The organism is Escherichia sp. MOD1-EC7003, assembly GCF_002965065.1.
Lineage (GTDB): Bacteria > Pseudomonadota > Gammaproteobacteria > Enterobacterales > Enterobacteriaceae > Escherichia.
The window spans coordinates 1-57671 of the sequence record NZ_PTRE01000092.1 but is presented as its reverse complement, the minus strand read 5'-3'; the positions used below and the strand labels follow the sequence as shown (position 1 = coordinate 57671).

Annotated in this window: 54 protein-coding genes, 1 tRNA gene and 4 pseudogenes (1 of these 59 running past the window's edge); 32 read left to right on the top strand and 27 right to left on the bottom strand. The window is 50.5% G+C overall.

What is annotated here, in order from left to right:
- A pseudogene (locus A7090_RS16900) lies at positions 1-294 on the top strand (IS1 family transposase); its annotated part reaches 38 nt to the left of the window's first position; the annotation flags it as partial.
- Positions 295-369: 75 nt separating this feature from the next.
- Here the strand turns inward: A7090_RS16900 and A7090_RS16895 are convergent.
- Positions 370-1578 (bottom strand): MFS transporter, encoded by a 1209-nt coding sequence (locus A7090_RS16895; RefSeq protein ID WP_157941472.1) that lies wholly within the window; start codon positions 1576-1578, stop codon positions 370-372.
- 124 nt (positions 1579-1702) lie between these two features.
- Between A7090_RS16895 and A7090_RS16890 the strand changes: the two genes are divergently transcribed.
- Entirely contained in the window at positions 1703-2353 is a 651-nt protein-coding gene (locus A7090_RS16890; RefSeq protein ID WP_105274897.1) for a TetR/AcrR family transcriptional regulator, read from the top strand.
- Between the two features lie 204 nt (positions 2354-2557).
- Here A7090_RS16890 and A7090_RS16885 read toward each other — a convergent pair.
- The 3 genes and pseudogenes from A7090_RS16885 to A7090_RS16875 form a co-directional block, all read right to left on the bottom strand.
- Positions 2558-2849, bottom strand: a pseudogene (locus A7090_RS16885) (Arm DNA-binding domain-containing protein); the annotation flags it as partial.
- A 167-nt stretch (positions 2850-3016) separates the two neighbouring features.
- Positions 3017-3092 (bottom strand) — tRNA-Phe (locus A7090_RS16880).
- A gap of 105 nt (positions 3093-3197) precedes the next feature.
- The gene (locus A7090_RS16875) at positions 3198-3905 is read right to left on the bottom strand and encodes a DUF554 domain-containing protein (protein ID WP_105274895.1); all 708 of its coding nucleotides are present in this window, start codon (positions 3903-3905) and stop codon (positions 3198-3200) included.
- Between the two features lie 371 nt (positions 3906-4276).
- Between A7090_RS16875 and speC the strand changes: the two genes are divergently transcribed.
- Positions 4277-6412 (top strand): ornithine decarboxylase, encoded by a 2136-nt coding sequence (gene speC / locus A7090_RS16870; RefSeq protein WP_105274894.1) that lies wholly within the window; start codon positions 4277-4279, stop codon positions 6410-6412.
- Positions 6413-6569: 157 nt separating this feature from the next.
- On the opposite strand, the gene nupG is transcribed toward speC, so the two are convergent.
- The 4 genes from nupG to mutY all read right to left on the bottom strand — a co-directional run bounded on the left by nupG (position 6570) and on the right by mutY (position 10472).
- A complete protein-coding gene (gene nupG, locus A7090_RS16865; protein ID WP_105274893.1) occupies positions 6570-7784 on the bottom strand; it encodes a nucleoside permease NupG in 1215 nt (404 codons plus the stop codon).
- A 188-nt stretch (positions 7785-7972) separates the two neighbouring features.
- A complete protein-coding gene (gene mltC, locus A7090_RS16860) occupies positions 7973-9052 on the bottom strand; it encodes a membrane-bound lytic murein transglycosylase MltC (RefSeq protein ID WP_105274892.1) in 1080 nt (359 codons plus the stop codon).
- Between the two features lie 64 nt (positions 9053-9116).
- Positions 9117-9392: an oxidative damage protection protein gene (locus tag A7090_RS16855; RefSeq protein WP_000091700.1), complete on the bottom strand. Its 276-nt coding sequence runs from the start codon at positions 9390-9392 to the stop codon at positions 9117-9119.
- Positions 9393-9419: 27 nt separating this feature from the next.
- Positions 9420-10472, bottom strand: coding sequence for an A/G-specific adenine glycosylase (gene mutY, locus A7090_RS16850; protein ID WP_001295382.1), 1053 nt, complete (start codon positions 10470-10472; stop codon positions 9420-9422).
- A 160-nt stretch (positions 10473-10632) separates the two neighbouring features.
- Between mutY and trmB the strand changes: the two genes are divergently transcribed.
- The 5 genes from trmB (at position 10633) to A7090_RS16820 (ending at position 15876) form a co-directional block, all read left to right on the top strand.
- Complete coding sequence (gene trmB, locus A7090_RS16840) at positions 10633-11352, top strand: tRNA (guanosine(46)-N7)-methyltransferase TrmB (RefSeq protein WP_105274890.1); 720 nt, start codon at positions 10633-10635, stop codon at positions 11350-11352.
- The gene (locus A7090_RS16835) at positions 11352-11678 is read left to right on the top strand and encodes a YggL family protein (protein ID WP_105274889.1); all 327 of its coding nucleotides are present in this window, start codon (positions 11352-11354) and stop codon (positions 11676-11678) included. Before trmB ends, A7090_RS16835 begins: the two co-directional genes overlap by 1 nt.
- 1132 nt (positions 11679-12810) lie before the next feature.
- Positions 12811-13530: a DUF2884 domain-containing protein gene (locus tag A7090_RS16830; RefSeq protein WP_105274888.1), complete on the top strand. Its 720-nt coding sequence runs from the start codon at positions 12811-12813 to the stop codon at positions 13528-13530.
- 175 nt (positions 13531-13705) lie between these two features.
- Positions 13706-14752 carry an L-asparaginase 2 gene (gene ansB / locus A7090_RS16825; protein ID WP_000394125.1) on the top strand — a complete coding sequence of 349 codons (1047 nt, stop codon included), beginning with the start codon at positions 13706-13708 and terminating at the stop codon, positions 14750-14752.
- A gap of 116 nt (positions 14753-14868) precedes the next feature.
- Positions 14869-15876 carry a DUF1202 family protein gene (locus A7090_RS16820; protein WP_105274887.1) on the top strand — a complete coding sequence of 336 codons (1008 nt, stop codon included), beginning with the start codon at positions 14869-14871 and terminating at the stop codon, positions 15874-15876.
- 54 nt (positions 15877-15930) lie between these two features.
- Here the strand turns inward: A7090_RS16820 and A7090_RS16815 are convergent, their stop codons facing one another.
- The 8 genes from A7090_RS16815 to yggS all read right to left on the bottom strand — a co-directional run bounded on the left by A7090_RS16815 (position 15931) and on the right by yggS (position 22387).
- Entirely contained in the window at positions 15931-17232 is a 1302-nt protein-coding gene (locus A7090_RS16815; RefSeq protein WP_105274886.1) for a TRAP transporter large permease, read from the bottom strand.
- On the bottom strand, positions 17232-17735 hold the full coding sequence (locus A7090_RS16810) for a TRAP transporter small permease (RefSeq protein WP_123056964.1): 504 nt from the start codon (positions 17733-17735) through the stop codon (positions 17232-17234). The genes A7090_RS16815 and A7090_RS16810 overlap by 1 nt, the downstream gene beginning before the upstream one ends.
- 44 nt (positions 17736-17779) lie before the next feature.
- Positions 17780-18766, bottom strand: coding sequence for a TRAP transporter substrate-binding protein (locus A7090_RS16805; protein WP_105274884.1), 987 nt, complete (start codon positions 18764-18766; stop codon positions 17780-17782).
- Positions 18767-19081: 315 nt separating this feature from the next.
- On the bottom strand, positions 19082-20218 hold the full coding sequence (gene hemW / locus A7090_RS16800; RefSeq protein WP_105274883.1) for a radical SAM family heme chaperone HemW: 1137 nt from the start codon (positions 20216-20218) through the stop codon (positions 19082-19084).
- Positions 20211-20804, bottom strand: a complete 594-nt coding sequence (locus tag A7090_RS16795) for an XTP/dITP diphosphatase (RefSeq protein WP_105274882.1) — start codon at positions 20802-20804, stop codon at positions 20211-20213. Before A7090_RS16795 ends, hemW begins: the two co-directional genes overlap by 8 nt.
- Before the next feature lie 7 nt (positions 20805-20811).
- Positions 20812-21102, bottom strand: a complete 291-nt coding sequence (gene yggU / locus A7090_RS16790; protein ID WP_001277222.1) for a DUF167 family protein YggU — start codon at positions 21100-21102, stop codon at positions 20812-20814.
- Positions 21099-21665 (bottom strand): osmotic shock tolerance protein YggT, encoded by a 567-nt coding sequence (gene yggT / locus A7090_RS16785; protein ID WP_105274881.1) that lies wholly within the window; start codon positions 21663-21665, stop codon positions 21099-21101. The genes yggU and yggT overlap by 4 nt, the downstream gene beginning before the upstream one ends.
- 17 nt (positions 21666-21682) lie before the next feature.
- Positions 21683-22387 carry a pyridoxal phosphate homeostasis protein gene (yggS, locus tag A7090_RS16780; RefSeq protein WP_105274880.1) on the bottom strand — a complete coding sequence of 235 codons (705 nt, stop codon included), beginning with the start codon at positions 22385-22387 and terminating at the stop codon, positions 21683-21685.
- A 17-nt stretch (positions 22388-22404) separates the two neighbouring features.
- Between yggS and A7090_RS16775 the strand changes: the two genes are divergently transcribed.
- Positions 22405-23385 (top strand): PilT/PilU family type 4a pilus ATPase, encoded by a 981-nt coding sequence (locus A7090_RS16775; RefSeq protein WP_105274879.1) that lies wholly within the window; start codon positions 22405-22407, stop codon positions 23383-23385.
- Between the two features lie 208 nt (positions 23386-23593).
- On the opposite strand, the gene ruvX is transcribed toward A7090_RS16775, so the two are convergent.
- From ruvX to metK, 8 genes are all read right to left on the bottom strand, one after another.
- The gene (gene ruvX, locus A7090_RS16770) at positions 23594-24010 is read right to left on the bottom strand and encodes a Holliday junction resolvase RuvX (RefSeq protein WP_105274878.1); all 417 of its coding nucleotides are present in this window, start codon (positions 24008-24010) and stop codon (positions 23594-23596) included.
- Complete coding sequence (locus A7090_RS16765) at positions 24010-24573, bottom strand: YqgE/AlgH family protein (protein WP_105274877.1); 564 nt, start codon at positions 24571-24573, stop codon at positions 24010-24012. The genes ruvX and A7090_RS16765 overlap by 1 nt, the downstream gene beginning before the upstream one ends.
- A gap of 108 nt (positions 24574-24681) precedes the next feature.
- A complete protein-coding gene (gshB, locus tag A7090_RS16760) occupies positions 24682-25632 on the bottom strand; it encodes a glutathione synthase (protein WP_105274876.1) in 951 nt (316 codons plus the stop codon).
- 12 nt (positions 25633-25644) lie between these two features.
- Entirely contained in the window at positions 25645-26376 is a 732-nt protein-coding gene (rsmE, locus tag A7090_RS16755; RefSeq protein WP_001300912.1) for a 16S rRNA (uracil(1498)-N(3))-methyltransferase, read from the bottom strand.
- Positions 26377-26455: 79 nt separating this feature from the next.
- Entirely contained in the window at positions 26456-27163 is a 708-nt protein-coding gene (gene endA, locus A7090_RS16750) for a deoxyribonuclease I (protein WP_105274875.1), read from the bottom strand.
- 94 nt (positions 27164-27257) lie between these two features.
- Positions 27258-27755, bottom strand: coding sequence for a SprT family zinc-dependent metalloprotease (locus A7090_RS16745; RefSeq protein WP_105274874.1), 498 nt, complete (start codon positions 27753-27755; stop codon positions 27258-27260).
- Positions 27756-27831: 76 nt separating this feature from the next.
- Positions 27832-29226: a galactose/proton symporter gene (gene galP, locus A7090_RS16740; RefSeq protein WP_105274873.1), complete on the bottom strand. Its 1395-nt coding sequence runs from the start codon at positions 29224-29226 to the stop codon at positions 27832-27834.
- 472 nt (positions 29227-29698) lie between these two features.
- Positions 29699-30853 carry a methionine adenosyltransferase gene (metK, locus tag A7090_RS16735; RefSeq protein WP_001062128.1) on the bottom strand — a complete coding sequence of 385 codons (1155 nt, stop codon included), beginning with the start codon at positions 30851-30853 and terminating at the stop codon, positions 29699-29701.
- A gap of 55 nt (positions 30854-30908) precedes the next feature.
- Here metK and A7090_RS27070 point away from each other — a divergent pair.
- The 13 genes and pseudogenes from A7090_RS27070 (at position 30909) to dagF (ending at position 43132) form a co-directional block, all read left to right on the top strand.
- Positions 30909-31160, top strand: a pseudogene (locus A7090_RS27070) (hypothetical protein).
- Between the two features lie 110 nt (positions 31161-31270).
- The gene (gene yqgG, locus A7090_RS27065; protein ID WP_274541177.1) at positions 31271-31414 is read left to right on the top strand and encodes a protein YqgG; all 144 of its coding nucleotides are present in this window, start codon (positions 31271-31273) and stop codon (positions 31412-31414) included.
- A gap of 93 nt (positions 31415-31507) precedes the next feature.
- Positions 31508-31639, top strand: coding sequence for an acid stress response protein YqgB (gene yqgB / locus A7090_RS16720; RefSeq protein ID WP_105274917.1), 132 nt, complete (start codon positions 31508-31510; stop codon positions 31637-31639).
- 8 nt (positions 31640-31647) lie between these two features.
- Complete coding sequence (gene speA, locus A7090_RS16715; RefSeq protein ID WP_105274872.1) at positions 31648-33624, top strand: biosynthetic arginine decarboxylase; 1977 nt, start codon at positions 31648-31650, stop codon at positions 33622-33624.
- Between the two features lie 145 nt (positions 33625-33769).
- Positions 33770-34501 (top strand): hypothetical protein, encoded by a 732-nt coding sequence (locus A7090_RS16710; protein ID WP_105274871.1) that lies wholly within the window; start codon positions 33770-33772, stop codon positions 34499-34501.
- A 135-nt stretch (positions 34502-34636) separates the two neighbouring features.
- On the top strand, positions 34637-35557 hold the full coding sequence (gene speB, locus A7090_RS16705) for an agmatinase (RefSeq protein WP_000105566.1): 921 nt from the start codon (positions 34637-34639) through the stop codon (positions 35555-35557).
- Positions 35558-35815: 258 nt separating this feature from the next.
- The gene (gene dagR / locus A7090_RS16700; protein WP_105274870.1) at positions 35816-38614 is read left to right on the top strand and encodes a transcriptional regulator DagR; all 2799 of its coding nucleotides are present in this window, start codon (positions 35816-35818) and stop codon (positions 38612-38614) included.
- A gap of 118 nt (positions 38615-38732) precedes the next feature.
- Entirely contained in the window at positions 38733-39161 is a 429-nt protein-coding gene (locus A7090_RS16695) for a PTS sugar transporter subunit IIA (protein WP_000214203.1), read from the top strand.
- A gap of 10 nt (positions 39162-39171) precedes the next feature.
- Complete coding sequence (locus tag A7090_RS16690; RefSeq protein ID WP_105274869.1) at positions 39172-39657, top strand: PTS system mannose/fructose/N-acetylgalactosamine-transporter subunit IIB; 486 nt, start codon at positions 39172-39174, stop codon at positions 39655-39657.
- Positions 39658-39682: 25 nt separating this feature from the next.
- On the top strand, positions 39683-40432 hold the full coding sequence (locus A7090_RS16685) for a PTS mannose/fructose/sorbose/N-acetylgalactosamine transporter subunit IIC (protein ID WP_105274868.1): 750 nt from the start codon (positions 39683-39685) through the stop codon (positions 40430-40432).
- On the top strand, positions 40429-41289 hold the full coding sequence (locus A7090_RS16680) for a PTS system mannose/fructose/sorbose family transporter subunit IID (protein WP_198599593.1): 861 nt from the start codon (positions 40429-40431) through the stop codon (positions 41287-41289). The genes A7090_RS16685 and A7090_RS16680 overlap by 4 nt, the downstream gene beginning before the upstream one ends.
- A gap of 3 nt (positions 41290-41292) precedes the next feature.
- On the top strand, positions 41293-42402 hold the full coding sequence (gene dgaE / locus A7090_RS16675) for a D-glucosaminate-6-phosphate ammonia lyase (protein ID WP_105274866.1): 1110 nt from the start codon (positions 41293-41295) through the stop codon (positions 42400-42402).
- Positions 42389-43132, top strand: a complete 744-nt coding sequence (dagF, locus tag A7090_RS16670) for a 2-dehydro-3-deoxy-phosphogluconate aldolase (RefSeq protein WP_105274865.1) — start codon at positions 42389-42391, stop codon at positions 43130-43132. Before dgaE ends, dagF begins: the two co-directional genes overlap by 14 nt.
- 55 nt (positions 43133-43187) lie before the next feature.
- Here dagF and loiP read toward each other — a convergent pair whose 3' ends face one another.
- Positions 43188-43946 carry a metalloprotease LoiP gene (gene loiP / locus A7090_RS16665; protein ID WP_105274864.1) on the bottom strand — a complete coding sequence of 253 codons (759 nt, stop codon included), beginning with the start codon at positions 43944-43946 and terminating at the stop codon, positions 43188-43190.
- Positions 43947-44223: 277 nt separating this feature from the next.
- On the opposite strand from loiP, the gene tkt reads away from it, so the two are divergent.
- A complete protein-coding gene (gene tkt / locus A7090_RS16660) occupies positions 44224-46215 on the top strand; it encodes a transketolase (RefSeq protein ID WP_105274863.1) in 1992 nt (663 codons plus the stop codon).
- Between the two features lie 569 nt (positions 46216-46784).
- Here the strand turns inward: tkt and A7090_RS16655 are convergent.
- Entirely contained in the window at positions 46785-47693 is a 909-nt protein-coding gene (locus tag A7090_RS16655; RefSeq protein WP_105274862.1) for a prohibitin family protein, read from the bottom strand.
- A 375-nt stretch (positions 47694-48068) separates the two neighbouring features.
- Between A7090_RS16655 and cmtB the strand changes: the two genes are divergently transcribed.
- Genes cmtB through A7090_RS16625 form a run of 6 tightly spaced genes read left to right on the top strand, consistent with a single transcriptional unit; the run spans position 48069 to position 53423 of the window.
- Positions 48069-48512 (top strand): PTS mannitol transporter subunit IIA, encoded by a 444-nt coding sequence (gene cmtB / locus A7090_RS16650; protein ID WP_105274861.1) that lies wholly within the window; start codon positions 48069-48071, stop codon positions 48510-48512.
- A 27-nt stretch (positions 48513-48539) separates the two neighbouring features.
- A complete protein-coding gene (gene cmtA / locus A7090_RS16645) occupies positions 48540-49928 on the top strand; it encodes a PTS mannitol transporter subunit IICB (protein ID WP_105274860.1) in 1389 nt (462 codons plus the stop codon).
- A 14-nt stretch (positions 49929-49942) separates the two neighbouring features.
- Positions 49943-51220, top strand: a complete 1278-nt coding sequence (locus A7090_RS16640; RefSeq protein WP_105274859.1) for a zinc-binding dehydrogenase — start codon at positions 49943-49945, stop codon at positions 51218-51220.
- A complete protein-coding gene (gene glpX / locus A7090_RS16635; RefSeq protein WP_105274858.1) occupies positions 51217-52182 on the top strand; it encodes a class II fructose-bisphosphatase in 966 nt (321 codons plus the stop codon). The genes A7090_RS16640 and glpX overlap by 4 nt, the downstream gene beginning before the upstream one ends.
- A gap of 21 nt (positions 52183-52203) precedes the next feature.
- On the top strand, positions 52204-52713 hold the full coding sequence (gene fumE / locus A7090_RS16630; protein ID WP_105274857.1) for a fumarase E: 510 nt from the start codon (positions 52204-52206) through the stop codon (positions 52711-52713).
- Entirely contained in the window at positions 52710-53423 is a 714-nt protein-coding gene (locus A7090_RS16625; protein WP_105274856.1) for a nucleoside/nucleotide kinase family protein, read from the top strand. Before fumE ends, A7090_RS16625 begins: the two co-directional genes overlap by 4 nt.
- Here the strand turns inward: A7090_RS16625 and A7090_RS26200 are convergent.
- Positions 53395-53621, bottom strand: a pseudogene (locus tag A7090_RS26200) (ABC transporter ATP-binding protein); the annotation flags it as partial. The gene A7090_RS16625 and the pseudogene A7090_RS26200 sit on opposite strands and share 29 nt — an antisense overlap.
- Positions 53622-54014: 393 nt before the next feature.
- Here A7090_RS26200 and epd point away from each other — a divergent pair.
- The 3 genes from epd (at position 54015) to fbaA (ending at position 57469) form a co-directional block, all read left to right on the top strand.
- Positions 54015-55034, top strand: coding sequence for an erythrose-4-phosphate dehydrogenase (gene epd, locus A7090_RS16615; RefSeq protein WP_105274855.1), 1020 nt, complete (start codon positions 54015-54017; stop codon positions 55032-55034).
- 49 nt (positions 55035-55083) lie between these two features.
- The gene (gene pgk / locus A7090_RS16610; protein WP_000111269.1) at positions 55084-56247 is read left to right on the top strand and encodes a phosphoglycerate kinase; all 1164 of its coding nucleotides are present in this window, start codon (positions 55084-55086) and stop codon (positions 56245-56247) included.
- A gap of 142 nt (positions 56248-56389) precedes the next feature.
- The gene (fbaA, locus tag A7090_RS16605; protein ID WP_105274854.1) at positions 56390-57469 is read left to right on the top strand and encodes a class II fructose-bisphosphate aldolase; all 1080 of its coding nucleotides are present in this window, start codon (positions 56390-56392) and stop codon (positions 57467-57469) included.
- Positions 57470-57671: the final 202 nt, after the last annotated feature.

Sequence of the window (57671 nt, the reverse complement as noted above, 5' to 3'; positions counted from 1 at the left end):
CAAAACTATACATTTGGCCCACGCACGGATGAAAGCTGCCGCGAACTTCTGGCGCTGCTCGCGCCGTTTAATATCGGCATGATAACCCGCGATGACTGGGGCAGTTATGCCAGAAAAGTGCCGAAGGCGAAGCATCTGACCGGCAAAATATTCACTCAGCGTATTGAACGTAACAACCTGACGCTGAGAACCCGCATCAAGCGTCTGGCCCGAAAAACAATCTGCTTCTCACGCTCAATTGAGCGGCATGAAAAGGTTATCAGGGCCTTCATTGAAAAATATATGTTCTACTAATTGCATGCACTACCAGATAATGCTCAACTCCACACTATTGTGCATAGCAGATAGTGTGCCAAACAAAGTAAAAAATTAATTCACTCTACTTTTTGCTTTTTCTGATAATGCAATAATAGATGTCAGACCTGATAAAACAATGATAAAAGATATTAATACTAAAAGAAGCCATGATTGTGACCATTTATGAAAATACTCATAAATATACCCCATAAAGATCGGCCCAAGAGAAGCTAATGTGTAGCCAATACCCTGAACAATAACAGATATGCGCTTGTTATCGTCCAGGTTTGTGGATAATTTCATTATTAGAGTAAAAATTACAACAAATCCGCCTCCTTGTGCTATCCCACCAGTAAAGCACCAAATTATCCAAAAACTGGGAAAAAGTAATATCAGGGAAATAGAGACTATCCAACATCCTCCCATAGCAACCAGCAGATATTCATATTTGATATAACGTCCTAGTACTGGAATAATCAGTGCCCCAGACAGGGCTAACCCTTGAAATATTGAGGCAATGACACCAGCACTTGAAGCACTGGCACCACTTACTGACATCAAATATACAGGTAACCATGCTGTAATCCCGTAGTAAATGAACAAATGAGCAGCAAATCCAGCACTCAGAGATGCAATGACGATTTTTTGATGCGCCGAAAAAAAATGTGAATATTTCTGCTGGGTTAAGGAATATCCTGGTGTACTGGTTACCTCTTTATTCTGTGATTGTGATAGCTGCCACAGTAACAATGCCAGAACAGGTAACCATACCCAGCTGGCCAATGCAAATTGCCATCCCATTATGTGTGCAATTGGTGCTGTCATTGAACTGGTAATCATCGTTCCGATATTAAGTGAGGATGTATATATGCCTGTTACTACCCCCATTCGATGACGAAAATCTCGCCCGATGATCATTAAACTAACAATATTTCCTGTTGCCAGAGCTGCACCAAGTATAAATGTTCCAGCTAATATACCGATTTCACCAGTATAGGGGCGCAATAAAATCCCAATACTGGCACCAATTAGCGTGAGCCACATACTTTTGTTAATTCCGATTTTCGATATGAGCACAGAAATGATCGGAGTTAGAGTTCCAAAACATAAGACAGGTATACTGGTCAGCAGTCCAGTTAACGTAGCATTTAACTTCAAATCATGCAGCAGTGGCTGAAGGACTGGAGGAACAGCCGTTAGTGGACTTCTTAGATTCATCCCCAGAACAATCAGGGCAAGCAAAAGCATTAATGTTTTGTTAACCTTAGTCAATAATCTCACGGGATTCATCTCACTTAGATACAATGGATAATAAGCACCCAGTTACATTAAGCTGTATACAATATTTGATCAAAAGTGACCCGTAAGTTAACTTTGTTGTGATGAATATGGAAAGGAGGAAAGTATGAGCAACCAAGACAATGTAGCGCCGGCAAGAAAAAAGCGCAGTCCTAGTTTGATGAAAACCAGAAAAACACGCGAGTCAATCATCAAAGCAGGGATGGAGGTGTTTATTGAGCATGGCTTTGCTGATGCAAAAGTAAGCGAAATAAGCAAAAAAGCAGGAGTCGCTAAGGGGACTGTCTATAATTACTTTCAGACCAAAGAAAGCCTTTTTGAAAGTGTTTTACGAGAATTTATTGTCGCTGCACCAATGGAACTCAGGTCCGAGCCGCGAAAGCATGGGGAAAGTGTAAAGCAGTATCTGCGGCGTGTGCTTTTACCTGTAATAAAAACGCTTGAATCATCAGGTCGCGCTCAGATTGCCAGATTAGTAATAACTGAGAGTGCCCGTTTTCCAGTATTAGCTAAAGCATATCTACAGGAAGTCCACCAGCCACTCATTGATAGTTTGAAAATTTTATTAGAGGCTGCCTTTAAGGAAGGGGAACTCAAAAATAATAAACTAGCCCTTTATCCACATATATTATTGTCCCCGAACTGGCTAGGTATTGTCCACAACGGAATGCTTGACCCATCAAATCCACTTAATATAGGGGAGTTATTTGAGGTTGGACTGGATCTCTTTTTTGATTCGGTTGATGACCAATTGTAGAGAAAACGGGTATTGTCTTCAATTAGTTAAAGCGCTTAAGCTATCGGTGGTAGCGCTGATTTATTGGCAGTTGCGTACGTATTAGCGCTGCTTTTGCCGCAATACCCAATGGATCTTTCCAGCATAGCCACAACATGAATGATAGAGGCTTCTGAGAACTTAATTGCTGTGTGACTGTGCCCATTGTTTATTACCGGCACGTCAGCGTCGTGCAATATGTTTAAAAAGAGAGTTGTAAATCAGGGATTACTTTTTTAGCTCTTTTCTGTTCGCAAGGGTCAATCCCCTCCGAAATCAGTCTTCGGGCTTCATTCCGTTTTGTACGTGCTTCGGAGAGAGACACTTCCGGATACACACCAAGTGCCAGAGTCTTCTCCTTACCCAGAATACGATAACGGAGACGCCAGTAACGGGAATCATTAGGATGTACCCGCAGGAACGTGCCAGCCCCGTCAGTGGGCTTTGTAACCCGGATTTTTGCGTCAGTCAGAGCTATAACTCAGCCTTCTGGATGCGTGAAAGAGGGTACAAATTTTGTCGAACTGAGGGATTCCCGCAATTATACCCACACAACGAGGCTGAATTGATTTGGAGGCAGAAGGCTTAAATACTGGCGTTCTGAAACGAAAAACGGACCTCCGTAGAGGTCCGTTGATATGAATTTGGTGCCCGGACTCGGAATCGAACCAAGGACACGGGGATTTTCAATCCCCTGCTCTACCGACTGAGCTATCCGGGCAACGGGGCGCATTAAACCTGATTCGCCTCTTCTCGTCAATCAAATTTCTTCAATTTACAGCAGACTGCACAATCTATCATCACTTTGCCGCTATTGCACGTACGATCAGGCAATCCAGGCGGTCCAGGCGGCAGAAAGCGGCATTGCCAGAAGGAGTGCTGGAAGCATGTTGACCACCGGGAACATTTTAATGCCGCAGATGCGCAAGCCAGTTGCTAACAACAATAATCCCCCTACGGCACTGAAGTCGGCCATCATTGCTGGTGTGGTCAGCGGTAATATCAGCGTGGCACAGCTGGCAAGGGCTAACTGGATAATCAGTAATGGGATGCTTATCACCGATACCGCAATGCCGAGCGAGCAGGCGAAAATCATTGCAGTAAAGAAATCGAGAAATGATTTAGCGATCAAAATACTTGGATCACCAGTCATTCCTTCGTTCATCGCACCGAAAATCCCGGTACTGCTGGTGCAGAACAGAACAATAATCGCCACAAAGTTCTGAATAAACGATTCATGCGCTGGCTTTTTACGTGAGAAGCGAAACAGATTTTGCGCTTGAGTAACTGCGTTATTGATTCCTTTCTCTAGCAAACAGAGCTCACCAATCAATGCACCCAAGAGCGTTGCTAATATCATGACGGGAAGGTTAGCGCATTTTACCACCAGTAAAATACCAATTCCCAGCGATGCCAGCCCAAAAATGGACGTCATTGAGATGCGTATCCGCTCTGGTAAACGTTGGCTAAGCAGAACGCCAAGGACGCCACCAATTAATACTGCGCCTGCATTGATAAAGGGACCAATTATCACAAGAGTTCCTGTTAACTGTATTTTCAGATGTCCTTATTATGAACGTATTTCCCGCCAGATGACTTGTTTGTTCGCAAACTCCTGGCTTGCACGCTCTGGTGAAAGGTGTAATGATTGCGCGAATTTTCTCCTTCCTGTACGGAGTTTGCCCGATGCTCGCCACCTCCATACATTCTCTCGCTTATCGCCGTTTTCTGCTCATGCGGTGAAGTTAATGCACGCTCACTGCAGGACAACAGTAAAATCAGAGCGTTTCTGCTTTTACTGATGTCTGGTGGTCGGAGCTGGTGACCAGTTTGACCCACATCTCATGAGGCAGGGTTTTCCACCTTGCCTGGTATTTTTACTTCCCCGAAACGGGTTTTGCGCTTATGAAATCAATGAATATTGCCGCCAGTGGCGAACTGGTATCCCGACTTTCTACCCATCGCCGCGTGGTGGCGTTGGGAGACACTGATTTTACGGACGTCGCGGCAGTTGTCATTACCGCTGCGGATAGTCGCAGTGGCATTCTTGCGTTACTTAAGCGCACCGGCTTTCATTTACCGGTGTTTTTGTATTCCGAACATGCTGTTGAATTACCTGCGGGCGTTATGGCGGTAATCAATGGCAACGAGCAGCAGTGGCTCGAGCTGGAATCCGCAGCCTGTCAGTATGAAGAGGATTTGCTGCCACCGTTTTACGACACGCTGACGCAGTACGTTGAGATGGGCAACAGCACCTTTGCTTGCCCAGGGCATCAACATGGTGCGTTCTTTAAAAAGCATCCTGCCGGACGCCATTTTTACGATTTCTTTGGTGAGAACGTCTTTCGCGCCGATATGTGTAACGCTGACGTAAAATTAGGCGATCTGCTTATTCATGAAGGATCAGCGAAGGATGCGCAGAAATTCGCAGCCAAAGTCTTTCATGCCGATAAAACCTATTTTGTGCTGAACGGCACATCGGCAGCGAATAAGGTGGTGACGAATGCGTTGTTAACGCGTGGCGATCTGGTGCTCTTTGACCGTAATAACCATAAGTCGAATCATCACGGCGCGTTGATTCAGGCGGGGGCGACGCCGGTCTATCTGGAAGCTTCACGTAACCCGTTTGGTTTTATTGGCGGTATTGATGCGCACTGTTTTAATGAAGACTATCTGCGCCAGCAAATTCGCAACGTGGCGCCAGAAAAAGCCGAACTGCCGCGCCCGTTTCGCCTGGCGATTATTCAACTGGGAACCTATGACGGCACGGTCTATAACGCCCGTCAGGTGATCGATAGCATTGGGCATCTATGTGATTACATTCTGTTTGATTCTGCATGGGTCGGGTACGAGCAGTTTATCCCGATGATGGCAGATTGCTCACCGTTGCTGTTAGAGCTTAACGAAAACGATCCAGGCATTTTTGTTACCCAATCGGTGCACAAACAGCAGGCGGGCTTCTCGCAGACATCGCAGATTCATAAAAAAGATAATCACATTCGCGGGCAGGCGCGTTTTTGCCCGCATAAGCGGTTAAATAATGCCTTCATGCTTCATGCTTCTACCAGCCCGTTCTATCCGCTGTTTGCCGCGCTGGATGTTAACGCCAAAATTCATGAAGGGGAGAGTGGACGTCGGCTGTGGGCTGAGTGTGTTGAGATGGGGATTGAAACGCGGAAGGCGATTCTTGCGCGCTGTAAGCTGTTTCACCCGTTTATCCCACCTGTCGTTGATGGCAAATTGTGGCAGGATTATCCCACTTCAGTGTTAGCCAGCGACCGCCGTTTCTTCAGTTTTGAACCGGGGGCGAAGTGGCACGGCTTTGAAGGATATGCCGCGAATCAGTATTTTGTTGATCCGTGCAAGCTGTTACTGACCACACCGGGTATTGATGCTGAAACCGGCGAATATAGCGACTTTGGCGTTCCGGCGACGATTCTGGCGCACTATCTGCGTGAGAACGGCATTGTGCCGGAGAAGTGCGATCTCAACTCTATTCTATTCTTATTAACGCCAGCGGAAAGCCACGAGAAGCTGGCACAACTGGTGGCGATGCTGGCGCAGTTTGAACAGCATATTGAGGATGACTCGCCGCTTGCTGAGGTGTTGCCGAGCGTTTATAACAAATATCCGGTGCGCTATCGCGACTACACCCTGCGCCAGTTGTGCCAGGAGATGCACGATCTGTATGTCAGTTTCGACGTTAAAGATCTTCAAAAAGCGATGTTCCGCCAGCAGAATTTCCCGTCAGTGGTGATGACCCCCCAGGACGCGCATAGCACTTATATTCGCGGTGAAGTGGAGTTGGTGCGGATTCGTGATGCCGAAGGGCGAATTGCGGCAGAAGGGGCGTTGCCTTATCCACCCGGTGTGCTTTGCGTGGTACCAGGGGAAGTCTGGGGTGGGGCGGTTCAGCGTTATTTCTTGGCGCTGGAAGAAGGCGTGAATTTACTGCCGGGATTTTCGCCGGAGCTACAAGGCGTCTATAGCGAAACCGATGCTGATGGTATGAAACGCCTGTACGGATATGTTTTGAGGTGAGAATAAAAAAACAGGTCGCCGTCTGGCGACCCGTTCATATTGTTGACAAAGTGCGCGTTGTTCATGCCGGATGCGGCGTGAACGCCTTATCCGGCCTACAAAAACATGCAATTTCAATATATTGCAGAGATTACGTAGGCCTGATAAGCGTAGCGCATCAGGCAATTTTGCTAACCGTCTGTGTACCTGCCGGTACACGAACGTGCTTATATTTGAACATCGCCATAAACGCGAAGGCCAGAACCACGGAATAACCCGCGAAAATCAGCCATACGGTCTGCCAGTCGGTAATGCCGTTTTGGGTGTACATCTCAACAACTTTACCGCTCACGATGCCACCGAGGATACAGCCGAAGCCGTTGGTCATCATCAGGAACATCCCTTGTGCACTGGCGCGAATTGCCGGGCTAACTTCTTTTTCGACAAACACCGAACCAGAGATGTTGAAGAAGTCGAATGCGCAACCGTAAACGATCATCGACAGTACCAGCAGTACAGTACCGAACGGAGTCGGATCGCCGTAAGCAAACAGCGCAAAACGCAGTATCCACGCCACGATACTGATCATCATTACGTTCTTAATACCGTAGCGGCTTAAGAAGAACGGGATGGTCAGAATGAACAGAGTTTCAGAGATCTGCGAAATAGACATGATGATTGACGCATGCTGCACGATGAAGCTGCTGGCAAACATCGGATCTTTGTCGAAGCTGTGCAGGAAGGTATTACCGAACATGTTGGTAATCTGCAGTTCCGCGCCCAGCAGCATTGAGAAGATGAAGAAGATCGCCATACGCTTGTTTTTAAACAGCGCGAAGGCATCGAGGCCCAGCAGGGTTGTCCAGCTCTGATTTGCTTGCTGTTTAGCAACCGGAATATGCGGCAGAGTCAGGGTAAACAGAACCAGAACGGCAGAAAGAGCTGCGCCAATATACAGCTGCATATGGCTTAATTCGAAACCGGACAGGCTCACTACCCACATCGCCATGATAAAACCGATGGTGCCCCAGATACGGATTGGCGGGAAATCCGTCACGATATCCATCCCGGCATTTTGCAGCCGATAGTAGGAGATGGTGTTGATTAACCCAAGCGTTGGCATATAAGCAAACGAGTTTATCAATATCACCAGGAACATTGCCTCCGGCGTCGTGACCTGTGCCGCCATGAACAGCGTGATAGCGCCGATGGTGTGACAAATGGCATATACCCATTTCGCACTTAACCATTTGTCGGCCACAATCCCCAGCAGCGCAGGCATAAAGACCGCGGCGATACCCAGTGAGCTATAAACTGCGCCGATAGAAGCACCGTCAAACTTCAGGGTAACAAACATATAGGAGCCGAGGGTCGTCAACCAACTTCCCCACATCGTGATGCGGATGAGTGTTTGAAAAAGCACATTTGACCGTGCGAGATGATGCGATTCTATCAATTACGCGGACTGATTTTTTGTTACCTGTGGCAAATAATTGCAAACATTCCCAATTTGCAAAACAAAATTGTGATGTAGGTAACACTTTTGCCATCCCTGAGCATCGTCAGGGGCGGTAAGTGGAATTATCGGCGGCGGTAGGATTTCTGCGCGGTGTTCACTTTATAAAGATAACGGCGAGATTCCGCAGAGGGATGGCGGGTCGTCAGCGTCTGATAAACATCGCCCGGCGTCATGGTGTTAATAATATTGGCAGCCTGAATCTTGTCATTCGAAAAGACTCGCAGCACGCTGCCTGCGCCGCCGTTATAGGCGGTGATGACGGCATAACGCCGCGACGTTGGGTTATCAATTCCACCGAGATAAACATTATTCAGCATCGCCAGATACGCGGTGCCGGTATCAATATTGCTGGCAGGATCAAACAAGAAACTGCGGCTCGGCGTGCCGGATTTCCCCTGCGAGCGAAACACATCTTTCCCGGCAGTGTGTTGTACCACCTGCATTAATCCCAGCGCGTCGGAACGGCTAACCGCATATGGGTTAAAGGAGGATTCGGTCTGCATAATCGCCAGAATCAATGATTCATCGACGCCATATTTCCGCGACGCCTGGCGTACCATACCGAGATATTTATGTGCACGTTTATCAAGGTGGTTCGGCACCATGTTAATGGTCACGCTGTAGATGATACGCAGTCCGTTACTACGGCTTTTCAGACGGTTTCTCAACAGATAATCCGCGAAGTTGCTCGCACGGCCTTCCCAGCGAATCGGCTGCCCGGTGTTATCCACCACCTGACCGTAAAGGAAAGGTTCTTTCGAAATCGTAATATCATCAACGTCGGAATAGAGATCGACCGACCCCGGATCGTCACCCATCAGCAACGTTTTGATAATTGCCCGGCGCAGATGCGCGGTAGGTTCTGTTCCGGCGATGGTTTCGATAGTGATCGTACCGTCATCGAAGTTGATGTGGCTACGGGTTTGATATTGATCGGTGTATTTCACGTAGTCCTTAGGACCGGCGATCACCACCTCTTTGAATCCCCAGATGTTCTCAATGTTGTGGGCAAATTGCCCCATCAGAATATCAAAACCGTTGGTATCTTTGACCCAGGCCTCATTATAGGTATCGCCTTTTTTGGTCGTCGAACAGGAGATGAGCAACGGCGCAATCAAAGCCAGCGCGAGATATTTTTTCATCATTCCGGGTGCGTGTTGTGTTTGTTTTTATGCAAGTTGCCGGAGGCGTACTCCGGCACTGTCTTTATTTTTTATCTTCCGGCGTATAGCCCTCGATATGCACCTCTTTACCCTCGAACAGGAAGTTGACCATCTCCTGCTCCAGCAGCTTGCGATGCTCGGCATTCATCATGTTGAGTTTCTTTTCATTAATCAGCATGGTTTGTTTGTGCTGCCATTGCGCCCAGGCTTCTTTGGATATCTCGTTATAGATGCGTTTTCCCAGCTCGCCGGGGTACAGCTGAAAATCCTGACCTTCTGCTTCACGTTGCAGGAAAGTACAAAAAATCGTTCTGCTCATAAATCATCCTCTTTATCGACTCACGCGCTAAACCGGCGCGCCAGTGCGTAACTGCTGTAACAAACGCTCCACGGGAGCCGCCAGGCCAACTGACGGCGGTTGCGCTAAGTTATACCAGAGCGCATTGCCTTCATCCATGCAGCCGGTGAATGACGACACGGGAAGCCACATAGGCACAATATCTAAGTGGAAATGGCTGAAGGTATGGCGAAACGCGGTCAGTTGCGTCAGGTTATCGGCAGCGATCTGCCGTTGCGCCAGCCATTGCCGCAAACTTTCTTCATCGGCAAACTGCGGGAAACAGTATAACCCGCCCCACAATCCGCTCGGTGGACGCTGTGCCAGCAATACTTCATCTTCGTGCTGTAACAGCAGAAAGTAGCCAGTACGCTCCGGTAGCGTCTGTTTCGGTTTTTTGCCCGGATAAAGTGACCAGCTATTGTTGGCGGCGGCAATACACCCGTTTTGTAGCGGACAGAGCGAACATTTCGGCTTTGAACGCGTGCAAATCATCGCGCCCAAATCCATCATCGCCTGATTAAAGCGCTCTACGCCGACAGCTGGCGTCACCTGCTCGCTCAAACTCCACAGTTTATTCTCGACCTCTTTTTTCCCAGGCCAGCCGCTTACAGCATAGCAGCGTGCCAGCACCCGTTTGACGTTACCGTCGAGAATCGGAAAGTGCTTACCCAGAGAAAGCGAGAGAATTGCGCCTGCGGTGGAACGCCCGACGCCCGGCAGCGCAGCGACTTCTTCAAAGGTTTCCGGGAATTTACCGCCGTGTAAGGTGGCAACTTGCTGTGCCGCTTTATGCAGATTGCGCGCGCGGGCGTAATAGCCAAGGCCGGTCCACAAGTGGAGAACTTCGTCGAGCGGCGCATTGGCGAGATCGGTCACCGTCGGGAAGCGCGCCATAAAGCGTTCAAAATAGGGGATAACGGTCGCAACCTGAGTTTGTTGCAACATCACTTCTGAGAGCCATACTTTGTAGGGCGTCTTGTCAATTTGCCAGGGCAGAGTTTTTCGCCCGTATTTATCGTACCAGTCCAGAACCTGGGCTGAAAATTGCGACGCTTGCATGGTCACCGAATTCACTGTTGTTGGGGGCAAGATTGCAGCACAGCGACGGCAGGGTGTAAACCGGAACTTTCCGCAGATACGGCCTTATCATGCTTGCATCCGACAACTAACTTTGGATAATGCCCGTTTTCAGAACACTTTCACAAGCGACTAAATCTTTATGAAAAACGACGTCATCTCAGCGGAATTTGATGAAAACGGCCGCCCGCTGCGCCGTATCCGTAGTTTTGTGCGCCGCCAGGGGCGACTGACCAAAGGCCAGGAACATGCGCTGGAAAACTACTGGCCGGTGATGGGCGTTGAGTTCAGCGAAGATATGCTGGATTTCCCTGTGCTTTTTGGCCGTGAAGCGCCAGTGACGCTTGAGATTGGTTTTGGCATGGGGGCGTCGCTGGTGGCAATGGCCAAAGATCGCCCCGAGCAGGACTTCCTCGGCATTGAAGTGCATTCACCGGGTGTTGGTGCGTGCCTGGCTTCTGCGCATGAAGAGAGCTTAAGCAACCTGCGTGTGATGTGTCACGATGCGGTTGAAGTGCTGCATAAAATGATTCCTGACAATTCATTGCGCATGGTGCAGCTCTTTTTCCCTGACCCGTGGCACAAAGCTCGCCATAATAAACGCCGTATCGTTCAGGTGCCGTTTGCCGAACTGGTAAAAAGCAAACTGCAACTGGGGGGCGTATTTCATATGGCGACCGACTGGGAACCTTATGCGGAACATATGCTCGACGTGATGTCTTCTATTGACGGTTATAACAACCTGTCGGAGAGCAATGATTACGTTCCGCGTCCGGCATCACGTCCGGTGACGAAATTTGAACAACGTGGTCATCGTCTTGGTCACGGAGTATGGGACTTAATGTTCGAGAGGGTGAAATAATGGCAAAGAACCGTAGCCGTCGTCTGCGTAAAAAAATGCACATCGACGAATTCCAGGAATTAGGATTTTCGGTGGCATGGCGATTCCCGGATGGTACATCGGAAGAACAGATTGATAAAACCGTTGATGATTTTATTAACGAGGTTATCGAGCCGAACAAACTGGCCTTTGACGGCAGCGGTTATCTGGCCTGGGAAGGTCTGCTCTGCATGCAGGAAATCGGCAAATGCACCGAAGAGCACCAGGCGATTGTGCGTAAGTGGCTGGAAGAACGCAAACTGGAAGAGGTACGCACCAGCGAACTTTTCGACGTTTGGTGGGACTAATAAAGCATACGGGCGATGACAAATGCAAAACTGTCTGATGCGCTACGCTTATCAGACCTACGGAATTACGGGATTGTACATGTAGGGTGGATAAGGCGTTTACGCCGCATCCACCAGTGAAGCGGTGCAGATGCCGGATGCGGCGCTTGCCGCGTCTTATCCGGCCTACGGGATTGCACATGTAGGGTGGATAAGGCGTTTACGCCGCATCCACCGGTGGCGCGGTGCAAATGCCGGATGCGGCGCTTGCCGCGCCTTATCCGGCCTACGGAACGCACATGTAGGGTGGATAAGGCGTTTACGCCGCATCCACCAGTGGCGCGGTGCAGATGCCGGATGCGGCGCTTGTCGCGCCTTATCCGGCCTACAGGAAAGCACACGTAGGGTGGATAAGGCGTTTACGCCGCATCCACCAGTGAAGCGGTGCAGATGCCGGATGCGGCGCTTGCCGCGTCTTATCCGGCCTACGGAACGTACATGTAGGGTGGATAAGGCGTTCACGCCGCATCCACCAGTGCCGCGGTGCAAATGCCGGATGCGGCGCTTGCCGCGCATTATCCGGCCTACGGGAAAGCACACGTAAGGTGGATAAGGCGTTTACGCCGCATCCACCAGTGGCGCGGTGCAGATGCCGGATGCGGCGCTTGTCGCGCCTTATCCGGCCTACAGGAAAGCACACGTAGGGTGGATAAGGCGTTTACGCCGCATCCACCAGTGCGCGGTGCAGATGCCGGATGCGGCGCTTGCTGCGTCTTATCCGGCCTACGGAACGTGCATGTAGGGTGGATAAGGCGTTTACGCCGCATCCACCAGTGGCGCGGTGCAGATGCCGGATGCGACGCTTGCCGCGCCTTATCCGGCCTACAGGAAAGCACATGTAGGGTGGATAAGGCGTTCACGCCGCATCCACCAGTGAAGCAGTGCAGATGCCGGATGCGGCGCTTGTCGCGTCTTATCCGGCCTACGGAATGTACACGTAGGGTGGATAAGGCGTTTACGCCGAATCCACCAGTGAAGCGGTGCAGATGCCGGATGCGACGTTTGCCGCGCCGCATCCGGCATGGATAACGTGTACTTTGTTATCAATCTGGGGCCAGCAAATGCTGGCCTGATTTGTTCTTGAGGGAAGACTATGATGCGCAAAATGCTTCTGGCGGCAGCACTTTCAGTGACGGCAATGACCGCTCACGCCGACTACCAGTGCAGCGTCACGCCACGTGACGATGTGATTGTCAGCCCGCAAACTGTGCAGGTGAAGGGCGAAAACGGCAATCTGGTGATCACGCCAGACGGCAACGTGATGTATAACGGCAAGCAATATTCCCTGAACGCCGCCCAGCGCGAGCAGGCGAAGGATTATCAGGCTGAACTGCGTAGTACGCTGCCGTGGATTGATGAAGGCGCGAAAAGCCGCGTCGAGAAAGCCCGCGTCTCGCTGGATAAAATTATCGTTCAGGAGATGGGCGAAAACAGCAAAATGCGCAGCCGTCTGACCAAACTTGATGCGCAGTTGAAAGAGCAGATGAACCGCATTATCGAAACGCGCAGCGATGGCCTGACGTTTCACTATAAAGCCATTGATCAGGTTCGCGCCGAAGGCCAGCAATTAGTGAATCAGGCAATGGGGGGAATTTTACAAGACAGCATTAATGAAATGGGCGCGAAAGCGGTGCTGAAAAGCGGCGGTAACCCATTACAGAACGTGCTGGGAAGCCTGGGGGGGCTGCAATCCTCAATCCAAACCGAGTGGAAAAAACAGGAAAAGGATTTCCAGCAGTTTGGCAAAGATGTCTGTAGCCGTGTTGTGACTCTGGAAGATAGCCGCAAAGCCCTGGTCGGGAATTTGAAATAATCCTCTATTTTAAGACGGCATAATACTTTTTTATGCCGTTTAATTCTTCGTTTTGTTACCTGCCTCTAACTTTGTAGATCTCCAAAATATATTCACGTTGTAAATTGTTTAACGTCAAACTTCCCATACAAAGCTAAGGGATAATGCGTTGAGTTCACGTAACTGGAGGAATAAAATGGAGTTTTTCAAAAAGACGGCACTTGCCGCACTGGTTATGGGTTTTAGTGGTGCAGCATTGGCATTACCCAATATCACCATTTTAGCCACCGGCGGGACCATTGCTGGTGGCGGTGACTCCGCAACCAAATCTAACTACACCGCGGGTAAAGTTGGCGTAGAAAATCTGGTTAATGCGGTGCCGCAACTGAAGGACATTGCGAACGTTAAAGGCGAGCAGGTAGTGAATATCGGCTCCCAGGACATGAACGATAATGTCTGGCTAACACTGGCGAAAAAAATTAATACCGACTGCGATAAAACCGACGGCTTCGTCATTACCCACGGTACTGACACGATGGAAGAAACTGCTTACTTCCTCGACCTGACGGTGAAATGCGACAAACCGGTGGTGATGGTCGGCGCAATGCGCCCGTCCACGTCCATGAGCGCAGACGGCCCATTCAACCTGTATAACGCAGTAGTGACCGCAGCTGATAAAGCCTCCGCTAATCGTGGCGTGCTGGTGGTGATGAACGACACCGTGCTTGATGGCCGTGACGTTACCAAAACCAACACCACAGACGTAGCGACCTTCAAGTCTGTTAACTACGGTCCGTTGGGTTACATTCACAACGGTAAGATTGACTACCAGCGTACCCCGGCACGTAAGCACACCAGCGATACGCCATTCGATGTCTCTAAGCTGAATGAGCTGCCGAAAGTCGGCATCGTTTATAACTACGCTAATGCATCTGATCTTCCGGCTAAAGCCCTGGTTGATGCAGGTTATGACGGCATCGTAAGCGCCGGTGTGGGTAACGGCAACCTGTATAAATCCGTGTTCGACACGTTGGCAACCGCCGCGAAAAATGGCACTGCGGTCGTGCGTTCTTCCCGCGTACCGACGGGCGCTACCACTCAGGATGCCGAAGTGGATGATGCGAAATACGGCTTCGTCGCCTCTGGCACGTTGAACCCGCAAAAAGCGCGCGTTCTGCTGCAACTGGCTCTGACGCAAACCAAAGATCCGCAGCAGATCCAGCAGATCTTCAATCAGTACTAATCACCTCGCCCCGGTATTGTGCCGGGGCTTTTTCACTTCAGACTCACGTCCATTGCTAATTTTTATTACCTTGATGATAATCACTAGAATAAATTATTACGCACGAGGGTTTTCGGGTGAAAAAGCAATGGATTGTCGGCACAGCGCTGCTTATGTTGATGTCTGGTAATGTCTGGGCAGATGGCGAACCGCCAACTGAAAATGTCTTAAAAGATCAATTCAAAAAGCAGTATCACGGCATTCTCAAACTTGATGCCATCAACGTAAAAAACCTTGATGTAAAAGGTAATCAGGCCACCTGGTCGGCAGAGGGCGATGTCTCTTCCAGCGATGATCTCTATACCTGGGTCGGTCAACTGACAGATTACGAACTGCTCGAACAGACCTGGACGAAAGATAAACCGGTAAAATTCTCGGCGATGTTAACCAGTAAAGGAACGCCTGCATCTGGCTGGACGGTGAACTTTTACTCTTTTCAGGCGGCAGCCAGCGATCGTGGACGGGTGATCGACGATATCAAAACGAATAATAAATATCTGATCGTGAATAGCGAAGATTTCAATTATCGCTTTAGTCAGCTTGAGTCTGCGTTGAATAACCAGAAGAACTCGATTCCTGAGCTGGAAAAGGAAGTGAAAGAGCTTGATAAGAAAATGGTGGCGGCGCAGAAAGCAGCGGATGCATATTGGGGAAAAGATGCAAACGGCAAGCAAATGACCCGCGAAGACGCCTTTAAAAAAATTCATCAACAGCGTGATGAGTTTAATAAACAGAATGATAGCGAGGCATTCGTTGCTAAATATGACAAAGAGGTCTATCAACCAGCGCTTGCGGCATGCCATAAACAGAGTGAAGAGTGCTATGAAGTGCCTATTCAGCAGAAAAGAGATTTCGATATCAACGAACAACGGCGACAGACTTTTCTGCAATCACAAAAACTCAGCCGTAAATTGCAGGATGACTGGGCAAACCTTGAGAAAGGGCAGTATCCGTTAACGATGAAAGTTTCAGAAATAAACCGTGAAAAAGTCACGATTTTGATGAAAATTGACGATATCAATCAGGCTAATGAACGCTGGAAAAAAGATACCGAACAATTGCGGCGCAATGGGGTGATTAAGTAACTCATGTTAAGTACCTTTGCCGGATAATATAAAAGTTATCCGGCAAATTATTTTTTACATTAGCCCTAATAGCTGTGGAATGAATAAGGATATTTGCGGAATGTAAGTGATCATCATCAACGCTACTAGCAATGCAGCATAAAATGGCAGCAATGGTTTGATTAAATGTTGAATCTTCACACCCGAGATAGAACAACCAACAAATAGCGCACTACCCACCGGCGGTGTTAACAGCCCAATACAAAGGTTGGCCACCATCATAATACCGAAATGTACAGGGTCCATTCCCAGCTCTTGTGCAATCGGCAAGAAGATCGGTGTAAAGATTAGTACAGCCGGTGTCATGTCCATAAAGATGCCGACAATTAATAAGACGATATTAATCAGCAGCAATATGATCAGTGGGTTATCAGAAATCCCCATCAATGCATCGCTGATCATATAAGGAATATCAGCATTGGTCATTGCCCAGGACATGCCCACGGAAAAACCGATCAACAGTAATACAATCGAAGTGGTAACAACCGATTCCAGAATCAGTTTGGGTAAGTCGCGCCATTTTACTTCCCGATAAATCAGCACCGAGAGAATAAATGTGTAGACAACGGCAATTGCTGACGCTTCAGTTGCGGTAAAAATGCCGCCCAGAATGCCGCCCATCACAATGAACACTAGAAGCAAACTTGGTAAGGCATCCAGAAACGCTTTACAGGCCTGAGCAAAGGTTGCTCTTTCTGAAAGCGGGTAGCCACGGCGTTTAGCAATAATGCCGCAGACTATCGTTACCGCGAGACCCATTAAGATCCCTGGCAAATATCCCGCCATAAATAGCGATGCTACAGAAACGCCGCCAGCTGTCAGGGAAAACACAATTAACACGTTTGAGGGCGGTATCAGTAATCCAGTAATACAGGATGAGACGTTTACAGCGGTAGAAAATGCCGGATCATAACCTTCTTTGGTCTGAATGGGATTAAGTGTGCCACCAACGGCAGCAGCTGCCGCAACGGCTGAACCAGAAATGGAACCAAACATCATATTCGCCAGGACGTTCACATGACCAAGCGAACCTGGAACGCGGCCAACCATTACCTGGGCGAGGTTAATCAAACGTATCGCAATACCGCCGCTGTTCATCAGCGTACCGGCAAAGATGAAAAAGGGGATTGCCAACAGGGCAAAGTTATCCAGTCCATTCGCCAGTCGTTGCGAAACAGTGATTGCCGCGATATCCCAGGGAAACATCAAAAGCATTGAAGCTACAGTCGCAATACCGATTGAGAACGAAATGGGCACACCAAGAAAGACCAGCACAAAAAAACAGCCAAACAGTGTAAGCGCGATATAACTATCCATTAACTGGCCTCCTGCGCAGATTGTTTCAGTTGTTGAATGCTTTGATTAATAAAACACAAGGCATAAAACATCATCACCACTCCACTTAATGGCAGAATGATATATACGTATCCCATCGGTATTTGCATCGCGGCAGATACTTGTGATGTTGCCAGCGTTTTATCAATTAATTTCAGGCCACCAGTCACAATGACCGAACCGGCAAAACCTAAAATGAGAATGTTAATGACTATACTAAGAAGTAATTGCTTGCGCTTATTCAGGGCGAGAGCAAATAAATCAATAGAGAGATGTCGCTGCGCGCCGACGGTATATGCAGCACCTAATAATCCTACCCAGATCATCAAAAAGCGTGCCAGCTCATCGGTTAATGTACTTGGCTGGTTAAGTACGTAGCGGCTAAATACTTGCCAGACTACGCATACAACCAGAGCAAGCATTACGGCGACAGAAAACGCGGCAATGACGCGGTCTACCGCAAGTTTCAGGCGGTTAAATATCATTGTAAGCATCCTGGAAAATCAGGGCCAGAGACTGGCCCGGAATATTATTGAGCAGCGTTGTCGAATTTCTCTAACAAAGCAGCTTGTTTTGGATCTTTTTTGAAATCGTCAAACAGAGGTTGCACGGCTTTACGGAATGGTGCTTTATCCACTTTTACAATTTCACCCCCCATAGCTTTCGCCTGAGCACGTGTGTCAGCGTCAATTTTTTCCCACAATTTTTGTTGATAAGCTTCGGATTTCTTCGCCGCTGTTTCGAGGATTTGTTGCTGTTCTGGGGTTAATTTATTCCATGTTTTGGTGGAGATAACCAAAAAGTCAGGAATTGAGGCATGTTCATCTTCAGAAAAGACTTTGGCAATTTCGATATGTCGAGTCTGCACCCAGGAAGGCACGTTATTTTCTGCGCCATCTACTACACCTTGCTGCATCGCAGTATAAACTTCGCCAAATGAAATTGGAGTGGGTGAACCACCCATCAGTTCAATCATTTTGATGGTGGTCGGACTTGGCTGAACACGAATTTTCAGTCCTTTAAGGTCTTCTGGCTTAGTAATCGGTTTTTTCGCATAGAAACTGCGAGTACCCGCTACATAAGCTGATAAAGCAAAAAAGCCTTTGTTTTTTGTTGAGTCCATAATTTCTTTACCAACTTCACCAAAAACAACTTTGTTGAAGTGCGCCTGATCTTTAAATAAGAACGGCAAATTATAGATAGCATAAATATTATCAAAAGACTCCAGATCACTGGCGGAACCTTTGGTCATATCCAGTGCGCCATTTTGCAACAACTCCATAGTTTCTCGCGCATTACCCATCTGGCTGCTGGGATAAATACGGATCACCATATTACCTTTTGACAGCTGTTTTACTTCTTTCGCCAGCTCTTCAAAACTCTGATGTACAACATGACTTCTTTCCAGGTTGTGTGCTAACTTTAACGTCACTTTTTCTGCGGCGTTTACGCCAGTGCTAACCAGAGCCAGCAAGGATGCGCAGACTAATGAGCGGGTAAATGACCTCATTTTCATAAAAAAACTCCCTGTTGAAGAATGGAAATTGGTTGATATCTAATTGTGCTTATCAGTGCTTTGTGCGACAAATTGGTTAACCTGTCTGACAACTTGTCTATGTTTATCACAACTTGAAATAAAGTCAGAAATTAAATATTAATTTTGTGCGCCAGGTTGTACATGTTTATAATCAATAAATGATGAGTAAATATTCACTAAATATATATAATAAATGTCATCGATATTTATTCAGTAAGGAAATATATTTTTGCCGAAGTAAATTAACGCGGGGGATAAAAGAAGTGATTAATGCGCCCGCAGGCGCATTAATGATTACTCAGCGAGGAATACTTCCAGCAGCGAATTTAAAAACAACTTCCCATGCTCGGTTATCTGCCAGTAATCCGCACACTCAGTGAGATAACCCTGAGCGATCGCCTCGTCTAATTGAGGGCGAATAACTTCTTCAGAAAGGCCAGTATACTGGCTAAACTCCACGCGTGGCGCGGCCTCCAGCAGACGGAAGCGATTCATAAAGAACTCAAACGGCTTATCTGCGGCTTCTACATCACGCTGGCTTTCCAGATACTTTCCTTGCATAAAACCACGCGGGTGACGCGTTTTGGTGGTACGCAGAATGCGCCCATCCGGGAAGGTCACTTTGCCGTGCGCGCCGCAGCCAATACCGATGTAGTCACCAAATCGCCAGTAGTTGAGATTGTGCTGGCACTGATAACCTGGCTTGGCGTAAGCGGAAGTTTCATATTGCTGATAACCCGCTGCGGTTAATAACTGATGCCCCTGTTCGAATATATCCCACAACGCATCGTCGTCCGGCAGCACCGGTGGGCGCGAACCAAACAGCGTATTGGGTTCGATGGTCAGTTGATACCAGGAAAGATGCGGTGGATTTAGTTCAATGGCCTGGCGCAGATCGCCTAGCGCCTCTTCCAGTGATTGATTCGGCAGCCCATGCATCAAATCAAGGTTAAAGCTACGTAACCCTAAACCGCTCGCCAGCTTTGCCGCTCGTTTCGCTTCTTGCGGGCCATGAATGCGCCCAAGTCGTTTCAGCTTTTCTTCGCTAAAACTCTGCACACCAATAGAGATGCGGTTCACGCCAGCACGCTGGTAATTAACAAAGCGATCGGCTTCAACTGTACCAGGGTTTGCTTCCATAGTAATTTCTGCATCCGCTGCCAGCGGCAAACGCGCACGCACGCCGTCCAGCAGTGTTTGCATCGCTGGGCCAGAAAGGAGGCTCGGCGTACCACCGCCAATAAAAATCGTCTGTACTTCACGGCCCTGGGCGTAAGCCACATCGTTGTCCAGATCGTTAAGCAGATGCTGAACATAATCGTCGTGCGGTACTTCTCCTTTCAACGCGTGAGAGTTGAAATCGCAGTACGGGCATTTCTGCACGCACCACGGGATGTGAATGTAGAGACTCAGCGGCGGTAATTTAACCATTACGTAAAGCGTCCAGCAGCAGTTTCAATGCCTGACCACGGTGGGAAATGGCGCTCTTTTCTTCGCGGGTCAGTTCGGCAGCGGTTTTCCCTTCGGAAGGAACGAAGAAAATTGGATCATAACCAAAGCCACCAGTACCCGCAGGTTCACGAGTAATCATGCCCGGCCAGCTGCCGTGGCACACCAGCGGAGTGGGATCTTCCGCGTGACGCAGATATACCAGCACGCAGTGGAAACGCGCCTGACGTTGGTCGTCCGGTACGTCTTTCAGTGTTTCCAGCAGTTTTTGCAGATTCTTTTGATCGGTCGCGTCTTCACCGGAATAACGCGCGGAGTAAATGCCTGGCGCGCCACCAAGCACATCTACCGCCAGACCAGAGTCGTCGGCAATCGCCGGTAAACCGGTCACTCTTGCCGCATGGCGCGCTTTCAAAATCGCGTTTTCGATAAAGGTCAGGCCGGTTTCTTCAGCGGAATCTACGCCGAGGTCTGTTTGGGCCACGATATCAAGACCGAAGTCGCTAAGCAGCGACGCCAGCTCACGCACTTTACCGGCATTGCCGGTTGCGAGGACAACTTTTTGCATAGGATACCTAATTAATTAACGCCGCGATTTCTGGCGGGATTTGTTGCGGATTAATGATTTTAATTTGTTTGTGGCGGCCAAGTTCGCCTTTTTCAATTACCACCTGGCTTTTGGCTACCCGGAATTGCTTACCGAGAAATTTCACCAGATGGCTGTTGGCCTGGCCGTCAACCGGCGGCGCGGTAATGGCGACTTTTACTTCGTCGCCATGTAAACCGACAATTGAATCACGGCTGGCTTTCGGCTGAATATAGAGCCGTAAAACCAGACCGTCATCGTTAACTGTTACGGCACTCATAACGCCATCCACAGTCCCGGCAGCAGCATGTTTCCGGTCGCCTGTAATACTTCTGCGACACCCATATTGATGACATACAGCAGCAGAACGAGGATCATTGGCGAGAAATCAATCCCACCCATTGCCGGTAGCAGGCGGCGAATCGGGCGCAGCAGCGGATCGGCAAGTTGAATCAGCACGTATTCAATCGGGCTACGACCCTGGCTTACCCAGCTCATAATCGCCATCACCAGCAGGACCCAGAAAATCAGCAAGCCGATGGTTTTCAGTAGAATCAGTAAACCGGCAATCCAGATAATTGGCAGGAAAGTGACCACTTTAAACAGCACGATGGCTTTGATAAAACTGAGAATATAGGCAACCAGCAGCGAGGCGCTATCAATTGCTCCCATTGCCGGAATAACACGGCGCAGCGGCCCGATAATTGGCTGTGTCACCTTCACCACAAACTGTGAGAAGGGGTTGTAAAAATCACAATGAGCCCACTGCATCCAGATGCGTAATAACAGCACCATGGTATACAGCTCAATGACCGTTGAAAGCAGGAAAGTCAACGTATTCATGGCGTTCCTTTAATTCCTTATTTTTTAGAGTAATCACGCGCACCAAAAATTGCAGTGCCGATACGAACCATCGTGCTACCTGCCGCAATGGCGGCTTCCATATCGTCTGACATTCCCAGAGAGAGCGTGTCAATATGCGGGTAGCGCGTTTTCAGTCCGGCAAATGCTACAGCCATTTGGCGTGCAACTTCAAACTGCCTTACATATTCTGACTCAGGCGCCGGGATTGCCATCAGCCCGCGCAGACGTAAACGCGGTAGTTCAGCGACCGCAGCTGCCAGCTCGTCCAGTTCAGCCAGTTGAATCCCGGACTTACTGTTTTCATCACTAATGTTAATTTGAATCAGCACGTTAAGAGGGGGCAGTTCTGCCGGTCGCTGGTCGTTCAGGCGGGTAGCGATGCGTAAACGATCGATGGTATGACACCAGTCGAAATGCTCTGCCACCAGGCGGCTTTTATTAGACTGCAACGGGCCAATAAAATGCCATTCTAATCCTGTTACGCCCTGCTCCTGAAAGTGGCGAATTTTATCTACCCCTTCCTGAACGTAGTTTTCACCAAATTGACGCTGCCCGGCATCAATGGCTTCTGCGAGGGCGCTCGCAGGTTTTGTTTTACTGACTGCAAGCAGCGTAATTTCTTCTGGAGAACGGCCGCAACGCGTTGCAGCCGCTGAGATTTTGTCCCGGACCTGTGCCAGGTTATGCGCAATATCGTTCATTTTCCGAGGATCTTAGTATGAATATGGAAGAAATTGTGGCTCTTAGTGTAAAGCATAATGTCTCGGATCTACACCTGTGCAGCGTCTGGCCCGCACGATGGCGCATTCGCGGCAGAATGGAGGCTGCGCCGTTTGATGCGCCGGACGTTGAAGAGCTACTGCGGGATTGGCTGGATGACGATCAGCGGGCGATGTTGCTTGAGAACGGTCAGCTGGATTTTGCCGTGTCGCTGGTGGAAAACCAGCGATTGCGAGGCAGTGCGTTCGCACAACGGCAAGGTATTTCTCTGGCGTTACGGCTGTTACCTTCGCACTGCCCGCAGCTCGAACAGCTTGGCGCACCACCGGTATTGCCGGAATTACTCAAGAGCGAGAATGGCCTGATTCTGGTGACGGGGGCGACGGGGAGCGGCAAATCTACCACGCTGGCGGCGATGGTTGGCTATCTCAATCAACATGCCGATGCGCATATTCTGACGCTGGAAGATCCTGTGGAATATCTCTATGCCAGCCAGCGATGTTTGATTCAGCAGCGGGAGATTGGTTTGCATTGTATGACGTTCGCATCGGGACTGCGTGCCGCATTGCGGGAGGATCCTGATGTGATTTTGCTTGGGGAGTTGCGTGACAGTGAGACAATCCGTCTGGCGCTGACGGCGGCAGAAACCGGACATCTGGTGCTGGCGACCTTACATACACGCGGTGCAGCACAGGCTGTTGAGCGGCTGGTGGATTCATTTCCGGCGCAGGAAAAAGATCCCGTACGTAATCAACTGGCGGGTAGTTTACGGGCAGTGTTGTCACAAAAGCTGGAAGTGGATAAACAGGAAGGACGCGTGGCGCTGTTTGAATTGCTGATTAACACGCCCGCGGTGGGGAATTTGATTCGCGAAGGGAAAACCCACCAGTTACCACATGTTATTCAAACCGGGCAGCAGGTGGGGATGTTAACGTTTCAGCAGAGTTATCAGCAGCGGATGAAAGAAGGGCGCTTGTGAGGATAAAGTGGTTGATTAACATCGTAAATATGCCTGATGCGCTACGCTTATCAGGCCTACAAACGCAGCATCCGGCAATAAATGTCTGATGCGACGCTAACACGTCTTATCAGACCTACAGCCGCTGCCAGATGTGTGCTGGATAAGGCGTTCACGCCGCATCCGGCAAGATGGCGGTAACGGCTATCCACCAGGCTTTTAAATCGCTTTAATATCCCTGCTCGAAATAACTTTCGAGAATGATAACCGCAGAGGCAGAGTCGACTTTGCCTTTGTTTAGCGCCCGATAGCCGCCTTGTTCAAACAGACCGGAACGCGCTTCCACGGTGCTAAGACGCTCGTCATGTAGCTTTACTTCCACACCAAAACGGCCATGAATACGGTTGGCGAATTTGCGCGCCCTGGCAGTCAACGGTTGCTCGGTGCCATCCATATTCAGTGGCAAACCGACGATGATTTCGTCCGGCTGCCATTCTTTCAGTAAACGCTCGACAAGGTTCCAGTCCGGCGTACCGTCCTGTGCTTTAATTGCAGGCAAAGGGCGAGCGGTGCCGGTAATACGTTGGCCGACCGCGACGCCAATGCTTTTAGTGCCGAAATCGAAGGCGAGTAAGGTTCCACTCATCAGGCATGCCCCGCAACGCCAGGCATGGTGATAATATCAACACCGATCAGTTTTGCCGCATCGCGCCAGCGGTCGGCAATCGGCGTTTTGAACAGAATATTCAGATCTGCCGGAGCGGTTAGCCACGCGTTATCGAGAATTTCTTGTTCCAGTTGGCCTTTCTCCCAGGAGGCATAGCCCAGTGCCACCAATACGTCAGACGGTTGTTTATCGGTGCCGAGCGTTTCCAGCACATCGCGGGAAGTGGTCATCACCGTGTTGTCTGAAATGCGAATGCTGGAAGCAAAATTGGAAGGTGGAGTATGCAAAATAAACCCGCGATCTTCAGCCAGCGGGCCACCGAGCATAACCGGTTTATCCAGACGGATTGATTCATCACGCGGCTCCGGCGTGATCTTCAGCTTTTCCAGAATCCCTTCAATTTTGAGATTTTCCAGCGGCTTGTTGACGATGATCCCCATTGCACCATTGGTATTATGTTCGCAAATGTAGACCACGGAACGACGGAAAATCGGATCCTGGAGAGCAGGCATGGCAATAAGAAAGTGATGCTGTAAATTCATTGTCAGAGGTTCTGTTTCCTGGTTCAAAAAAGCAACAGCGCCCAGTATGCGTGGAAAGAAGGGCGCTGTCACTCAGAGTCTCAAAGAGATCCTTCTCGCTAAGGTGGGTTACTGCTGCTGTAAACGTGCTTCGATGGCATCCATTAACATTCCGGTGATCGACACCGGAAACTCTGCTTCAATCTCACGAATACAGGTTGGGCTGGTGACGTTAATTTCTGTCAAACGGTCGCCAATGATATCCAGACCAACAAAAATCAGCCCTTTTTCTTTCAGCGTCGGCCCGATCTGACGGGCGATTCTCCAGTCACTTTCCGTCAGCGGACGAGGTTCACCGCGACCACCGGCAGCCAGATTGCCACGAGTTTCGCCCCCCTGCGGAATACGCGCAAGGCAATACGGCACCGGCTCGCCATCCACCACCAGCACGCGTTTGTCGCCATCTTTAATGGCTGGCAGATAATTTTGCGCCATGCAGTAGCGAGTGCCGTGCTCTGTCAGGGTTTCGGCAATCACGCCGAGGTTTGGATCACCTTCTTTCACGCGGAAAATCGACGCGCCGCCCATGCCGTCCAGCGGCTTAAGAATGATGTCGCTGTGTTTCTCCCAGAACGCTTTCAGTTGCGCTTTATTGCGAGTGACCAGTGTTTCTGGCGTTAAGTCAGAAAACCAGGCGGTAAACAGTTTCTCGTTACAGTCGCGTAGGCTCTGTGGCTTGTTAACGATCAGCGTCCCTTTCTCTTCGGCACGCTCCAGAATATAGGTTGCGTAGATAAACTCGGTATCAAACGGCGGGTCTTTACGCATCAGGATCACATCGAGATCGGCCAGCGGCAGATCCTGTTCACCGACGAACGAAAACCACTCTTCGTAGTTCTGCTTCACATTCAGCGTGCGGGTATGGGCGCGGGCTTCGCCATTGATCAGATACAGATCGCCCATCTCCATATAGTGAAGTTCGTAACCACGACGCTGTGCCTCCAGCAACATAGCGAAACTGGAATCTTTCTTGATGTTGATGTTTGCGATGGGGTCCATCACGATGCCGAGCTTGATCATTATTCTTCTCCGTTAGCCCAAATCGCCAAATCGCACCTGTAGCGCGGTAATGGCGGTGAGCGCAGTTGTCTCTGTACGCAAAACGCGAGGTCCCAACAGGATATCAGTAAATTGATAGCGGGCAGTCATGGCAATTTCATCTGCCGATAAACCACCTTCCGGGCCAATCAGCAGGCGGACGCGTTCAACCGGTAACGGCAACGTGTTGATGCTGTTACTGGCGCGCGGGTGAAGATTCAGTTTCAGTCCTTCATCCTGTTCTGCACACCAGGCTTCCAGATCCATCGCTGGACGGATTTCCGGCACCCGGTTACGACCACACTGCTCACAGGCAGCAATTGCAATCTTCTGCCACTGCTGGAGCTTCTTGTTCAGACGTTCACTATCCAGTTTAACGCCGCAGCGTTCAGAAAAAAGTGGCGTAATGAGGCTTACACCGAGTTCGATCGATTTCTGGATCGTAAATTCCATTTTTTCACCACGCGACATCACCTGACCGAGGTGAATATGCAGCGGAGATTCGCGATCGTCGAGCTGGCCTTCCAGCACCTTCACTTCCACGCTTTTTTTGCTGGCGCTGGTAATTTCGGCGTCAAAGACCTGGTTACTGCCGTCAAACAATTGCAACGCCTGTCCCGGCCCCATGCGCAGTACCCGTCCGATATGGTTGGCGGCATCTTCGCAAAGCGCGATGTGAGAATGGCTGGTCAGTGGTTCAGGATGATAAATGCGGGGGATACGCATAGTTAAAAATCCGCGTCGTTTCCCCACGCGGTTGTTCGCGCGGGGTAGGGGTTAACAAAAAGAATCCCGCTAGTGTAGGTTAGCTCTTTCGCGCCTGGCAAGCGCGTTGCACATACGGATTGTGATTGCCCTGCACCTTTGCGATGCGTTCATCACGCTTGCACTCCCAGTCAGTAACCGGATACATCTTGTCCCACGCGTTGAACAGCTGCGTTTGCTGGCGAGAGAGTGTCAGGTTGTATTGGTCACGCATATAGAAGTAGGTACGCGCAATGGCACCGCGTGCACGCGCTGGTGGTTCGGCAGCTTTTTCTTTGAAATCGACCTTCATGGCACATTGACCGTACTGGCCTTCGCCGCCATTCCACTGGCTGTACATAAAGTTGCCGCGATCGCCATTCACCTCGCCAACTGACGGTTGCAGGTTATGCATATCGCTTTCCATCTTGCGATAGACCGGATCTTTGGCGCAGTTTTTACGTCCACCGTCTTGCCAGCACTGGCGCTGGTGACCGAACTGCCAGGCGGGAACAACGTGTTCCCACTCTACGCGGCTGGCGCGGTTTTCATTTTTGCGCACCTGATAGCCGCACGATTGCAAATCGACAACGCCTTTTTTACCCTGCCAGTTAATCTTACATCCGCAATAAAACGTACCGGGCGCGTCAGCGTGGACTTTTACCGCCGCGGCTTTCGCCTGAGAAAAACTATTGATACCTTCGGCCAACGTCGGGCCGGAAAATGCTGCGCTCAGTACCACCGCAGCAATAGACAAATAACGGTACATCACTTACTCCGTGTTAAAACGAGCCAGCAACGTAGCGAAAGTTGTTTTGGTATGCAATCAGCCAGATCAGGAAAGTTCCTGATAGTTCAGATGGTCATTTCGCGACCAGTTGTTCACCGCAGTGAACACAGCGATAGACGGCTTCACCACGAACTACGCGATTATGGCGGCGTACGGTAAGCTGATGTTCCTGGCACTTACAGCGGTAGGGAAAGGTGTTGCGACGCACGGATTGCAGTTCAAACTGATGCGTACGACGGGCGGGAACGCCCAGCACACTTTCCATCATCCACTTCCACTCTTTGCCATGTGGCGCTACGCGGCCAAAATTTTTCCATACCAGCAAATGTGCCAGTTCGTGCGGCACCACTTCTTCAATAAAGGCTCCGCTGTTTTCCAACAGCAAAACGGGATTGAGGCGAATTTCATCGCTTTCCAGCCAGGCTGTTCCGGCTGAGGTTCCGCGCTGGGTGTAAGAGAGTTTTGGCTCCGGGTAGTTACGCCCCAGCTTCAGGTTGGCCTGGGCGAGTTTTTCCCGCAGGCGACGCATAACGGCCTGTTGGATGGCGATAGGGAGACGGGATGTTTTCATAGCGCCAGAGGATAGAGCGAAGAAAAGATGACTGCAAGAGGTGGCTTCCTCCACGGCGGGAGGAAGCCTGAGTTGATTAATCGTGAGCGCCGATTTCGCGCAGTTTACGACCTTTCATCAGATTACGTTCAATATGTTCCAGCGAAACGTGTTTGGTTTCTGGCACCAGCCACAATGTCAGCAGGATAAACAGCACGTTCAGCGCCGCATACACCCAGAAGGTGTTAGCGTTACCCAATGTGTTGAGCATGGTCAGGAACGTTGCGCCAACGATCATGTTGGCAATCCAGTTGGTGGCGGTGGAGCAGGTGATGCCAAAATCGCGGCCTTTCAGCGGCTGAATTTCGGAGCACAGTACCCAAATCAGCGGACCGGCACTCATGGCAAAACCGACAATAAACATCAGCAGCATGGTGATGGCGAAATACTGCGCCGACGGAGAGTGGATACCGATATGCATCATTGTACCGAGTACGCCCATGCCTGCGGCCATCACCAGGAAGCCCAGCGTTAGCGTTGGTTTACGTCCCCAGCGGTCAACAAGGCCGATTGCGATAAAGGTGGCGAGTACGTTGGTCAGGCCGACAATCACTGTCCCCCACATTTGCTCGGTGGTGTTGGTATAACCCGCCAGTTCGAAGATTTTCGGCGCGTAATACATGATGACGTTCATCCCGGTGAATTGCTGCATTACCTGCAACAGTACGCCAAGGAACACCGCGCGGCGGAAGTTGCTGTTCTCTTTAAACAGCCCCCAGCCACTCTGTTTAACCTGCAAACTTTCACGGATTTCATCCAGTTCGCGTTTCGCTTCCGCACTGGAGTCGCGCAGGCGCAGCAGCACGCGTTCGGCATCAACAAAACGGCGTTTGGCGGCAAACCAACGTGGGCTGTCTGGCAGGAAGAAGACACCAATCAGCAGCAAAATTGCCGGGATGATAATCACACCCAGCATCCAGCGCCATGCACCAGTGTAGCTGAAGGCGGTATCAGAAAGATAAGCACCGAGGATCCCGATAGTAATCATCAACTGATACATCGAGATCATACTGCCGCGAATTTTTTCCGGAGCAATTTCAGAGAGGTACAGCGGTGCGGTATAAGAGGCCACACCCACTGCCAGCCCCAGCAGAACGCGGGAAAGAATCAGTACTTCAACGTTTGGTGCAGCCGCAGAGAACAGGGAACCGGCAACAAACAGAATTGCGCCGATCATCAGGCTCTTTTTGCGCCCGAGTTTAAAGGAGAGCCAGCCGCTGCCCACCGCACCGACTGCCGCACCGAACATCATGGAGCTTACGACCCATTCTTGCGTGTGCGAAGTAATCTGGAATTCATCTGCAATAAACGGCAGTGCGCCAGCAATTACACCGATATCCAGGCCAAAGAGTAATCCCGCCAGAGCGGCAAGGAAGCAGACGAAAAACGTCATTGCCTTGTTTGACCGCCCCTGTTTTTTAGCGTCAGGCATGATGCCCTCCAAAATGGTTATTTTTTATTGTGAATTAAGATAGGTGAGTACGACGTAAAAAGATGTGAAGCAAATCACATCAGTGTAATCGTTTACACAAGCATTTATCTTAGATATGATTTAAGTATATGAAAATAATTGAGTTATACCACCATAAATTAAACTCAGCTATCTGCAATTAAGACTTTACTGAAAAAAATGTAATAACTGAATAATAATATGAAAATAGTACAAATATTTGGCTGATGTGGTTGGTGTAAACGGTTTCAATAGTGGTGATGATTTGCGGGTAAACGTGTTCAGCAACGGAATGTTGCTATCGTGGTAGCGGCTTTTGCCGGATGCGGCGTGAACGCTTTATCCACCTCTATGTCGCGATGGTTGTAGGCCTGATAAGCGTAGCGCATCGGGCATTTTTTAGATAAGAAAAAGGCCAGAGTGAGGCTGGCCTTTGAAAGCTGGTGAAGAAAGATTACTTCAGACCGGCAGCATCGCGCAGCAGCTGCGCTTTGTCGGTTTTTTCCCACGGGAAATGTTCGCGACCAAAGTGACCGTATGCTGCGGTTTCTTTGTAGATCGGGTGCAGCAGATCCAGCATCTGAATCAGACCGTATGGGCGCAGGTCGAAGAACTCACGTACCAGCAGAGTCAGCTGTTCAGAAGGCACTTTCTCGGTACCGAAAGTTTCCACCATGATGGAGGTCGGTTCAGCCACGCCGATTGCGTAGGACACCTGAATTTCACAACGATCGGCCAGACCAGCAGCAACGATGTTTTTCGCTACATAACGTGCTGCGTACGCTGCGGAACGGTCCACTTTTGATGGATCTTTACCGGAGAACGCACCGCCACCGTGACGTGCCATGCCGCCGTAGGTATCAACGATAATTTTACGACCAGTCAGACCGCAGTCACCCATCGGGCCACCGATAACAAAACGACCGGTCGGGTTGATGAAGAATTTGGTTGCAGAAGTCAGCCATTCAGCGGGCAGAATCGGCTTGATGATCTCTTCCATCACTGCTTCTTGCAGCGATTTCTGGTCGATCTCTTCAGAGTGCTGAGTGGAAAGTACGACAGCATCGATGCCAACGATTTTGCCGTCGTCATACTGGAAAGTTACCTGGCTTTTCGCGTCCGGGCGCAGCCACGGCAGAGTGCCGTTTTTACGCACTTCAGCCTGACGCTGTACCAGACGGTGTGCATAGGTGATAGGTGCTGGCATCAGCACGTCGGTTTCATTCGTTGCGTAGCCAAACATCAGACCCTGGTCGCCAGCGCCCTGTTCCAGCGGATCGGCACGGTCAACGCCCTGGTTGATGTCAGGAGACTGTTTGCCGATAGCGCTCAGAACCGCACAGGAGTTAGCGTCAAAGCCCATGTCGGAATGCACATAGCCAATTTCGCGAACGGTGTTACGGGTGATCTCTTCGATGTCTACCCAGGCGCTGGTGGTGATTTCACCGCCAACTAAAACCATGCCGGTTTTTACGTAGGTTTCGCAAGCAACGCGTGCTTTCGGATCCTGTTCGAGGATCGCGTCTAAAACGGCATCAGAGATTTGGTCAGCAATTTTGTCAGGATGCCCTTCAGAGACGGACTCGGACGTAAAAAGGTGTTTTGCCATATTTAATATCACCTAAAGAGAATTTGGTTAGCTCAAACTGTTGTGTGGATTTTCTGTGGTAGCGGATCCTACCACGACTCTGCAGGTTAAAAACACTGGCAGTCTGAGTGTTAATCAGTATGGATGGATTAACATCTGGACGGCTATTTTAGGTCAATTCATCACCCAATTTCCACTTTTTTTTGAGTAATGTCTCATTCTGTTAAAAACGTGGCTGGAAATTTTTCCTGACAATGCTGGCATTCTGCGTATTTATCTTTTGCAATTTTCTGCCATTGTGGGGTATAAAACGCGGCGCGCGGCTTAAATAAAAAGCACACGACGTTTCTTTCGTGTTGCCACTTCCAGCCGGGTTGAAATCAGAGTTTTGGCTTGAGGGTTCGTCTTAACAGGCGGCCGTGGAGGTGATACGAAATAATGAACCGTTGTCTGCTGCTTAATCTGTCTCACCGTTCTGGTGAAGATTCGTTCCCCGCATTCTGCATCTCTGCTTTGCATACCTGCCGATGTTATACCCATCTCGGCGCTTCTCAGGATTCAAGAGCTGGTTACAGTTACTGAGGACTGAACAAGGGCGCTCTTGTAAAAACAAGAGTTTTCTCGTGGTTTCGCCGAACTGTCACACTTACGTTCGGTTATGTGCTTAATAATGTTATGAAAAAGAAACCGGTTGCGCAGTTGGAGCGTCAGCATTCACTGCTGGAAAATCTATGTGTTTATGGGTTGTTATCGCAGTTCCAGGCTGCGATAGTCGTTAACTGTTTTACACTTAATAAAATAATTTGAGGTTCGCTATGTCTGACGACATGTCTATGGGTTTGCCTTCGTCAGCGGGCGAACACGGTGTACTACGCTCCATGCAGGAGGTTGCAATGAGCTCCCAGGAAGCCAGCAAGATGCTGCGTACTTACAATATTGCCTGGTGGGGCAATAACTACTATGACGTTAACGAGCTGGGTCACATCAGCGTGTGCCCGGACCCGGACGTCCCGGAAGCTCGGGTCGATCTCGCGCAGTTGGTGAAGACTCGCGAAGCGCAGGGCCAGCGTCTGCCTGCACTGTTCTGCTTCCCGCAGATCTTGCAGCACCGCTTGCGTTCTATTAACGCTGCGTTCAAACGCGCGCGGGAATCCTACGGCTATAACGGCGATTACTTCCTCGTTTACCCGATCAAAGTTAACCAGCACCGCCGCGTGATTGAGTCCCTGATTCATTCGGGCGAACCGCTGGGCCTGGAAGCCGGTTCCAAAGCTGAGTTGATGGCGGTGCTGGCGCATGCAGGTATGACCCGTAGCGTCATCGTCTGCAACGGTTATAAAGACCGCGAATATATCCGTCTGGCGTTAATTGGCGAGAAGATGGGCCATAAGGTCTATCTGGTCATTGAGAAGATGTCGGAAATCGCCATTGTGCTGGATGAAGCAGAACGTCTGAATGTCGTTCCTCGTCTGGGCGTGCGTGCCCGTCTGGCCTCGCAAGGTTCTGGCAAATGGCAGTCTTCCGGCGGCGAGAAGTCGAAATTCGGTCTGGCGGCGACGCAGGTACTGCAACTGGTTGAAACGCTGCGTGAAGCAGGGCGTCTCGATAGCCTGCAACTGTTACACTTCCACCTTGGTTCGCAGATGGCGAATATTCGCGATATCGCGACAGGCGTTCGTGAATCTGCGCGTTTCTATGTGGAACTGCACAAGCTGGGCGTCAATATTCAGTGCTTCGACGTTGGCGGCGGTCTGGGGGTTGACTATGAAGGCACCCGTTCGCAGTCTGACTGCTCCGTAAACTATGGCCTCAATGAATACGCCAACAACATCATCTGGGCGATTGGCGATGCCTGTGAAGAAAATGGTCTGCCGCATCCGACGGTAATCACCGAGTCGGGTCGTGCAGTGACTGCGCATCACACCGTGCTGGTGTCTAATATCATCGGCGTGGAACGTAACGAATACACGGTGCCGACCGCGCCTGCAGAAGACGCGCCGCGCGCATTGCAAAGCATGTGGGAAACCTGGCAGGAAATGCACGAACCGGGAATTCGCCGTTCTCTGCGTGAATGGTTGCACGACAGCCAGATGGATCTGCATGATATTCATATCGGCTACTCTTCTGGCACCTTTAGCCTGCAAGAGCGGGCATGGGCTGAGCAGCTTTATCTGAGCATGTGCCATGAGGTGCAAAAGCAGCTGGATCCGCAAAACCGCGCCCATCGCCCGATTATTGACGAATTGCAGGAACGTATGGCGGACAAAATGTACGTCAACTTTTCGCTGTTCCAGTCGATGCCGGACGCGTGGGGGATCGACCAATTGTTCCCGGTTCTGCCGCTGGAAGGGCTGAATCAAGTTCCGGAGCGCCGCGCCGTGCTGCTGGATATTACCTGTGACTCTGATGGTGCTATCGACCACTATATCGATGGTGATGGTATTGCCACAACAATGCCTATGCCGGAGTACGATCCAGAGAATCCACCGATGCTCGGTTTCTTTATGGTCGGCGCATATCAGGAGATCCTCGGCAACATGCACAACCTGTTCGGTGATACCGAAGCGGTTGATGTGTTCGTCTTCCCTGACGGTAGCGTAGAGGTCGAACTGTCTGACGAAGGCGATACCGTGGCAGACATGCTGCAATATGTACAGCTTGATCCGAAAACGCTGTTAACCCAGTTCCGTGATCAGGTGAAGAAAACCGATCTTGATGCTGAACTGCAACAACAGTTCCTTGAAGAGTTCGAGGCAGGTTTGTACGGTTATACCTATCTTGAAGATGAATAATTAAGATTATTCCACTGGCGGGCCGATTTGTTTTTTTAAATCGGTCCGTTTTCTTTTTATATATTCTTAAAAGTAATCCGGCAGCTTTCCTTTTAATATTGTTTCCCTACAATCGTTGCATTAATTAAATGCAGAGGGAACGGTTATGAAAAAATGGAAAGTACGTAGCGCGTTGGTGGCATTAGTCGTGCTGCTGGCCGGTTGCGCCAGTAACGCGCAGTATAATAGTCGTTCATCGGGTAATGTTGGCACCGCATGGGGGGGAGATGTCCACTCGTCGGTACAAGGTGTTTCTGCTGAACGTGCCTGGCGCGACCCCGCAGAGATGATCGTTATTAGTTATTCGACTAATATTCCTTCCGGCTACGACCGCGTTTATAGCATTCGTATTAACGAACTGGAATATGCTATTCGTGATGCTAATTTCAATTCGCTTCCTATCACTCGAATTTATGATTCATCAAATAATGAACCACGCTATATTGTCCATGCCAGAGTAGGAATGAATTATCAATTATATGTTCGTAATTACAGTCGTAACACCAACTACGAGATCGTTGCTACGGTTGATGGTCTGGATGTGCTGAACGGCAAGCAAGGTTCGCTGAATAACAACGGCTATATTGTAAATGCCGGAGATTCGTTAGCGATTAAAGGATTCCGCAAAGATAAACATACCGAAGCGGCTTTTCAGTTCGCCAACGTTGCCGATTCCTACGCAGCCAATTCGGCGCAAGGTAATGTGCGTAATACTGGCGTAATCGGCTTTGCCGCTTTCGAATTGCAAGGCCCGGTGCAAAACGCGCTGCCGCCGTGCTCTGGGCAAGCCTTCCCGGCAGATAACAATGGCTATGCGCCGCCACCGTGTCGGAAATAGCAACCTCGCTTGATGCCTCGCTCATTTAAGGCGATAATTAGCACAAACTTGTGTTTCGCAAATCCAACCCTTCCTCGTCGGGCCTAACGACGCGGAAGGGTTTTTTTATATCGACTTTGTAATAGGAGTCCATCCATGAGCACCTTAGGTCATCAATACGATAACTCACTGGTTTCCAACGCCTTTGGTTTTTTACGCCTGCCGATGAACTTCCAGCCGTACGACAGCGATGCCGACTGGGTGATTACCGGCGTGCCGTTCGATATGGCCACTTCTGGTCGTGCGGGTGGGCGTCACGGTCCGGCAGCGATCCGTCAGGTTTCGACGAATCTGGCCTGGGAACACAATCGCTTCCCGTGGAATTTCGATATGCGCGAGCGTCTGAACGTGGTGGACTGCGGCGATCTGGTGTATGCCTTCGGCGATGCTCGTGAGATGAGTGAGAAGCTGCAGGCGCACGCCGAGAAGCTGCTGGCTGCCGGTAAGCGTATGCTCTCCTTCGGCGGTGATCACTTTGTTACGCTGCCGCTGCTGCGTGCTCATGCGAAGCATTTCGGCAAAATGGCGCTGGTACACTTTGATGCCCACACCGATACCTACGCGAATGGTTGTGAATTTGACCACGGAACCATGTTCTATACCGCGCCGAAAGAAGGTCTGATCGACCCGAATCATTCCGTGCAGATTGGTATTCGTACCGAGTTTGATAAAGACAACGGCTTTACCGTGCTGGACGCCTGCCAGGTGAACGATCGCAGCGTGGATGACGTTATCGCCCAGGTGAAACAGATTGTGGGTGATATGCCAGTTTACCTGACCTTTGATATCGACTGTCTGGATCCTGCTTTTGCGCCGGGCACCGGTACGCCGGTAATTGGCGGCCTGACCTCCGATCGCGCTATTAAACTGGTACGCGGCCTGAAAGATCTCAATATTGTTGGGATGGATGTAGTGGAAGTGGCTCCGGCATACGATCAGTCGGAAATCACCGCTCTGGCAGCAGCGACGCTGGCGCTGGAGATGCTCTATATTCAGGCGGCGAAAAAGGGCGAGTAATTCGCTAAATATTTCCCGGTGTGCATAGTCATGCCGGGAAACATTCATCAGTGCGATATATGTTTTTATATTTCTACGCTACTTTTTCTTAGCTCTGTTCACCTGCCTGGTTGTTTCAGAACATAAGTAATATTTAAAACACGAATATTCAGAAACCAGATTGCCACAAGGAACATTAATTCTTCCCGGTAGTTCTCATTCTTACGTTTACAAATAGTGTATGTTCTGAACAACTATTGTTTTTTAAGCGGTAAAGAAATGAGACGGATTGATGTTATTTGCAAGGAGCTGGAGCGACTGACGTATGGGCTGGAACTGTCTGATTTAGCGAAGGAGAAAGCATTTACTGCTGAGGCGATTGGTTTTAACCTTGGGCTGGCACGCAACTCGGTTAGTAAAGATCTTAATCAATTATGGAATGAAGGCTTGGTGGTAAAAAGTCAGGGACGTCCTGTTTTTTTTCTACATCGTCACGCACTAGAATTGCTCATTAATCGAAAACTGGATGATTGCGAATGCATAGTTCATTCAGTGGCTAGTTTATTGCCAAAGAAAGAAAAATATACAGATGATGATCCGTTTTCCGGACTTATCGGATACGACCGTAGTCTCCGTGATGCGGTAGAAAAAGGCCGCGCAGCGGTGCTCTATCCCCACGGACTGCATGTGCTGTTAACCGGGGCATCTGGTGTTGGCAAAACATTCTTTGCTGAGTTAATGCATTGCTTCGCTTGCAAGCACACCATAGGTTCGCCACCTCCGTTGGTTTACTTTAACTGTGCCGAATATGCTCATAATCCGGAGTTGCTTTCCTCACATCTGTTTGGTCACCATAAGGGGGCATTTACCGGGGCAAGTGAGAATAAAACGGGATTGGTGGAGCAAGCTGACGGAGGTTATTTACTTCTGGATGAAGTGCATCGCCTCCCGTACGAAGGACAAGAGAAGCTCTTTTCTATTCTCGATAAAGGTGAATACCGCCCACTTGGTTCAAGTGGGACAACATATTCAATTTCGGTGCGCCTTATTTGCGCCACCACAGAGTCGGTCAACTCGGCACTATTGCGTACCTTCCAGCGGCGTATCCAGGTATGTATTGACTTACCGGGTATTCGCCAGCGTTCGGTCGAGGAGCAGCTCGAATTGATTATCGGCTTCTTCCAGCGTGAAAGTCGTAAAATTGAACGTACCATAAGCCTTGATAAAACGCTCTTGCATTGGTTGTTAAGTAAACCCCTGGAAGGCAATATCGGCCAGCTTAAAAGCGATATTCAGTTCTTGTGCGCGCAGGCGTGGGCGTCGGGAATGACTGAGCGTAACGATACGCTAGAGTTAGATAAACGACTGGCAGAGATGTCGTTTAATACTACGCCAGAGCAGCGTCTGCTGGTCGATGCGTTGTTTGGCGGTAAAGATCGTCTGAACGTGGATGCGCGTACGTTGCCCGCGTTAAAAAATTCGTTGGCGACCAGTGCGGAAATAGAAGAGAGCGACCTGTTTTACAGTTTCCTGACTCGTGAATATGTCAATCTGCGCAACAGTAACGTGCCGCCCGCAGAAACGCTGGCTATCCTGAAAAACAAACTCAGTTCGATTTTTGAATACGGTCTCTATAGCCGCCATAGTACGGCACATCCACCGCGCTATGGCGATCAAATTGAGGAGCGGGTGACGCTGCTGATCGGTTACGTGGAGCAGGTATTAGGATTTACGTTGCCAGAAAACCTAGCGAACCCGTTACGTAAACACTTCCTTGCGCTGATTGGCTATGTGCGGCGAGGGCTTATACCTCAACTCTATTCATCCAGCCTGATTCTGGATCGCTGTAAAGATGAGTATGACAATGCCACGGTTCTGTGCCGCAAAATCAATGAGCTGTTGCATATTCAGTGCCCGGCGACGGAGGTGGTCTGGCTGTGCCTGTTCCTGAAAGAGTGTCGCCACTATCGCCAGCGCATCGACACCAGCCCTGACTGCGGCGTGATTCTAATCGCTCACGGTGCGACCACCGCAACGAGCCAGGCGCAATATGTGAACCGGGTGCTGGAGCGCGAGCTGTTCTACGCAATTGATATGCCATTTGAGCAGTCGGTGCATGACACCCTGGAAACTATGACTCGGATGATTCAGGACCGGTGCTGGCATCGGCTGATACTGATGGTGGATATCGGATCGCTGGTCCATTTTGGCAGCACTATCAGCAAGCTGTTCCAGATTGACGTTCTGTTGTTGCCAAATATCACTCTGACCAGCCTGCTGGAGGTGGGGCTGGATTTAAGCTACGAAACTGGCGATCTATCGCAATTGGCGGTGCTCATGCAGAGTAAAAATATCCCTTGTCGGCTCTGTACGCCGCAGCAAGAGAGCGGTGGCAAAGTGCTGGTTATCTCATGTATTACCGGAATGGGGACGGCGGAAAAGATCAAAAAGGTGCTGGAGGAGAGCTTTGGCGAGCTGATGTCGGAGGATACGCGCATGGTGATTCTCGACTATAATGAGGTGCGCAGCCTGGAGCGCATTCAGCAGGCGCTTAACGCCAGTGAACGGCTGGCAGGGATCGTCGGCACTTTTCAGCCGGGACTGCCGGATATTCCGTTTATCTCGCTGGAGGAACTGTTTTCCGAGCAAGGGCCGGAGCTGGTACTCAGCCTGCTGACGCCGGATCTCTCAAGCAGCGAGCGCCGACTGGAGATGGAGCGCAGCGCCATGCGCTTTATCAGCGCGCTGACCATGGAGAGCATCATCAACCATATTTCGGTGCTCAACCCGCAGCGAATTCTGAAAGAGATCGAGGACGTTCTGAACCACTTAACCAACACACTCTCCCTGAAACCGAGCCGCCAGGTGACACTACGTTTTCTGATCCACTGCTGCTGCATGGTCGAGCGTATCGTGATTAACCGCAAACCGTTACAGATGGCGCTGGAAAAACGGCTTGATCTGGACGCTCGTGCCTTTAGCGTCATCAAATCCTCCTTTTTGCCGATTGAAGAGGCTTACGCTATCCGTTTATCGGACGCAGAATATTTTTATATCTACGAACTGCTCTACAGCTGATCCCCTGGTTTACAGGGCTTAACGTCCCATCCAATCTCTTTTCCTCTGAGCGTGACACAAATTCTGGCACGTCCTTTGCTCCTGACGAAATGTAAACACTGGAGCAAAGGAGGCTATTTTGACCACAACTGTACCTATTCATCCGTTACCTGAAATTCTGCTGCTAACTCACGGCGGCTGGGGGCTGCAGCTCTGCAACAGCCTGCGCATGGTGATGGGCGAAATCGAAGGCGTGACGGAAATCGCGCTGATGCCCGTCGATACACTGGGCGAGTTTTACCAGCGCGTCGAAGCCGTGGTGAAAACCATGCCGGAAGGTTCGCTTATCGTGACCGATTTTATCGGCGGCACTACCTCTAACGTGGCGGCGCGGCTGAGCGCCGATTATCCGGTGGCGGTGATCTCCGGGCTTAATGCCTCGCTGCTGCTGGAGGCGCTGGACAAGCGCGAACATGGCCCACTGACCGCCTGCGTGGCCGATCTGGTGGAGGCTGGGCGCAACAGTTGCCTGGACGTCGTCTCCCATATTCGTCAATTACAACAGTAAGGAAAATCGTATGGCAAACATCGTGTTATGTCGCATTGACAGCCGTCTTATCCACGGGCAGGTGGTGACGAAGTGGGTGGGGCAATCCCGGGCCAACCGTATTGCGGTGGTCAGCGACGAGCTGGACGCCGATCCGTTTATGAAAAATATCTACCTGATGGCCGCGCCGCCGAATATCAAAGTGGACTGCTTCAGCAACCAGAGCTTCGCGGCCGCGTGGAAAGAGAACCAACTGGGCGATGGCAACGTGCTGGTGCTGTTCCCGTCGCTGGCGGCGATTCAGGAAGCGGTGCAGCAGGGCTTTGACGTGGCTGATATTCAGGTTGGCGGCTTAGGTGGCGGGCCAAACCGTAAAGCAGTGTTCCAGAACATAACGCTGGATGAAAAAGACGTTGGCATTCTTAACGATTTGAAAAGTCGTGGCATTAAGGCTGTTTTCCAGACCATCCCGGAAGATAAGCCGCAGTCGCTGGACGATATCCTGAAAAAATTCTGACCCTCTGAACATGGGATAACACATTATGGATACCTTACTTTTTGCAAGCCTGATGGGGCTGTATTACTGGTTTGCCCGGTTGCGCCTTGGCTATACCTTCTCCGCCATGCTGTTACAGCCGGTGGTGGTGGCGGTCTTTGTCGGCTTGCTGCTCGGCAATATGCCCGCGGCGATGATTATCGGCGCGGGGATGCAGTTGGTTTATCTGGGCGTGACCTCAACGCCAGGCGGCAATGTGCCGTCAGACCCGTCGCTGGCGGCCTGTATCGCCATTCCTATCGCCGTTAAGGCCAATATGGACCCTAACCTGGCGATTGCACTGGCGATTCCATTTGGCGTTATCGGCGTATTCCTCGACCAGTTGCGTCGCACGCTAAATGCGGCCTGGGTGCATATGGCCGACAAACACGCGGAAACGGCCAATATGTCAGCCATTATGCGCTGCGCCTTTCTCTACCCGGCGCTGCTGGGGCTGGTGCTACGTTTCCCGGTGGTGTTCGCCGCCAACTACTTCGGCCAGAACGTAGTGGAAAGTTTCCTCAAGCTGATGCCGCACTGGCTGACCCACTCGTTTGAAATCATGGGCGGGATTCTCCCGGCGCTGGGCTTCGCCATCACCATTATGGTAATTGGTAAAAAGAGCCTACTGCCGTGGTTTATCGGCGGATTCTTCGCGGTGCTGTACCTCAAGGTGGACATCATGGCGATGGCGATTTTCGGCACCTGCGTGGCCTTCCTGATTAAAGGCCTGGCGAAAAATGAAGGAGCGGCATAATGAGCGGCGACGTAATGCAGCATGAACTGGTGGAGCGCGCGCGGGAGTCCGGGGCGCTGACCAAAGCGGATATCACCAAAGCGTGGTTTATCTACTGGCTGGGCGCGGAGGTTTCCAGCTCCTATGAGCGTTTACAGAGCCTGATTTTCTGCGCCTCGATGACGCCGATTATCAAAAAACTCTATCCGCAAAAAGAGGAGCAGGTGGAGGCGTTAAAACGCCATCTGAACTTTTTCAACTCAGAGCAGACGTTTGGCGCGGTGATCCAGGGGATCTCCATCGCCATGGAAGAGCAAAAGACCCGCGGCGAGGCGATTAACGATGCCTCTATCACCGGGATTAAAACCGGCCTGATGGGGCCGCTGGCCGGAATGGGCGACTCCATCATCTGGGCGGCCGTGATGCCGCTGTTGATTGCTATTTTTATCCCGTTCGCCGCCAATGGCAGCTCAATGGGCGGTATTTTGCCGCTGATTCTCTACCCGGCGATTACGCTGGCAATCAGCTACGGCATGGTGCACAAGGGCTATACGCTAGGGCGAGATTCGATTATCAGCCTGCTGCAGGGGGGGCGCATCAAGGAGCTTATCTACGGCGCTAACGTACTGGGGCTTATCATGATGGGTGCGCTATCCGCGAGCTTTGTCAAGATAACCTCACCTTTAAAAATTAGCGCACTGAAAGGCTCTGAAGTGGTAGTACAGCAGATTCTTGACTCCATCGCGCCCGGCCTACTGCCGCTGGCGGCAGTGTTCGCGATCTACTTCTATCTAGTGAAAAAGGGGCCGCGTTACACCACGATTTTGCTGTCAATTGTGGCGTTGAGCGTGGTCTGCTCGCTGCTGGGAGTGCTGTAAGCCATGACGCAGAATATCTATCAACAACTGGGGCTGAAACAAGTGATTAACGCCTGCGGTAAGATGACGATTCTCGGCGTCTCCAGTGTCGCGCCGGAGGTGATGCAGGCCACCGCGTGTGCGGCATCCTCTTTCGTGGAGATTGACCAGTTGGTGGACAAAACCGGCGAGCTGGTCTCTCGCTTTACCGGGGCGGAGGATAGCTACGTTACCTCCTGCGCCTCGGCAGGGATCGCCATCGCTGTAGCCGCCGCCATTACCCGCGGCGACAAGGCCCGGGTGGCGCTCATGCCGGATAGCTCCAGCATGGCCAATGAAGTGGTGATGCTGCGCGGCCATAACGTCGATTACGGCGCATCGATCCTCAGCGCGATCCGTTTAGGTGGCGGGCGCGTGGTGGAGGTGGGGTCAAGTAACCTGGCGGCTCTCTGGCAGTTGGAGAGTGCCATTACCGACGCGACCGCCGCGCTGCTGTATGTGAAGTCGCATCACTGCGTGCAGAAGGGAATGTTGAACATCGAGGACTTCGCACAAGTCGCGCAGATGCACAACCTGCCGCTGATTGTCGATGCCGCCGCCGAAGAGGACTTACGTGCCTGGGTGGTGAGCGGAGCGGATATGGTGGTCTACAGCGGCGCAAAAGCCTTTAACGCACCGACCTCCGGGTTTATCACTGGTAAAAAAACCTGGATTGCAGCCTGCAAAGCGCAGCATCACGGCATTGCCAGGGCGATGAAAATCGGCAAGGAGAACATGGTTGGGCTGGTTTACGCGCTGGAGAATTATCACCAGGGGCAGGCAATCATCACCGCGGAACAGCTCCAGCCAGTGGTTGAAGCGATTTCGGTGATTCACGGGTTAACGGCTGATATTGAGCAGGATGAAGCCGGGCGTGCAATCTGGCGTATTCGTATTCGGGTAAATGCGCAGGAATTGGGAGTTGACGCTCGCGTCGTCGAAGCGCAACTGCGTGGTGGCGATATCGCGATTTATGCACGGCGGTATAACCTCCACCAGGGCGTTTTTAGCCTTGATCCGCGTACGGTGGCAGAAGGGGAGATGGCGCTTATCGTGGCGCGACTGAAGGAGATTGCAGATCATGCAAAAGATTAATTTCTATCGTAATCGCGTGGCAATTAATGTGCTGGCGAAAGATATCGCCAATGCCCGTGAAATCTATGATGCCGCCGAAGGCCACGCAGTGATTGGCGTGCTTTCCGCGCAGTTCTCCTCGGTGGATGAGGGGATCCAGGAAGTTAAACGTTGGATGGCGGAAATACCGTCCATTTCAGTAGGTCTGGGGGCGGGTGACCCGGCGCAGTATTACAAAGCTGCGATGATTGCGGCGCAGGTTCATCCAGCACACGTTAACCAGACCTTTACCGGTTGTGGTTTCGCTGCAGGCGCGCTTGCGGCGACGGGCGGTGAGCAGACCCATGTCAACGCGCTGGTTAGTCCGGCGGGGACGCCGGGCGAAGTGCTGATTTCCACCGGCGTTAGCAGCAGCCAAGGTACGCCTGCCCGCGTCTCCTGCGATACGGCGGTGCGAATGATGCTAGATATGGGCGCACACGCGGCGAAGTTCTTTCCGATGGGCGGCGAGAAGTCGCTTCCGGAGCTATACGCGCTGGCGACCACGGCGGCGCGCAATGGTATGACGCTGATTGAGCCGACCGGCGGGATTGATTTGGATAACTTCAGTGTGATTCTGAAAACTTGTCTGGAGGCGGGTGTGCCGCGCATTATGCCGCATGTTTACAGCTCGATTATAGACCCTGATACGGGATATACCCGACCGGATGATGTAGCCGTTTTGCTGAATAAAGTGAAATCACTACTCTGATCGGGGATTCAGGCGTTACCGACCTACAATTATGTTGTAGATCGGTATGTCTGACTTATTTTATCCCATCCGCGCTCATACGATCGCGAATATGCTGGGCGCGTTCGGCAGATGCCGGATGGTCGTCAAACATTGAGCTTTGACGGCCTTCTTCCAGTTTTGCCAGCTTTTCAAAGCTGGTGGCAAGCCCCACCGGACTGATGCCGCGTTGGCGCAGCAAATCGTAGGAATAATCATCGGCTTCTGCTTCCTGGCGCTGGGAGAATTGCGAATTGACTAATTTTTCGCCCAGATCACCAAGTTGTGATTGTGACAAACTGCCGACAATCCCGCCCGCAGATGCCGCAGCTGCTCGCACGGCGTTGGTGCCCAGTGCTACCTGCATCCCTTTTTTCACATGGCCTAACGCAACGTGCCCCATCTCGTGACCGATCACCGCTTCGACTTCGTTATCCGTCATCATATCCATCAGCCCGCTATAGACGCGGATACAGCCATTTGCCATTGCAAAGGCGTTTACATCCTTCGCCATATACACTTTGTAATTCACCGGCTGACCGTTGATATTGTTGCCTAGCACGTTGGCAATGGTTGTCAGGCGTTTAGCATATTCGCTGTTGGCTGGCGCAATCGTCGCCTTGCTGTCCATCTCCTGGCATGCCTGATCGCTCAGGGTTTTCACCTGAGCATCACTCAAACTGTAAGCCTGAAAAGCTTCCGCTCCTGATGAGAGCAGTCCGTTGGAGTCCATATTCTGGCAACCGGTCAGCACCGTTGCCACGCTCATTGCTACCAATAAGGCGCGAATTTTCATGTTTTCTCTTCCGCACAAGGTCAGGATCATTCTAAAAAGGCGTCGTTTGCAGGTGAACCGACGCTCAGTCCCAGTATAAGGAAAAGCGCAGCGGACGGGCGAGCAGATTGCGTAACATGCGAGCATGATCCAGAGATTTCTGAAGCGGCAAAAGGATGTTCCATGTACATGACGCGTGGCTTGCGGTAAATTGTTGGCAAATTTTCCGGCGTAGCCCAAAACGCGCTGTCGTCAAGTCGTTAAGGGCGTGCCCTTCATCATCCGATCTGGAGTCAAAATGTCCTCACGTAAAGAGCTTGCCAATGCTATTCGTGCGCTGAGCATGGACGCAGTACAGAAAGCCAAATCCGGTCACCCGGGTGCCCCAATGGGTATGGCTGACATTGCCGAAGTCCTGTGGCGTGATTTCCTGAAACACAACCCGCAGAATCCGTCCTGGGCTGACCGTGACCGCTTCGTGCTGTCCAACGGCCACGGCTCCATGCTGATCTACAGCCTGCTGCACCTCACCGGTTACGATCTGCCGATGGAAGAACTGAAAAACTTCCGTCAGTTGCATTCCAAAACGCCGGGCCACCCGGAAGTGGGTTATACCGCAGGTGTGGAAACCACCACCGGTCCGCTGGGGCAGGGTATTGCCAACGCAGTCGGTATGGCGATTGCAGAAAAAACGCTGGCGGCGCAGTTTAACCGTCCGGGTCACGATATTGTCGACCACTACACCTACGCCTTCATGGGCGACGGCTGCATGATGGAAGGCATCTCCCACGAAGTTTGCTCTCTGGCGGGTACGCTCGCGCTTGGCAAACTGATTGCGTTCTACGATGACAACGGTATCTCTATCGATGGTCACGTTGAAGGCTGGTTCACCGACGACACTGCAATGCGTTTCGAAGCCTACGGCTGGCACGTTATTCGCGACATCGACGGTCATGACGCAGCATCCATTAAACGCGCAGTAGAAGAAGCGCGCGCAGTGACTGATAAACCGTCCCTGCTGATGTGCAAAACTATCATCGGTTTCGGTTCGCCGAACAAAGCCGGTACTCACGACTCCCACGGTGCACCGCTGGGCGACGCTGAAATTGCCCTGACCCGCGAACAACTGGGCTGGAAATACGCGCCGTTCGAAATCCCGTCTGAAATTTATGCTCAGTGGGATGCAAAAGAAGCAGGCCAGGCGAAAGAATCCGCATGGAACGAGAAATTCGCGGCTTACGCGAAAGCTTATCCGCAGGAAGCGGCTGAATTTACTCGTCGTATGAACGGTGAAATGCCGTCTGACTTCGACGCGAAAGCGAAAGAGTTCATCGCTAAACTGCAGGCTAATCCGGCGAAAATCGCCAGCCGTAAAGCGTCTCAGAATGCTATCGAAGCGTTCGGTCCGCTGCTGCCAGAATTCCTCGGCGGCTCTGCCGACCTGGCGCCGTCTAACCTGACCCTGTGGTCTGGTTCTAAGGCTATCAACGAAGATGCTGCGGGTAACTATATCCACTACGGTGTTCGCGAGTTCGGTATGACCGCGATTGCTAACGGTATCTCCCTGCATGGTGGCTTCCTGCCGTACACCTCCACCTTCCTGATGTTTGTCGAATACGCACGTAACGCCGTACGTATGGCTGCGCTGATGAAACAGCGTCAGGTGATGGTTTACACCCACGACTCCATCGGTCTGGGTGAAGATGGCCCGACTCACCAGCCGGTAGAGCAGGTCGCTTCTCTGCGCGTGACCCCGAACATGTCTACATGGCGTCCGTGTGACCAGGTTGAATCCGCGGTCGCGTGGAAATACGGTGTTGAGCGTCAGGACGGCCCGACCGCGCTGATCCTCTCCCGTCAGAATCTGGCGCAGCAGGAACGTACTGAAGAGCAGCTGGCAAACATCGCGCGCGGTGGTTATGTGCTGAAAGACTGTGGCGGTCAGCCGGAACTGATCTTCATCGCCACTGGTTCTGAAGTTGAACTGGCTGTAGCGGCATACGAAAAACTGACTGCTGAAGGCGTGAAAGCGCGCGTGGTTTCCATGCCGTCTACCGACGCATTCGACAAGCAGGACGCGGCTTACCGTGAGTCTGTACTGCCGAAAGCGGTTACTGCACGCGTTGCGGTGGAAGCGGGTATTGCTGACTACTGGTACAAATATGTTGGCCTGAACGGTGCCATTATCGGTATGACCACCTTCGGTGAATCTGCTCCTGCCGAGCAACTGTTCGAAGAGTTCGGCTTCACCGTTGACAACGTTGTTGCGAAAGCAAAAGCGTTGCTGTAATCAGTAAGACGTTTTGTGAGAAGGGCCGCGAGAGCGGCCCTTCTGATTTATTGGCAAAGTGCGCGTTGTTCATGTCGGATGCGGCGTGAACGCCTTATCCGACCTACAGGATCGTGCAAATTCAAATATTGCAGGAAGTATGTAGGCCTGATAAGCGTAGCGCATCAGGCAGTTTTGCCTTTGCCATCAGCCCCAGGGGCCGCGAAAGCAGCCCTTCTGATTTATTGGTAAAGTGCGCGTTGTGTATGTCGGATGCGGCGTGAACGCCTTATCCGAGATACAGGATCGTGCAAATTCAAAATATTGCAGGAAGTATGTAGGCCTGATAAGCGTAGCGCATCAGGCCGTTTTGCCTTTGTCATCAGCCCCAGGGGCCGCGAAAGCAGCCCTTCTGATTTATTGGCAAAGTGCGCGTTGTGCATGTCGGATGCGGCGTGAACGCCTTATCCGACCTACAGGAGCGTGCAAATTCAAAAATATTGCAGGAAGTATGTAGGCCTGATAAGCGTAGCGCATCAGGCAGTTTTGCCTTTGCCATCAGCCCCAGGTGCCGCGAAAGCAGCCCTTTTTTACTTGGTGGAGATAAACGGAACTGTACTGCCGGGGATCATGGTATCAGGCAATTTTCCGTCCCAACGTTCGGCAGTGGTGAGGGCTACAAGACCCGGATTATCCCGCAGAGCTTCTCCTCGTAAACGGATAGCTTCAGCTTCTGCAGCACTTTTTAAACGAATAGTTTCAGCCTCGGCCGCGCCTCTTACGCGAATGGTCTCTGCTTCTGCTTTGGCTGCCGCCAGTTTACTGTCTGCTTCTGCCTGGGCCTGAGTTACTGCAATTTGTGCCTGGATTTTCTCTGTTTCCAGATTTTGCTTACGTGTGGCAATGGCGACTTCTGCTTTCATTCGGTCTTCAATCGACTTTTCATAAGCGTCAGAAAAATCAATGTTTTCAATCTGGACACCGTCAATTACCACTGGCCCAACAACGGCTTTGCGCATGGCATTTTGTAGATCCTGAACCAGTTTTGTTCGATCCTGTACGGCGCTGATGGCGGTATATTGGCCGAAAACGTTCTCCAGTTGAGTTGGCAACTGACGGACAATCAGACGATCTTTTAATGCTTCAATGGTGTTGTAGGTGGTATAAACCGCGCCTGCTTCTGAAGGTTTAATGTGGAAGCTGACTGATACTGTCATTTGTGCTGGTTGCTGATCGCGGCTGTAGGCCTGTAATCCCTGATAGACCACAGCTTGATTACGTGTGGATATTTTCTCCACGCTTTCCATAAACGGGATCTTAAAACCCAGCCCCGGATCGGCAACTTTTACGATTTTTCCGTAGCGCAGCAAAATGCCGCGTTCGCCTTCATTAACGGTGTAATACGAGAGAAATGGCAGCACAACCGCGGCAAGCACGCCAATGGCGATAGCAATAGATTTTTGTGGACGGAATGAGGTTATTGAAACAGGTGCTTTCATGAGAATCTTCCTTGAGTAAAACGTGGGAATATGTCACATGAGGTGAGGAGAAAACAGCCGACAGGTGAGAATTCAGAATCTATAAAGGTGGCGAGCAAAAATATTGAGTTAAATAAGTGTGTTTTCGGACTTTCAATATATAAATTGTGACATGCATAACAAACACATAAACTAATAATATGCTTATTTTGTGATATGCATCTCAAATACAAAGTTGACTTTTAAAATGCAAATCTCATGTTATTGTTATTTAACATTTTATTATTTTGCTTTGTGGTTTTTTTCTTCTCGCGTACTCAATTGCTTTCATTAAACCGCACGAGTATTTTATTTTCACCGCTGGACGGTACCCTAAGAATAAAATAAGGATGATTTATGCGGCTTATAGATTATTTTCCAGAGTCATCAATCTCAGTTATTCATGCAGCAAAAGACTGGCAAGAAGCTATCGATTTTTCGATGGCATCACTGTTAGCAATAAACTATGTCAACGAGAAGTATATCCAGGCCATTAAAGATTCGACTATCAGCAATGGTCCTTATTATATTCTTGCACCTGGCGTGGCAATGCCTCATGCGCGACCAGAATGTGGGGCGCTTAAAACCGGGATGTCACTGACGTTACTCAATCGGCCAGTTTATTTCCCGGAAAATGACGAGCCAATCAAATTATTAATCGGTCTTTCTGCTGCCGATGCCGATTCGCACATTGGTGCTATTCAGGCATTGAGTGAATTACTGTGCGAAGAAGAAATACTCGAAAAACTCTTAACAGCATCATCAGAAAAACAATTAGCGGACATTATCAGCCGCGGATAATAACTCTCTCCTCTACAGGATAATATTATGGAAAACAAGTCTGCTCGTGCAAAGGTCCAGGCTTTTGGGGGATTTTTGACTGCAATGGTCATCCCCAATATCGGTGCTTTTATTGCCTGGGGTTTTATTACTGCATTATTTATTCCCACCGGTTGGCTGCCGAATGAACATTTCGCCAAAATTGTCGGCCCGATGATTACCTATTTATTACCCATGATGATTGGTTCTACTGGCGGTCATTTGATCGGCGGTAAACGCGGTGCGGTAATGGGGGGAATCGGTACTATTGGCGTTATCGTTGGCGCAGATATTCCTATGTTCCTCGGCTCGATGATTATGGGGCCACTGGGTGGTCTGGTCATTAAATACATCGATAAGGCACTGGAAAAGCGAATCCCTGCCGGTTTTGAGATGGTTATCAATAACTTCTCATTAGGTATAGCTGGGATGATTCTCTGTCTGTTGGGCTTTGAAGTCATCGGCCCAGCGGTATTAATTGCCAATACGTTTGTTAAAGAGTGTATTGAGGCACTGGTACATGCGGGTTATTTACCATTACTGTCGGTAATCAATGAACCTGCGAAAGTACTTTTCCTCAATAATGCGATAGATCAGGGTGTCTATTACCCATTAGGGATGCAGCAGGCATCGGTTAACGGCAAATCCATCTTCTTCATGGTGGCGTCAAACCCTGGGCCGGGTTTAGGACTACTGCTGGCATTTACTTTGTTTGGTAAGGGGATGAGTAAACGCTCTGCGCCTGGCGCGATGATTATTCACTTCTTGGGCGGTATCCACGAATTGTACTTCCCGTATGTGTTGATGAAGCCGTTGACCATTATCTCTATGATTGCAGGCGGTATGTCTGGCACCTGGATTTTCAATTTACTGGATGGCGGTTTGGTTGCTGGCCCAAGTCCTGGTTCTATCTTTGCTTATCTGGCGCTGACGCCGAAAGGATCATTCCTGGCGACTATTGCCGGTGTTACGGTAGGAACCCTGGTGTCCTTTGCCATTACTTCCTTGATACTGAAGATGGACAAAGCGGTGGAAACTGACAATGAAGATGAGTTTGCCCAGTCAGCCAATGCGGTTAAGGCGATGAAACAAGAAGGCGCGTTTTCGTTAAGCCGTGTTAAGCGTATTGCCTTCGTTTGTGATGCCGGTATGGGCTCCAGCGCGATGGGGGCAACCACCTTCCGTAAACGTCTGGAAAAAGCGGGACTGGCAATTGAAGTTAAACACTACGCCATAGAAAACGTACCTGCTGATGCCGATATCGTTGTTACTCACGCCAGCCTGGAAGGACGAGTTAAAAGAGTGACGGATAAGCCGCTGGTATTGATTAATAACTATATTGGCGATCCAAAACTCGATACTTTATTTAATCAATTAACCGCTGAACATAAAAACTGATTGCCGAGGTAAAAATGAAAACCAAAGTTGCTGCTATTTATGGCAAGCGGGATGTCCGTCTGCGCGAATTTGAACTGCCCGAAATTACCGATAATGAACTGTTGGTGAGTGTAATTTCTGACAGCGTCTGTTTATCGACCTGGAAAGCGGCGTTACTGGGTAGCGAACATAAACGGGTGCCTGACGATTTAGAAAATCATCCGGTAATTACCGGGCATGAATGTGCCGGGGTTATTGTCGAAGTGGGTAAGAATCTCACCGACAAATATAAAAAAGGCCAACGTTTTGTATTGCAACCGGCGATGGGGTTACCAAGCGGATATTCTGCGGGATACAGCTACGAATATTTCGGCGGTAATGCCACCTATATGATTATTCCCGAGATCGCCATTAACCTGGGTTGCGTATTACCGTATCACGGCTCTTATTTTGCTGCGGCATCGCTGGCAGAGCCTATGTGCTGCATTATTGGCGCTTATCATGCCAATTATCACACCACGCAATATGTTTATGAGCATCGCATGGGTGTCAAACCTGGTGGCAATATTGCGCTGCTGGCGTGTGCAGGCCCGATGGGGATTGGCGCTATCGATTATGCCATTAACGGCGGTATACAACCGTCGCGGGTAGTGGTGGTGGATATCGACGACAAACGCCTGGCGCAGGTACAGAAACTGCTGCCGGTGGAGCTGGCGGCCAGTAAAGGTATTGAGCTGGTGTATGTGAATACCAAAGGGATGGACGATCCGGTACAGACACTACGCGCACTTACAGATGACGCCGGATTCGATGACATTTTTGTCTATGCTGCGGTGTCTTCGGTTGTTGAGATGGCCGATGAGTTGCTGGCAGAAGATGGCTGCCTGAACTTCTTTGCCGGGCCGACGGATAAAAACTTCAAAGTGCCGTTTAATTTCTACAACGTCCATTACAACAGTTCGCACGTCGTCGGTACATCCGGCGGTTCAACGGACGATATGAAAGAGGCAATTGCGCTAAGTGCCACGGGGCAGTTGCAGCCGTCGTTTATGGTGACGCATATTGGTGGGCTGGATGCGGTGCCAGATACCGTGCTCAATCTGCCGGATATCCCCGGCGGTAAAAAGCTCATTTACAACGGTGTCACCATGCCTCTCACCGCCATTGCTGATTTTGCCGAAAAAGGCAAAACCGATCCGCTGTTTAAAGAACTGGCGCGGCTGGTTGAAGAAACGCACGGTATCTGGAATGAGCAGGCCGAGAAATATCTGCTGGCGCAATTTGGCGTTGATATTGGGGAGGCCGCGCAATGATGTCCCTGGCGTGGCCATTATTTCGCGTTACGGAACAGGCAGCGTTGGCTGCCTGGCCGCAAACCGGATGTGGCGACAAAAATAAAATTGATGGCCTGGCGGTCACTGCGATGCGGCAGGCATTAAACGACGTCGCTTTTCGTGGGCGAGTGGTTATCGGCGAGGGGGAAATTGACCATGCGCCGATGCTGTGGATTGGCGAAGAGGTGGGCAAAGGCGATGGGCCAGAAGTCGATATCGCGGTTGACCCGATTGAAGGCACCCGGATGGTGGCGATGGGGCAGAGTAATGCACTGGCGGTCATGGCCTTCGCACCACGAGGTAGCCTGCTACACGCGCCCGATATGTATATGAAAAAGCTGGTTGTTAATCGACTGGCTTCCGGGACGATTGATCTATCTTTGCCCCTAGCAGAAAACTTGCGTAACGTGGCGAAAGCGTTAGGCAAACCGCTGGAGCGGTTACGCATGGTTACGCTGGATAAACCTCGTCTTCGTGCCGCGATTGAGGAAGCAACGCAGCTGGGGGTGAAAGTTTTCGCCCTGCCGGACGGTGATGTCGCCGCCAGCGTGCTGACCTGCTGGCAGGATAATCCTTTCGACGTGATGTACACCATCGGCGGTGCGCCCGAGGGCGTGATTTCTGCCTGTGCTGTTAAAGCATTAGGTGGGGATATGCAGGCTGAGCTGATTGATTTTTGTCAGGCCAAAGGGGATTACACGGAAAATCGCCAGGTGGCAGAACAGGAACGCCGGCGTTGTCGGGAAATGGGCGTTGAAGTGAACCGTGTGTACACGCTCGACGAACTGGTGAAAGGCAAAGATATTCTCTTTAGCGCCACGGGTGTGACGGGCGGCGAGTTGGTGAACGGTATCCAACAGACGGCGAATGGGGTGCGGACGCAGACATTACTGATCGGCGGCGCGGACCAAACGTGTAATATAATAGACTCCCTGCATTGATGGTGATCTATCGGAAGACGAATGGCGACGCTGACAGAAGATGATGTGCTTGAGCAACTGGATGCACAGGACAATTTATTTTCATTTATGAAAACTGCGCATACCATTTTGCTCCAGGGGATACGCCAGTTTCTGCCGTCGCTGTTTGTCGATAACGATGAAGAGATCGTGGAATATGCAGTGAAGCCGTTACTCGCCCAAAGTGGCCCGCTTGACGATATTGATGTTGCGCTGCGTTTGATTTATGCGCTGGGGAAAATGGATAAATGGCTGTACGCCGATATCACGCATTTTTCCCAGCTCTGGCATTACCTGAACGAACAGGATGAAATGCCCGGGTTTGCCGATGACATGACCTGGGATTTTATCAGCAACGTCAATAGCATAACCCGCAATGCGATGCTCTATGACGCGTTAAAAGCGATGAAATTCGCCGATTTTGCCGTCTGGTCAGAGGCGCGTTTTACCGGGATGGTCAAAACGGCGCTGACGCTGGCAGTAACGACAACCTTAAAGGAATTAACGCCGTGAAAATTGAATTAACGGTGAATGGGCTGAAGGTGCAGGCGCAGTACCAGAGCGAAGAGATTGAAAATGTGCATAAACCGTTGCTGCGTATGCTGGCGGCCTTACAGACGGTAAATCCGCAGAGGCGTACGGTGGTTTTTCTTTGCGCTCCACCGGGGACGGGGAAATCTACCCTAACCACCTTCTGGGAATATCTCGCGCAACAAGACCCTGAACTGCCCGCTATTCAGACGCTCCCGATGGATGGTTTTCACCATTACAATAGCTGGCTGGATGCGCATCAATTGCGTCCCTTCAAAGGCGCACCAGAGACATTCGATGTGGCGAAACTGGCCGAAAATCTGCGCCAGGTAATGGAAGGGGATTGTACGTGGCCGCAGTACGATCGACAAAAGCATGATCCGGTAGAAGATGCGTTGCACGTTACCGCACCACTCGTTATCGTCGAAGGAAACTGGTTGTTGCTGGACGACGAGAAGTGGTGCCAGCTTGCGCAATTTTGTGATTTTTCGATCTTTATCAACGCGCCAGCAACTGCGTTGCGAAAACGGCTGGTGGGGCGCAAGCTGGCGGGAGGGCTATCGCTGGCAGACGCAGAAGCCTTTTATGACCGTACCGACGGGCCGAATGTTCGCCGGGTGCTTGAAGAGAGTCTGCCTGCAAATTTGACCTTAATGATGACCGCTACGGGTGAATATCGTCTGGCTGATTAACGTCTCTCTCTGTGCCGTCTTCCCGTCATGCAAGGCGGGAAAATGACGCCGGATAAACTCGGCGTCATGACTGATTGCTACCACGTTCGTATCTTGCTGGCGGCACTTTTCCAGCCAGCTTTCGTCAAAATCCCGACTTGGCTCGTCCAGTAGTAATGGTGGTAGAGAGAGGGCGTCCAGACTGGTGACGACAACCATAAGTGTAGGGCAGTGTCATCATTGACGTACTCCGAAACTCGGACGTATTGCGGATAGTATCGACGCTGCATCGGTCATATTCCGATATAAATCAGGGGTTGTAACGGCACAACGAAAAGATTTTGCTACGCTTATTCGTGATTCTGCAAAGTGGAATAAATGCCAACGTATCAGGTTCAGAAATGTGACATAAGTCAGATAATTGTCTTCTTTGACTGGACAAACATTCCTTTTATTCCTCGTTTCGCTTATTCTAGCTGAAGCGTTTCAGTCGATTAAATGTTCGACAATTAACCAATCAGTCGCAGTTTGCGACAGGTAAGGTTTCCCCGGACGATTTGCTGGATTACTCTGTCTGGCAAATTTGCTCAGGGAAAACCTTGCAGGAGATCTATGACCGTACGCGTAGCGATAAATGGCTTCGGTCGCATCGGGCGTAATGTGGTTCGTGCTTTGTATGAATCCGGACGCCGGGCGGAAATTACCGTGGTGGCAATCAACGAACTGGCAGATGCTGCGGGCATGGCGCATTTGTTGAAATATGACACCAGCCATGGCCGTTTTGCATGGGAAGTACGACAGGAACGCGATCAACTTTTTGTTGGTGATGACGCCATCCGCGTATTGCATGAACGTTCACTGCAATCGCTCCCCTGGCGCGAACTTGGTGTCGATGTGGTTCTCGACTGCACCGGCGTATATGGTTCCCGCGAGCATGGCGAAGCGCATATTGCCGCTGGGGCCAAAAAAGTGCTCTTTTCACATCCTGGCAGTAACGATCTTGACGCGACCGTGGTTTACGGCGTCAATCAGGATCAACTTCGTGCGGAACACCGCATCGTATCTAACGCTTCCTGTACCACGAATTGCATAATTCCTGTCATTAAATTGTTGGATGATGCGTACGGTATTGAGTCCGGCACGGTGACCACAATTCACTCTGCCATGCACGATCAACAGGTTATTGATGCATACCATCCTGACCTGCGTCGCACCCGGGCAGCCAGCCAGTCGATCATTCCGGTCGATACTAAACTGGCTGCGGGTATCACGCGATTTTTTCCGCAATTTAACGATCGCTTTGAAGCGATTGCGGTACGTGTTCCGACCATTAATGTGACGGCAATCGATTTAAGCGTGACGGTGAAGAAACCTGTAAAAGCCAATGAAGTCAACCTGTTGCTGCAAAAAGCAGCACAAGGTGCATTTCATGGTATAGTTGACTATACGGAATTGCCGTTGGTCTCTGTAGATTTTAACCACGATCCGCACAGTGCTATTGTCGATGGCACCCAAACCCGGGTCAGTGGCGCACACCTGATCAAAACGTTGGTCTGGTGCGATAACGAATGGGGCTTTGCTAACCGAATGCTCGACACGACGTTAGCTATGGCTTCTGTTGCTTTCAGGTAAGACGCAAGCAGCGTCTGCAAAACTTTTAGAATCAACGAGAGGATTCACCATGTCTGTAATTAAGATGACCGATCTGGATCTTGCTGGGAAACGTGTATTTATCCGTGCGGATCTGAACGTACCAGTAAAAGACGGGAAAGTAACCAGCGACGCGCGTATCCGTGCTTCTCTGCCAACCATCGAACTGGCCCTGAAACAAGGCGCAAAAGTGATGGTAACTTCCCACCTGGGTCGTCCTACCGAAGGCGAGTACAACGAAGAATTCTCTCTGCTGCCGGTTGTTAACTACCTGAAAGATAAACTGTCTAACCCGGTTCGTCTGGTTAAAGATTACCTCGACGGCGTTGACGTTGCTGAAGGTGAGCTGGTTGTTCTGGAAAACGTTCGCTTCAACAAAGGCGAGAAGAAAGACGACGAAACCCTGTCCAAAAAATACGCTGCACTGTGTGACGTGTTCGTAATGGACGCATTTGGTACTGCTCACCGCGCGCAGGCTTCTACTCACGGTATTGGTAAATTCGCTGACGTTGCGTGCGCAGGCCCGCTGCTGGCAGCTGAACTGGACGCGCTGGGTAAAGCACTGAAAGAACCAGCTCGCCCGATGGTGGCTATCGTTGGTGGTTCTAAAGTTTCTACCAAACTGACCGTTCTGGACTCCCTGTCTAAAATCGCTGACCAGCTGATCGTGGGTGGTGGTATTGCTAACACCTTTATCGCGGCACAAGGCCACGATGTGGGTAAATCCCTGTACGAAGCTGATCTGGTTGACGAAGCAAAACGTCTGCTGACCACCTGCAACATTCCGGTTCCGTCTGATGTTCGCGTAGCAACGGAATTCTCTGAAACTGCACCGGCTACCCTGAAATCTGTTAACGATGTGAAAGCTGACGAGCAGATCCTGGATATCGGCGACGCTTCCGCTCAGGAACTGGCTGAAATCCTGAAGAATGCGAAAACCATTCTGTGGAACGGTCCGGTTGGCGTGTTCGAATTCCCGAACTTCCGCAAAGGTACTGAAATCGTGGCTAACGCTATCGCAGACAGCGAAGCGTTCTCCATCGCTGGCGGCGGCGACACTCTGGCGGCAATCGACCTGTTCGGTATTGCTGACAAAATTTCCTACATCTCCACTGGCGGCGGCGCATTCCTCGAATTCGTGGAAGGTAAAGTACTGCCTGCAGTAGCGATGCTCGAAGAGCGCGCTAAGAAGTAAAAAATCACAGGGCAGTGAAACCTGCCCTTGTTTCAGCGCGCTTTCAGAGCACGCAATTTTTCATACTCTAAATAATTCAAGACGCAGCACATGCAAATTGAAGTATGACGAGTATAAGACCCGACGATACAGGACAAGAGATATGTCTAAGATTTTTGATTTCGTAAAACCAGGCGTAATCACTGGTGATGACGTACAGAAAGTTTTCCAGGTTGCAAAAGAAAACAACTTCGCACTGCCAGCAGTAAACTGCGTCGGTACTGACTCTATCAACGCCGTACTGGAAACCGCTGCTAAAGTTAAAGCGCCGGTTATCGTTCAGTTCTCCAACGGTGGTGCTTCCTTTATCGCTGGTAAAGGCGTGAAATCTGACGTTCCGCAGGGTGTTGCTATCCTGGGCGCGATCTCTGGTGCGCATCACGTTCACCAGATGGCTGAACATTATGGTGTTCCGGTGATCCTGCACACTGACCACTGCGCGAAAAAACTGCTGCCGTGGATCGACGGTCTGCTGGACGCGGGTGAAAAACACTTTGCAGCTACCGGTAAGCCGCTGTTCTCTTCTCACATGATCGACCTGTCTGAAGAATCTCTGCAAGAGAACATCGAAATCTGCTCTAAATACCTGGAGCGTATGTCCAAAATCGGCATGACTCTGGAAATCGAACTGGGTTGCACCGGTGGTGAAGAAGACGGTGTGGACAACAGCCACATGGATGCTTCTGCACTGTACACCCAGCCGGAAGACGTTGATTACGCATACACCGAGCTGAGCAAAATCAGCCCGCGTTTCACCATTGCAGCTTCCTTCGGTAACGTACACGGTGTTTACAAGCCGGGTAACGTGGTTCTGACTCCGACCATCCTGCGCGACTCTCAGGAATATGTTTCTAAGAAACACAACCTGCCGCACAACAGCCTGAACTTCGTATTCCACGGTGGTTCCGGTTCTACTGCTCAGGAAATCAAAGACTCCGTAAGCTACGGCGTAGTGAAAATGAACATTGATACCGATACCCAATGGGCAACCTGGGAAGGCGTTCTGAACTACTACAAAGCGAACGAAGCTTATCTGCAGGGTCAGCTGGGTAACCCGAAAGGCGAAGATCAGCCGAACAAGAAATACTACGATCCGCGCGTATGGCTGCGTGCCGGTCAGACTTCGATGATCGCTCGTCTGGAAAAAGCATTCCAGGAACTGAACGCGATCGACGTTCTGTAAGTCATTCCTTTCTGCTTATCTCAAGGCCCGCTCTGCGGGTCTTTTTTTTCACCAAAAGCAAAATTGCCTGATGCGCTACGCTTATCAGGCCTACACGTATCCTGCAATATACTGAATTTGCGGGTTTTTGTAGGCAGGGTAAGGCGTTCACGCCGCATCCGGCATGATAAATCGCACATTGTTATCTGTCTGAGGCCCGCTC

Bases quoted from the DNA above. Each gene is read 5' to 3' on its own strand.
- trmB (WP_105274890.1), top strand. From the start codon at position 10,633: ATGAAAAACGACGTCATCTCAGCGGAATTTGATGAAAACGGCCGCCCG.
- speC (WP_105274894.1), top strand. From the start codon at position 4,277: ATGAAATCAATGAATATTGCCGCCAGTGGCGAACTGGTATCCCGACTT.
- A7090_RS16855 (WP_000091700.1), bottom strand. From the start codon at position 9,392: ATGAGCAGAACGATTTTTTGTACTTTCCTGCAACGTGAAGCAGAAGGT.
- yggT (WP_105274881.1), bottom strand. From the start codon at position 21,665: ATGAATACGTTGACTTTCCTGCTTTCAACGGTCATTGAGCTGTATACC.
- A7090_RS16890 (WP_105274897.1), top strand. From the start codon at position 1,703: ATGAGCAACCAAGACAATGTAGCGCCGGCAAGAAAAAAGCGCAGTCCT.
- yqgG (WP_274541177.1), top strand. From the start codon at position 31,271: ATGAACCGTTGTCTGCTGCTTAATCTGTCTCACCGTTCTGGTGAAGAT.
- A7090_RS16685 (WP_105274868.1), top strand. From the start codon at position 39,683: ATGGATACCTTACTTTTTGCAAGCCTGATGGGGCTGTATTACTGGTTT.
- yggS (WP_105274880.1), bottom strand. From the start codon at position 22,387: ATGAACGATATTGCGCATAACCTGGCACAGGTCCGGGACAAAATCTCA.
- hemW (WP_105274883.1), bottom strand. From the start codon at position 20,218: ATGGTTAAATTACCGCCGCTGAGTCTCTACATTCACATCCCGTGGTGC.
- ansB (WP_000394125.1), top strand. From the start codon at position 13,706: ATGGAGTTTTTCAAAAAGACGGCACTTGCCGCACTGGTTATGGGTTTT.
- A7090_RS16640 (WP_105274859.1), top strand. From the start codon at position 49,943: ATGAAAACCAAAGTTGCTGCTATTTATGGCAAGCGGGATGTCCGTCTG.
- cmtB (WP_105274861.1), top strand. From the start codon at position 48,069: ATGCGGCTTATAGATTATTTTCCAGAGTCATCAATCTCAGTTATTCAT.
- yggU (WP_001277222.1), bottom strand. From the start codon at position 21,102: ATGAGTGCCGTAACAGTTAACGATGACGGTCTGGTTTTACGGCTCTAT.
- glpX (WP_105274858.1), top strand. From the start codon at position 51,217: ATGATGTCCCTGGCGTGGCCATTATTTCGCGTTACGGAACAGGCAGCG.
- epd (WP_105274855.1), top strand. From the start codon at position 54,015: ATGACCGTACGCGTAGCGATAAATGGCTTCGGTCGCATCGGGCGTAAT.
- mutY (WP_001295382.1), bottom strand. From the start codon at position 10,472: ATGCAAGCGTCGCAATTTTCAGCCCAGGTTCTGGACTGGTACGATAAA.
- A7090_RS16815 (WP_105274886.1), bottom strand. From the start codon at position 17,232: ATGGATAGTTATATCGCGCTTACACTGTTTGGCTGTTTTTTTGTGCTG.
- A7090_RS16655 (WP_105274862.1), bottom strand. From the start codon at position 47,693: ATGAAAGCACCTGTTTCAATAACCTCATTCCGTCCACAAAAATCTATT.
- metK (WP_001062128.1), bottom strand. From the start codon at position 30,853: ATGGCAAAACACCTTTTTACGTCCGAGTCCGTCTCTGAAGGGCATCCT.
- A7090_RS16810 (WP_123056964.1), bottom strand. From the start codon at position 17,735: ATGATATTTAACCGCCTGAAACTTGCGGTAGACCGCGTCATTGCCGCG.
- rsmE (WP_001300912.1), bottom strand. From the start codon at position 26,376: ATGCGTATCCCCCGCATTTATCATCCTGAACCACTGACCAGCCATTCT.
- A7090_RS16710 (WP_105274871.1), top strand. From the start codon at position 33,770: ATGAAAAAATGGAAAGTACGTAGCGCGTTGGTGGCATTAGTCGTGCTG.
- speB (WP_000105566.1), top strand. From the start codon at position 34,637: ATGAGCACCTTAGGTCATCAATACGATAACTCACTGGTTTCCAACGCC.
- loiP (WP_105274864.1), bottom strand. From the start codon at position 43,946: ATGAAAATTCGCGCCTTATTGGTAGCAATGAGCGTGGCAACGGTGCTG.
- A7090_RS16775 (WP_105274879.1), top strand. From the start codon at position 22,405: ATGAATATGGAAGAAATTGTGGCTCTTAGTGTAAAGCATAATGTCTCG.
- A7090_RS16835 (WP_105274889.1), top strand. From the start codon at position 11,352: ATGGCAAAGAACCGTAGCCGTCGTCTGCGTAAAAAAATGCACATCGAC.
- mltC (WP_105274892.1), bottom strand. From the start codon at position 9,052: ATGAAAAAATATCTCGCGCTGGCTTTGATTGCGCCGTTGCTCATCTCC.
- galP (WP_105274873.1), bottom strand. From the start codon at position 29,226: ATGCCTGACGCTAAAAAACAGGGGCGGTCAAACAAGGCAATGACGTTT.
- A7090_RS16830 (WP_105274888.1), top strand. From the start codon at position 12,811: ATGATGCGCAAAATGCTTCTGGCGGCAGCACTTTCAGTGACGGCAATG.
- gshB (WP_105274876.1), bottom strand. From the start codon at position 25,632: ATGATCAAGCTCGGCATCGTGATGGACCCCATCGCAAACATCAACATC.
- fbaA (WP_105274854.1), top strand. From the start codon at position 56,390: ATGTCTAAGATTTTTGATTTCGTAAAACCAGGCGTAATCACTGGTGAT.
- fumE (WP_105274857.1), top strand. From the start codon at position 52,204: ATGGCGACGCTGACAGAAGATGATGTGCTTGAGCAACTGGATGCACAG.
- pgk (WP_000111269.1), top strand. From the start codon at position 55,084: ATGTCTGTAATTAAGATGACCGATCTGGATCTTGCTGGGAAACGTGTA.
- ruvX (WP_105274878.1), bottom strand. From the start codon at position 24,010: ATGAGTGGAACCTTACTCGCCTTCGATTTCGGCACTAAAAGCATTGGC.
- dagR (WP_105274870.1), top strand. From the start codon at position 35,816: ATGAGACGGATTGATGTTATTTGCAAGGAGCTGGAGCGACTGACGTAT.
- A7090_RS16765 (WP_105274877.1), bottom strand. From the start codon at position 24,573: ATGAATTTACAGCATCACTTTCTTATTGCCATGCCTGCTCTCCAGGAT.
- A7090_RS16805 (WP_105274884.1), bottom strand. From the start codon at position 18,766: ATGAAAATGAGGTCATTTACCCGCTCATTAGTCTGCGCATCCTTGCTG.
- speA (WP_105274872.1), top strand. From the start codon at position 31,648: ATGTCTGACGACATGTCTATGGGTTTGCCTTCGTCAGCGGGCGAACAC.
- endA (WP_105274875.1), bottom strand. From the start codon at position 27,163: ATGTACCGTTATTTGTCTATTGCTGCGGTGGTACTGAGCGCAGCATTT.
- dagF (WP_105274865.1), top strand. From the start codon at position 42,389: ATGCAAAAGATTAATTTCTATCGTAATCGCGTGGCAATTAATGTGCTG.
- A7090_RS16690 (WP_105274869.1), top strand. From the start codon at position 39,172: ATGGCAAACATCGTGTTATGTCGCATTGACAGCCGTCTTATCCACGGG.
- nupG (WP_105274893.1), bottom strand. From the start codon at position 7,784: ATGTGGGGAAGTTGGTTGACGACCCTCGGCTCCTATATGTTTGTTACC.
- dgaE (WP_105274866.1), top strand. From the start codon at position 41,293: ATGACGCAGAATATCTATCAACAACTGGGGCTGAAACAAGTGATTAAC.
- cmtA (WP_105274860.1), top strand. From the start codon at position 48,540: ATGGAAAACAAGTCTGCTCGTGCAAAGGTCCAGGCTTTTGGGGGATTT.
- A7090_RS16745 (WP_105274874.1), bottom strand. From the start codon at position 27,755: ATGAAAACATCCCGTCTCCCTATCGCCATCCAACAGGCCGTTATGCGT.
- A7090_RS16795 (WP_105274882.1), bottom strand. From the start codon at position 20,804: ATGCAAAAAGTTGTCCTCGCAACCGGCAATGCCGGTAAAGTGCGTGAG.
- tkt (WP_105274863.1), top strand. From the start codon at position 44,224: ATGTCCTCACGTAAAGAGCTTGCCAATGCTATTCGTGCGCTGAGCATG.
- yqgB (WP_105274917.1), top strand. From the start codon at position 31,508: ATGAAAAAGAAACCGGTTGCGCAGTTGGAGCGTCAGCATTCACTGCTG.